Origin of the sequence: uncultured Sphaerotilus sp., from assembly GCF_963924895.1 — a bacterium.
GTDB lineage: Bacteria > Pseudomonadota > Gammaproteobacteria > Burkholderiales > Burkholderiaceae_C > Sphaerotilus.
The window spans coordinates 108,588-152,662 of the sequence record NZ_CAWURG010000020.1; the positions used below are offsets into that span (position 1 = coordinate 108,588).

Sequence of the window (44,075 nt, forward strand, 5' to 3'; positions counted from 1 at the left end):
CGACCTGACGGCACTCTCGGTCCTGGGTGGTGCACTGGGCGTTGGCATCGGCCTGGGCTTGCAGAAGCTGGCGGCGAACTACGTCAGTGGCTTCGTGATCCTGGCGGAACGGGCATTGCGCATCGGTGACATGGTGAAGGTCGCCGATTTCGAAGGCGTGATCACCGACATCACCACCCGCTACACGGTGATCCGTGCGCCGTCCGGCCGCGAGGCCATTGTCCCGAACGAAATCCTTGTCACCACGGCCGTGCAGACGATGTCCTTGGCTGACCGCAATGTGCTGCTCACCACCTCGGTGGGCGTGGACTACGCGACCGATATTGCGGCGCTGCAGGTCCGGCTTGTCGAGGTGATTGCCGCGGTGCCCCGCGTGTTGGCAGCGCCGGGGCCGAGCGCGCAGTTGACCAATTTCGGAACCGACGCGCTGGAGGTGACGCTGTATTTCTGGATCTCGGATCCGGAGAACGGCCAGGGCAATGTGCGCTCCGAAGTCAATCTGGCCATCCTCGCCCTGCTGCGGCGCGAGGGCATCAGCATCCCGTATCCGCAGCGGGTCGTGCACCTGCCGGCTCCGCTGCCGGCACCGATCCCGGAGGATGCCGTCAAGGCGCCTTCAGCGGAATCTGCACCGTGAACCGGCTGCCCTGACCCGGGCTGGTGGTGACCGTCACCCGGCCGCCCAGCACCTGGGTGCAGAAGTGGTGGCACAGGTGCAGGCCGATGCCGGTGCCGCCGCGGCCGCGCCGGGTGGTGAAGAAGGGGTCGAAGATGCGCGGGAGCACCTCGGGGTCGATGCCGCGGCCGTTGTCGATCACCGCGATTTCCAGCAGCCCGCTGTGCGGGTCGATCTGGCTGCGCACGCGGACCTCGGCGGGCGAGGAGCGGGGCGGCGGCGGATGGATGTCCGTGTCGAAGGCGTGCAGCTGGGCGTTGCCGACCAGATTCTCGACCACCTGTCCGAGCGGGCCGGGGTAGCTGTCCAGCACCACGCCGGGCGCGGGTTCGATGTGCAGCGCCACGTCCGGCGCGATCTGGCGCGCCGCGAGCAGCCGCCGCACGTCGCTGAGCAGGTCGTCGAGCGTGAACACGCGGCGCTCGACGGCGCCCCGGTCCACCGCCAGCTGCTTGAACAGGCGGATGACCTGGCCGGCGCGGCCCAGGCTGTGGTCGACGATGTCGAGCCCGGTGCGCTGGTTGTCCAGCACGGTGCGCATCTGCTGCTGCGTCAGCGTGTCGGCGGTGGCGCTGCGCAGGGCGTCGTCCAGTCGGCGTGACATGGTGGACGCCGTGACCTTGGCGCTGCCCAGCGGGGTGTTCAGCTCGTGCGCGACACCGGCCACCAGCAGCCCGAGCGAGGCCAGTTTCTCGGCCTGCACGAGTTCGTTCTGCAGGTGCTGGAGCCGCTCCAGTGAGGCCTCGGCCTCGGCCTTGGCGGCGGCCAGCGCACGGTGGTTGATCTGCAGATCGGCCAGCAGCAGCTCGCGCTCGCGCTCGATCTGGCGGCGCCGGCGGGTGGCCCAGGCCGCCAGCACCAGCACCAGGGCACTGGCGCCGCCGCTCTGCCAGGCGCTCGTGCTGCGCAGCAGGCCGACCGTCTCGGCCGGCACCTGCGCAATGAAGTGCCAGGGGGCCGAGGCCAGCCGGCCGGGACCGGGTTCGGTGGGCAGGAAGTCCTGGAATTGCCACATGCCCTCGGCCCCTTCCCGGCGACCACGGCCCTGGTCCTGCATCAGCTGCCACAGCTCGGGGTCGGTGAACGGCAGGCCGGGTGTGGCCGAGCCGACCTCGACCAGCCGCCCGTCCGGCCCGACGAGCTGGATGGGCTGGACGCCCGCGCTGTCGAGTGCATGGAGCTGCGTCAGCAGGCGGCGCAGGTCCAGCGTCAGCACCACCATGCCACGCTGGCGCCCCCGCCCGTCGTAGACCGGTGACCCGGCGTGCAGCCGGATCTCGCCGTCGCGGTAGTCGAGCGGCGTGAAGCGGGCCTCGGTGGGCAGCAGGTCGGCGAGCGACTTCAGCCAGGAGTTGGGTGCGTTGCGCCGCAGCCGCGCGGGGTCGACCAGGGTGGCGATGCCGTCGCTGTTGTCGATGCGGCTGCGTTCGCGGCCGGTCTCGTCGACCCAGGCGATGCGGGCATAGGGGCGCGAGGCCCGGGCGAAGGTCAGCAGGGCCGTGCCGGTGGCGGGCAGGTTGTCGGCGCTGATGGCGGCGGTCAGCGCGGGGTTCTGCCCGAGCACCAGCGCGTCGCGCGACAGGTTGGACAGCTCGCTGGTGGTGAGCGCCACGCTCTGCTCGATCAGCAGGCGCGCACCGTTGCGCAGCGGCGTCAGTCGCAGGTCCAGCAGGCGCAGATAGCTCAGCGCGCCGGCCACGCACACGACCACCACCCACGGCAGCAGCCGCAGCGTGAGCACCCGGGCCTCGCGTTTCCACGTGGCCCGGGGCGGCAGGGGCGGTGGGTCGGGCTTCAATCGGTCGCAGCGGGGGGCGGGACCGGCAGATGGCCGTGTGCGTGCAGCCAGTCGGGCAGGGCCGCAACCGGCATGGGCGCCCCGATCAGCAGGCCCTGCGCGGCCATGCAGCCGCTGCGCACCAGCCACAGGCGCTGGGCTTCGGTCTCGACGCCCTCGGCCAGCGACTTCAGGCCGAGCTGGCGCGACAGCGTGACGATCATGTCCGGCAGGGTCTCGCGGTCGGGGCGCTGGCCGATCTCGCCGAGAAAGGCGCGGTCGATCTTGATCCAGTCCAGATCGAAGCTGCGCAGCCGGGCCAGCGACGAGAACCCGGTGCCGAAATCGTCCAGCGCCACCTCGAAGCCGATCTGGCGCAGCCGGGTGAGCTGCAGCGTGGCGCCGTCCGGGTCGAGCATCACGGCGCTTTCCGTCACCTCCAGCTCGATCGCGTCGGGCGGCACGCCCGCGTCGGCGCACTGGTCGGCGATGTCCTGTGCCAGCGTGGGCGAGGAGAGTTGCAGCGCCGAGAGGTTGACCGCGATGCGCAGGTGGCCCAGCCCGAGTGCCTCCAGCACCCGCCAGGCGTGGCAGGACTGCTGCAGCACCTGCGTGAACAGGGCGGTGATGTGGCCGGAGGCCTCGGCCAGTGCGATGAAGGTGACCGGGGAGACCTCCTGCCCGCGCCGGTCGGTCCAGCGCGCCAGGGCCTCGAATCCCTTGAGCGTCCCGTTGTCCAGCCAGACCTGCGGCTGCAGCGCGATGTGGATCTCGCCCGCACGCAGTGCCTCGTGCAGCGCCTGCCCCAGCCGGTAGTTGTCGCGTGCGGCGGCTTCCATGCCGGGACGGTAGGCCACTTCCTGGCCGGATCCGCGCCGTTTCGCGTCGTTGAGCAGATAGCGGGCGGTGGACAGGGTCTCTTCCGGCGGGCCGCTGAACAGCGCCAGATCGACCCGGGCGCCGGTCAGGTGCAGCACGGCCGAGAAGTGGCCGTCGCTCACGGTGATGCCCTCGCTGCGGTGGCGGTGCAGGGAGGTGTCGAGCCGGTCGCGCGGGCCGAGCAGGGCGAAGGTGTCGTTGTCCACCCGCGCGACCAGCACTTCCGGGCCGGCCTCGTCGCGCAGCCGCTGGGCGAGTGCCTGCAGCAGCCGGTTGGTGGTCTCGAAGCCGAGCATCAGGTTCAGGTCGGAGAACCGGTCCACGTCCTCGAACTGCAGCACCATGGTCGACAGGCGCTCGCCCGCCGCATGCATCATGCGCAGCAGGCCATTGCGGTTGGGCAGCTCGGTCAGCGGGTCCTGGTAGGCCAGCCGGTCGAGCTTGGCGATCAGCTCCAGCCGGTGCATCTGGGCGCCGACATTGGCCACCAGCAGCTGCACCATCTCGGTCTCGTTGGTACCGGGCGGGTGGCGCCGCGGCATCCACAGCGCGAACAGCGTGGCCAGATCGATCTGGCGGCCGGCGGCGGTGGACAGCGCCGACGACGGGTGCAGCGGCATCAGCAGATCCAGCGCATGGGCCGCCGCCGCGCCGGGGTCGGTGGACGGTTCGGCGTGGCTGGTGAGGGTCTGCTCGATGCGGTGCACCTGCGCCGGGTCGTTCAGCTCGTCGAGCGGCCGGCCCTGCAGCTCCGCGAACCGGCCGGTCGCGCCGATGACCAGCGCCGACGTGGTGTGCGCCGGCCACATCACCACGATGCCCTCGCTGGGCATGTCCAGCAGCCGGGCGACGTCCACCAGCAGCCGCTGGCTCAGGCTGGTCAGGTCGGGCACGTGGCCGGCACCGTCGACCGCGGCGAGCAGCTGCTCGAGCTGGCGCCGGGTGTGCAGCGCCTCGCGGATGAACTGGTGGCTGCGCAGGTTGGCGTTGAGGATGGCCTCCAGCCGGTCGCTGCCCAGCTCGGTCTTGTGCCAGTACTCGTTGACGTCGAGGTTGCGCATCACGTCGCGCATCGGGGCCATGCCGGGCTGGCCGGTCAGCAGCACGATGCGGATGTCGCGCCGGCCCATGACCTCGCGCACGTGGCGCACCAGCATGAGGCCGTCGTCGTTGTCCTCCATCACCACGTCCAGCAGCAGCAGGGCGATGTCGGGGTGGGCGACCAGCAGGGTCCGGGCCTGCGCGGCACTGCCGGCCTGGAGCAGGGTGATGTCGCGGTCCTGGAAACGGTAGCCCTCCAGCGCGAAGGCCATCGACCGGCGGAAGACCGGGTCATCATCGACCGTCAGAACTTTCAGCTCGGAGAGGTCGGCCGGGTGGTCCGGCCGTGCCGGTGTCGACTCGGCAGGGGAAGCGGGAAACGTCAAGGTCAAGTACGACTCCGGGCAATGCCTCTTGCAACGCAGGCGGGCAGGGCCGCATGCCCCCCGGCTGCAGTCTGTCTCAGGCACCGGGACTTGGCAATTACTCAAGGCTGATGGCTGGGCGCCGATATTGAAAACAACTGGTTCCAATGCCCCGCCTCCTAGTGTCTTCCTCCCCGGTTGATCCGTCTTCCTCGCCTGGTCCGAAGGTCCGTCGGCTGCTGCGCAGCCCGCTGGCCTGGCGCATCGGTCTGGCCGTGCTGCTGGCCGTGGCGCTGCCGCTGCTGGTGCTGGCGCTGCTGGGCGGGCAGGTGCTCGATGCACTGGCAACACGTTATGAATCGCGCGAGCGGCTGATGCTCGTGCACGGTGTGGCCCGGCAGGTGGGCACCCATCTGGAGGACGCCGTGGCGCTCATGGCCACCTGGCCCGGCGCTGCGCCGACCGGAGAACCAGGCGTCGATCCCGCCGATGCCAGCCTGCGCACCGTGCTGCCCGGCATGGGCCTGCGGTTCCGCCAGGCGGCGCTGGTCGATGCCGGTGGACGGCTGCGCTGGGCCTCGGGTGGCTGGCCCGGCCCGCTGGCCGAGGCGGCGACGGCGATGCCGGCACCGTCCGCCCGCAGCCAGCTGCTGGCCCAGGAACGCAATGGCCAGCTCCAGCTCGTGCTGGCCCAGCCCGCCCGGCCGGACGGCAGCCGCTGGCTGGCCGAACTCGAACCCGAGGCGCTGTGGCAGCCGCTGGCGGCGGCGGACGCGTCGATCTACTGGTGTGTCCAGAACGCGCAGGGCCTGCGCCTGCACTGTCCGACGCCGGGCAAGGCGGGCGGCAGCGGCCAGCCGGCGCTGGTCGATGTCTCGATTGCCGACCGGGTCCACACCGGCTGGGCGCTGCCGCTCGACGCCGAGTACGGCGCGGGGGACTGGCAGTTCGACATGGTGCAGGTGCGCGCCGCCGCCACGGCGGCGGGCCTGTCGCTCACCGGGCCGCTGGTGGGCGGTGGTCTGTGTGCGCTGTTCGGGGTGCTGCTGGCCAGCGGCCTGTTGATCGCGCGGACGCTGGGCCCGCTGCGGCGCCTGCGCGAGGGCGCCCGACAGATCGAGCAGCGTGCGCCGGGTGTGCGGGTGGACGTGGCGGCGGGCGACGAATTCGGCGATCTGGCGCAGGCGTTCAACCAGATGGCCGGCGCCATCGACGGCCAGTTCCGCTCGCTGGAGCTGCTGGCCTCGATCGACCGGGACATCGTGGGCCACCGGGCCGTCGACGAGGTGTTCCGGCGCGTGCTGGTGCAGGCGCTGCCCGGGCTGGGCGCGGCGGTGATGGGGCTGGCACGGGTCGAGTCCGAGCGGGTGCCGCGCCTGCATCTGCAGTGGAACGACGAGGCCTTTCCGCGCAAGGTGCGGCGCAGCGTGCGGGCGCTGGTGCCGGCAGAGGTGCAGGCGCTGGAGGCGGTGACCGCCGGCACGGCGTGGCCACCGAGTGAGCTGGCGCTGTCCTCGTCGTCCTGGTGCGCACCGATGCGCCAGGACAAGGCGCTGGCGCTGCAGGCCTTGCCGCTGCGCTGGCAGGGCCGCACCCACGGACTGCTGCTGCTGGCCTGGTCGGCCGCCTCGTCACCGCAGCGCGTGCGCGAGGCGGGCGAGCTGCGCGACCGGCTCTCGGTGGCGCTGGCCGCCCACCAGCGTGAGCGCGAACTGACCTGGCAGGCGCGCCACGACGACCTGACCGGCCTGCTCAACCGCAACGGCCTGCACCAGGAGCTGGACGCCCTGCTCGAGGTGCCTGAGGGCGGGGCAGCGGCCGCCACGTCGCTGGCGGTGCTGTTCATCGATCTGGACCATTTCAAGACGGTCAACGACAACCTGGGCCACGGCCTGGGGGATGAACTGCTGCGCCAGGCCGCCGAGCGGCTGGAGGCGAGCGCACCGACCCGCGCGGTGGTGGCGCGGCCGGGTGGCGACGAATTCGTGCTGGTCCTGCCGGGGGCCGACGCGGAGGCGGCGACCGCCGTGGCCTGCGCGGTCTGCCGGCGCATGGCCGTGCCTTTCACGCTGAGCGGCAAGGAGCATTTCCTCGGGGCCAGCATCGGCATCGCGCTGGCGCCGGTGCATGGCGACACCCGCACCGACCTGCTGCGCCACGCCGACATGGCGATGTACACCGCCAAGGACGCCGGCCGCGGTCGCCACGCCATGTTCGAGGAGCCGCTGGATGCCCGCCTGCTGGAGCGCAGCTCCCTGCTGGCGGATCTGCGCCAGGCGGTGGCGCGCAAGGAGCTGGTGCTGTACTACCAGCCCCGGATCTGCGTGGCCGATGGCAGCATCGTGTCCGCCGAGGCGCTGATCCGCTGGCGGCACCCGACGCGCGGGTTGCTGGCGCCGTCGGTGTTCATCCCGCTGGCCGAGGAGTCCGAGCTGATCGAGGTGATCGGCCAGTGGGTGATCCAGGCCGCCTGCGCCCAGCTGGCGCGCTGGCGGCGCGAGGCGGTGCCGCTGAAGCGCCTGTCCGTCAACGTCTCGCCGCGCCAGCTGCAGTCCGGCCGGCTGATGGACGATGTCGAAGAGGCGCTGGTGCGGCACGGCGTGCCGTGGAACATGCTGGAGCTGGAAGTGACCGAGAGCCTGCTGGTGGGCGACGCACGCTCCGCCAGCGAGCAGCTCGGCCAGCTGCGCGAGCGGGGGGTGCTGATCGCGCTGGACGACTTCGGCACCGGCTACTCGTCGATGGCGACGCTGCGCAACCTGCCGATCGACGTGATGAAGGTGGACCGCGCCTTCGTGCAGGACCTGAGCGAGGACCCGTCCGCACTGGCCGTGACCCGCGCCATCCTGACGCTGGCCCAGGCGCTGGGCAAGCACACCGTCGCCGAGGGCATCGAGACCCAGGCGCAGGCGGACACCCTGCGCCAGCTCGGCTGCGACGAGTTCCAGGGCTTCCTGTTCAGCAAGGCGGTGCCGGCGGCCGAGTTCGCGGCGCTGTGCCGCTTCTCGGCTCAGCAGCCGCTGTCGGCGTCCATCTGAGCTTGGCGGGCGCCGGCTTCGGCGCAGGCGCGGCAGATGCAGGCCAGCCCGCGCTGCGCGGTCGGCACGCGGGCCAGCACCTCGGCCGGGATCTGCACCGTGGTGCACCAGCAGGGGCTATCGAAGGAGCCGGACACCGCCGGCGCGCAGCCGTTCGGCCCGCCACACAGCGGGCAGCCCGTGGCGGGCAGCGGGGTGGCCAGCCGTTCGCGCACGGGCTCGTTCATGGCGTGCGCCTTATGCCTCGACGACCGGGATCTTGCCGATCTTGGCCTGCCAGATCTTGGGGCCGGTGATGTGGGCGCTGGTGCCGCCCGCATCCACCGCCACCGTCACCGGCATGTCGACCACGTCGAACTCGTAGATCGCTTCCATGCCCAGATCGGCGAAACCGACCACCTTGGCTGCCTTGATTGCCTTGGAGACCAGGTAAGCCGAGCCGCCGACCGCCATCAGGTAGGCCGACTGGTTGTCCTTGATCGCCTGGATGGCGACCGGGCCGCGCTCGGCCTTGCCCACCATCGAGATCAGGCCGGTCTTCTCCAGCATCATCCGGGTGAAGCCGTCCATGCGGGTCGCCGTCGTCGGGCCAGCCGGGCCCACCACCTCGTCACGCACCGGATCGACCGGGCCGACGTAGTAGATGACGCGGTTGGTGAAGTCCACCGGCAGCGTCTCGCCCTTGGCCAGCATGTCGGCGATGCGCTTGTGCGCGGCGTCGCGGCCGGTGAGCATCTTGCCGTTCAGCAGCAGCGTGTCGCCCGGCTTCCAGCTTGCCACTTCGGCCTTGGTCAGCGTGTTCAGGTCGACGCGCTTGCTCTTGTTGTAGTCGGGCGCCCAGTGCACGTCCGGCCACAGGTCCAGGCTCGGCGGGGTCATGTAGGACGGGCCCGAGCCGTCGAGCACGAAGTGGCCGTGGCGGGTCGCGGCGCAGTTCGGGATCATCGCGATCGGCTTGGAGGCGGCGTGCGTCGGGAAGGTCTTGATCTTCACGTCCAGCACGGTGGTCAGCCCGCCCAGGCCCTGTGCGCCGATGCCCAGGGCGTTGACCTTCTCGTACAGCTCGATGCGCATCTCCTCGAGCTTGTTCTGCGGGCCGCGCTCCAGGAGTTCATACATGTCGATGTCCTCCATCAGCACTTCCTTGGCCATCATCACGGCCTTTTCCGCCGTGCCGCCGACGCCGATGCCCAGCATGCCCGGTGGGCACCAGCCGGCGCCCATCGTCGGCACGGTCTTCAGTACCCAGTCGACGATGTTGTCGTTCGGGTTGAGCATGTACATCTTGGACTTGTTCTCGCTGCCGCCGCCCTTGGCCGCGACGATCACGTCCACCTTGTCGCCGGGCACCACTTCCATGTGGATCACGGCCGGCGTGTTGTCCCGGGTGTTCTTGCGGGCGAAGATCGGGTCTTCGAGCACCGAGGCGCGCAGCACGTTGTCCGGGTTCAGGTAGCCCTGGCGCACGCCCTGGTTCACGGCGTCGGCGATCGAGCCGGTGAAGCCTTCCCACTTGACGTCCATCCCGATCTTCAGGAACACGTTGACGATGCCGGTGTCCTGGCAGATCGGGCGACGGCCTTCGGCGCACATGCGGGAGTTGGTCAGGATCTGGGCGATCGCGTCCTTGGCGGCGGCGGATTCCTCGCGTTCGTAGGCGCGGGCCAGGTGGGCGATGTAGTCGGCGGGGTGGTAGTAGCTGATGAACTGCAGCGCGGCGGCGACGCTTTCAACCAGATCGGCTTGGCGGATGGTGGTCATGACGGGTCTCTCGACGGATCGCCCGGCGGGCGGATTGAACGGGTACGTGAAAGGCTCATGCGGAGGCGAATCCGCGATGCTGCGCCTGTCGACTTGCTGCGAGTTTACTCAAGGGGTGCTCCGTCCTGCCACAGGTGCTGGGTGCTGGCAACAGGTGCGGGTCAATCGTTTCAAGCGCCCGCATTCACTGGCTTTTCAGTTTCAGGGAGGACGTGTCGATACGATAAGCTTCCAAAAGGTCCGGCGATGCGACGGAACCTTGCAGTCCGGGTGCTTGCCCCGGGAGATCCACAAGAACATTCAGGTACGTGCTGCCCATGACTCCAGGCGACACCGGGAACCGACCGTCGGCTGCAAGCGCCCTCGACGCGACCTCTGCTCCCCCCGCCGGCGCTGACGCGCCGGACACGCTGCCGATGACCTTCCCCGAGGACGGGGACGGCAGCGCACCCCCCCCGACACCGGCATCGACGCCTGTCGCTGCCACGCCGCCGTCACCACGCCGCTGGCCGGTCACGCTGGCCAAATGGTCCACCGGCCTCGCGGTGGTGGCCGGCGTGTCGTATCTGGCCCATGTCGAGATGCAGACCTCGGCGCTGCAGTCCCGCTTCTTTTCCGACTGGGCGGCGAATCTGCGGTACGAACTGAAGCCGCAGCTGGCCACCGGCAGTCGCTATCCCAAAGCCGGTCCGAGCGACGAGCGCATGGGCTACGCGCGCCTGCCGGATTTCCTCACGAGCCTGACTGGCCGCGGCTACCAGGTCGTGTCGCAGGCGCAGCAGTCGGCCGCGCTGCAGGACTTCATGTCCCGCGGCTTCTTCCCGCCGTATCCGGAGAAGGTCCAGTCCGGTCTGACTCTGTCGGACTGCCGCGGCGAACCGCTCTTCCGCTCCCGTTTCCCGCTCTACACCTACGAGCGCGAGCAGGACATGCCGGCGCTGGTGGCGCAGACGCTGGGCTTCATCGAGAACCGCGAGGTGCTCGACACCGCCGAGCCGCGCCACAACCCGGCCATCGAATGGACCCGCCTCGGCAAGGCCGTGCTGGACCAGGCGGTGGCCGTGGCCCACGAAGACCATGCCGCCGCCGGTGGCAGCACGCTGGCCACCCAGACCGAGAAGTTCCGCCACTCGCCCGAAGGCCGGACCGCGTCGGCCAAGGACAAGTACTACCAGATGGTGTCGGCCTCGGTGCGCGCCTACCGCGACGGCGAGGAGACGCTGGGCGCCCGCCGCCGCATCCTGCAGGACTACCTCAACAGCCTGCCACTCGGCGCCCAGCGGGGCTGGGGCGAGGTGCACGGCGTCAATGACGGTCTGGCGGCCTGGTACGGCGTCGATGTGCATGCGGCGAACCTGCGCCTGCGCGAGCCTGGCGAGCAGGAAGCGGGGCTGCAGGCGCGCGGGCTGGCCTTCCGCCAGGTGCTCAGCCTGATGATCGCCCAGCGCCGGCCGGCCCACTACTTCGGCCCCGGCCACGCCCAGCTGCTGAACATGACCGCCAGCTACATCCGCCTGCTGGCGCAGGAAGGCGTCATCGGACCGGCGCTGCGGGACGCCGCGCTGGCCGCGCCTCTTGACGTGGTCGGCGCCTACACCGGCCCGGCCGCCGGCATCGAGTTCGGCGAGCGCAACGCCTCGACGCTGCTGCGCGTGCAGCTCTCGTCGATGCTGAACACGCCGCGCCTGTACGAACTCGACCGCTTTGACCTGACTGCCACCAGCTACCTCGACGGCCGGCTGCAGCGCGAGGTCACCAGCCTGCTCAACCGCCTGCGCGATCCGCAGGTGGCGAAGGAGGCCGGCCTGCTCGGCTACCAGCTGCTGGAGAAGGGTGATCCGTCCAAGCTGCTCTACAGCTTCACGCTGTACGAGCGTGGCGAGGGCATGAACCGGGTGCGCGTGCAGACCGACAACCTCGATCAGCCCTTCGACATCAACGGCAGCGCCAAGCTGGAGCTGGGTTCGACCGCCAAGCTCCGCACGCTGGTGACCTACCTCGAAATCATGGCCAAGCTGCACCAGGAGTACGCCGCGCTGGATGCCAATGCGCTGGCCGCGGTCGAGGTCGGCCCGAAGGACCGGTTGTCACGCTGGGCGGTGGACTGGCTGATGACGGCCAAGGACCGTTCGCTCGCAGCCATGCTCGAAGGGGCGATGCTGCGCAAGTACTCGGCCAGTCCTGGCGAGAGCTTCTTCACTGGCGGCGGTGCACACGTTTTCGCCAATTTCAACAGCAGCGACAACTGGCGCATGGCCACCTTGTATGAAGCGCTGCGCGACTCGCTCAACCTGCCCTTCATCCGGCTGATGCGCGACGTCGTCTACCACCACCTCTACAACGCCTCTAGCCCTGCCTCCGACATCCTCGAGGACGAGGACGACCCGCGCCGGATGGAGCTGCTCAAGCTCTTCATCAACAAGGAGGGGCGCCAGTTCATGCGCAAGTTCTACCAGCGCCACCGCGACAAGCCGGTCGCCGACGTGCTGGAGCGCCTGGCGGCCAGCGTGCACAAGACGGCGCCGCGGCTGGCGGTGATCTACCGCTCCGTGAACCCGGACGGCAGCTTCGAGGACTTCAGCGCCTACATCGTCCGGCAGCTGCCCGGTACGCCGCTGCCGCCGGACTACCTGCGCAAGCTCTACGAGCGGCACGCGCCGGGCAACTACTCGCTGGCCGACCGTGGCTATCTGGCCCGCCTGCATCCGCTGGAGCTGTGGGTGGCGGACTACCTGCGCCAGAACCCCAAGGCTGCGCTGGAGCAGGTGCTGGATGCCGGGGCGGTCGAGCGCGAGCAGTCCTACAACTGGCTGCTGCGCAACAAGGCCCGGCGCGGCCAGAACAGCCGCATCGTGCAGTTGCTGGAGATCGAGGCCTTTGCCAAGATCCACGCCAGCTGGAAGCGGGTCGGTTTCCCCTTCGAGACGCTGGTGTCGTCCTACGCCACGGCGATCGGTAGCTCAGGCGATCGGCCGGCGGCGCTGGCGGAGCTGATGGGCATCCTGGTCAACGACGGGCGGCGCCTGCCCGCCACGATGCTGGACCGACTGCAGTTCGCCTCCGGCTCGCCGTACGAGGTGACGCTGGCGAAAAAGCACACCGAGGGCGAACAGGTGCTGGCCCCCGAGATCGCCGCGACGGCGCGCAAGGCGCTCGCACTGGTGGTGAGCGATGGCACGGCACGGCGCGTCAGGGGGGTGCTGGACGAGCCCGGTCAGGCCCCCATGGTGATCGGCGGCAAGACAGGGACCGGCGACAACCGGCTGAACACCTACACCCGGGGCGGCGGTCTTCTGGCCTCCAAGGTCACCAGCCGGACCGCGACCTTCGTGTTCTACCTGGGGCCGCGGCACTTCGGGACGCTCACCGCCTTCGTGCTCGGCCCCGAGGCGGGCGGGTACAAGTTCACCAGTGCCTTGCCCACCCAGATCCTCAAGAGCATGGCGCCGCTGCTCAAGCCGGTGCTGTCCGGCGTGTCGGCTGCCGCGTGCCCGGCACCGACCGCCAAGGCACCCTGAGACCCAGATCGAGCCGTCAGTGTTCGCCGGGGGCTGCGGCGCCCGGCGGATGCATGATCCGGTCGGACAGCGCGATGGCGATGGCGGAAGCGAGGAACGCGATGTGGATGATCGTCTGCCACATCAGCGTCTTCTCGCTGTAGTTCTCGGCGTTGATGAAGGTCTTCAGCAGGTGGATCGAGCTGATGCCGATGATGGCCGTGCCCAGCTTGACCTTCAGCACCGAGGCGTTGACGTGGCTCAGCCATTCCGGCTGGTCCGGATGTCCTTCCAGGTTCAGGCGTGACACGAAGGTCTCGTAGCCCCCCACGATCACCATGATCAGCAGGTTCGAGATCATCACCACGTCGATCAGACCCAGCACGACGAGCATCAGCACGGTTTCGTTGAGCCCCTCCAGCGGCGCCGCGCTCTTGTAGCCGATGCTCTGCACCAGGATCTGCAGCGCGTGCTGGTTGCCCAGTGCCGCCTCGATCAGATGCACCAGTTCTCTCCAGAACTGCAGCACGTAGACGGCCTGGGCCAGGATGAGCCCCAGGTACAGCGGCAGCTGCAGCCAGCGGCTGGCGAAGATGACCTTCGACAGCGGCGAAAGGGATGAGGGAGAAGTGTTCGGGGTATGGGCCATGGGCGTGTCAACGAGCAGATTCGGAGCATCTGCTGGGGAGCAGACAGGGGAAAAACACGGGAAAACCAGCGAATTCTAGTGGGGCGATCGTGTCAGGATGGCGCGTGTTTCCTTGATCCAGCTGATACCCCCACTGGAATGAAATTTGCGAAGTAAGGGGTTCGTAAGAGCCTCTCCCTAATGTGGGGGGCAGCAGTTTTTCACAGCAATCCATCGCAGGAGACAAGAGTGACCCAAGCCGAAACCACCCCCCAAGAACTGAAAACCTATCTGCCTTCCGACGACTTCGTCGCGAATGCTGCCGTTTCCGGCATGGCCGCCTACGAGGCCCTGTGCGCCAAGGCCGACGCCGACTACGAAGGCTACTGGGCTGACCTCGCCCGCGAGCTGATCACCTGGAAGACGCCGTTCACCAAGACCCTGGACGAATCGAACGCCCCGTTCTTCAAGTGGTTCGAGGACGGCACGCTGAACGCCTCCTACAACTGCCTGGACCGCAACGTCGAGCGCGGCCTGGGCGACAAGACCGCCATCATCTTCGAAGCCGACGGCGGCGAAGTCACCAAGATCACCTACAGCGAACTGCTGGCCAAGACCTGCCAGATCGCCAACGGCCTGCGCTCGGTCGGCATCGGCAAGGGTGACCGCGTCATCATCTACATCTCGATGTCCATCGACGGCGTGGCCGCGATGCAAGCCTGCGCCCGCATCGGCGCGACGCACTCGGTGGTGTTCGGCGGCTTTTCGGCGCAATCGCTGCGCGACCGCATCGAGGACACCGGCGCCAAGGCCGTCATCACCGCCGACTGCCAGGTCCGCGGCGGCAAGAAGCTCCCGCTGAAGTCGATCGTCGACGAAGCGCTGGCCATGCCCGGCTGCGAGAAGATCGAGAAGGTGCTGGTCGTCAACCGCGCCGACGCGCCGGTCACGATGGTCGCCGGCCGCGACGTGTGGATGCACGACCTCACCGCCGGTCAGCCCACCACCTGCGAGCCGGAATGGGTCGGCGCCGAGCACCCGCTGTTCCTGCTCTACACCTCCGGCTCGACCGGCAAGCCCAAGGGCGTCCAGCACTCCACCGGCGGCTACCTGCTGCACGCCGCGCTGACCACCAAGTGGACCTTCGACCTGAAGGCCGACGACGTGTTCTGGTGCACGGCCGACATCGGTTGGGTCACGGGCCACACCTACATCACCTACGGCCCGCTCGCCCTCGGCGGCACCGAGATCGTGTTCGAAGGCGTGCCGACCTACCCGGACGCCGGCCGCTTCTGGAAGATGATCCAGGACCACAAGGTCTCGATCTTCTACACGGCCCCCACCGCCATCCGCTCGCTGATCAAGGCCGCGGAAGCCAACGACGCCGTGCACCCGAAGAGCTACGACCTGTCGAGCCTGCGCCTGCTGGGTTCTGTGGGCGAGCCGATCAACCCGGCTGCGTGGGAGTGGTACTACAAGCACGTCGGCGGCAGCCGCTGCCCGATCGTCGACACCTTCTGGCAGACCGAGACCGGCGGCCACATGATCACCCCGCTGCCGGGCGTCACGCCGATGGTGCCGGGCTCCTGCACGCTGCCCTTCCCCGGCATTCAAGCCGCGATCGTGGACGAGACCGGCAAGGATGTGCCGAACGGGCAGGGCGGCATCCTCGTCGTCAAGAAGCCGTGGCCGTCGATGATCCGCACCATCTGGGGTGACGGCGAGCGCTTCGTGAAGAGCTACTACCCGGCCGACTTCCAGGGCAAGTACTACTTGGCGGGCGACGGCGCGATCCGCGACGCCAAGACCGGCTACTTCACCATCACCGGCCGCATCGACGATGTCCTGAACGTCTCCGGCCACCGCATGGGCACGATGGAAATCGAGTCCGCGCTGGTGAGTTGCACCGAGCTGGTGGCCGAAGCCGCCGTGGTCGGCCGTCCGGACGACACGACCGGCGAGGCTGTCTGCGCCTTCGTCGTGCTGAAGCGCTCGCTGCCGGTGGGTGACGAAGCCAAGGCGATCGCCAAGCAACTGCGTGACCACGTCGGCAAGGAGATCGGCCCGATCGCCAAGCCGAAGGACATCCGTTTCGGCGAAAACCTGCCCAAGACCCGCTCGGGCAAGATCATGCGCCGCCTGCTGCGCTCGCTGGCCAAGGGCGAAGAGATCACCCAGGACACCAGCACGCTGGAAAACCCGACCATCCTGAGCCAGCTCGGCCAGGCGTACTGATGTACTGATCCGGCCCGACCGGACCATGGTGGCCTTCGGGCCATGAAAAAAGCCCCGATCCGTCGGGGCTTTTTGCTTTGCGCTTGCGCTGACTGTTTGCGCTGAATGCGCTGAACTTACTTCTGGCTCAGTACCCAGGTCACCAGCGTCTTCGCCTCGTCCGGCGTCACGGCATTCGCCGGCATCGGGATCTGGCCCCAGGCGCCCGAGCCACCCTTGATGACCTTCTCGGCCAGCTTGGCGACGGCGTCCTTCTGGCCGGCGTACTTGACGGCGACGTCCTTGTAGGAGGGGCCGACGAGCTTCTTGTCGACGGCGTGGCAGGCCATGCAGTTCTTCTTCTGGGCCAGCTCGAGGTTGGCGAAGGCCGGAGCGGACAGGGTGGCGACGGCCAGGGCGGTGAGGGCGAACAGCGGCTTCATGTGGTGGAGGTTCCGTTTTCTGTTGGAGAGCGGTGGTGCGGGCACCGATAGGAAAAACGATTCTAGAGGCGCCTGCGTTGACCTTGCCGATCCGACAGCGGCGCCAGGCGGTGGCAGTCGGGGTATCCTCGACGATCATGCATCTTGTGATGGACGGATGCCGGGGGTGGTCGAATGGCGCTGGTGTGGTTGGGTGTGCTGGGGCTGGTGCTGAAGTGGCTGGAGATCGGTCCGGTGGCCCAGTGGTCGTGGTGGACGGTGCTGGCGCCGTTCGGGATGGCGGTCGTCTGGTGGGCGGTGTCCGACGCACTCGGATTCACGGCCCGTGCCCGCCAGAAGCGCGAGAATGCCCACCGCAACCAGCGCCGGCGCAACACCATCGACGCGCTGGGCCGCAAGACGCCGCTGCCGCGCCGCCGCTGAAGCGGGCCCCGATCCCGCGCCTTGGCCGCGCCGGTCTGGCGCAGCAGCGACAATCCGCACCTGTTCCCCACTCACGGAGTGCTGCCGATGCTGGTGCATCCCCAATTCGACCCGGTCGCTCTGAACCTGGGCTTCCTCCAGATCCACTGGTATGGCCTGACCTATCTGGCCGCGTTCGGCCTGTTCTACTGGCTGGCCGCCCGCCGCATCCGCCAGCCGCCGTACGCCGCGGGCGGCTGGACGCCACGCGAGGTCGAAGACCTGCTCTTCTACGGCGTCATGGGCGTGATCCTGGGCGGGCGTCTCGGCTACGTGCTGTTCTACAAGCCCGCGTACTACCTGGCCAACCCGGCCGAGATCTTCGCGGTCTGGAAGGGTGGCATGGCCTTCCACGGCGGCCTGCTGGGCGTGATCGTGGCCATGGCCGTGTTCGCATGGGCGCGCAAGAAGCGTTTTTTCGAGGTCACCGACCTGGTGGCGCCGTGCGTGCCGACCGGGCTGGCCTGCGGGCGCATCGGCAATTTCATCAACGGTGAACTCTGGGGCCGCGCTGCCGACGCCAGCGTGCCGTGGGCGATGGTGTTCCCGCAGTCGGGCAGCGAGATCGCGCGCCACCCGTCGCAGATCTACCAGTTCCTGCTCGAAGGGCTGCTGCTGTTCGTGATCCTGTGGTTCTACGGCCGCACGCGCTCGGCGCACTACCGGGCCGACAGTTCGGTGGTCTGGGGCCGGGTATCGGGCCTGTTCCTGATCGGCTATGGCGCCTTCCGCTTCATCGCCGAATACTTCCGCGAGCCGGACAGCTTCCTCGGGCTGCTGGCGCTGAACCTGAGCATGGGCCAGTGGCTGTGCGTGCCGATGGTGGTCGCGGGCATGGGCATCTGGGCCTGGGCGGGGAGACGCGCGTGAGTGGGCCGCTGCGAGTGTTGGGCATCGAATCCTCGTGTGACGAAACCGGCATCGCGCTGGTCGAATTGCCCGAGGGTGTGGACGGATCCGCGCCGCCTCGGCTGCTGGCCCAGGCGCTGCACAGCCAGATCGACATGCACCAGGCCTATGGCGGCGTGGTGCCGGAGCTGGCCTCGCGCGACCACATCCGCCGCGTCGTGCCGCTGCTGCGCGAGACGCTGAGCGGCGCCGGACTCGGGCTGGAGGCGGTGGACGTCGTTGCCTACACGCGCGGTCCAGGGCTGGCGGGCGCGCTGCTGGTGGGCACCGGCATGGCCTGCGCGCTGGGCATGGCGCTGGACCGGCCGGTGCTGGGCGTGCATCACCTGGAAGGGCATCTGCTCTCGCCCTTCCTCTCGGTGGATCCGCCGGAGTTTCCGTTCGTGGCGCTGCTGGTGTCGGGCGGCCACACGCAGCTCATGCGGGTCGACGGGGTGGGGCAGTACACGATGCTCGGCGAGACGATCGACGACGCGGCCGGTGAAGCCTTCGACAAGACGGCCAAGATGCTCGGGCTGGGCTACCCCGGTGGTCCGGCGCTGGCGAAGCTGGCCGAGCAGGGCCATGACGCCGCCTTCAAACTGCCGCGGCCGCTGATGCGCGGTGATCTGCTGGACTTCTCGTTCGCCGGCCTGAAGACTGCCGTCTGGACGCAGCTGAACAAGCTCGATCCCGCTGCGCCGGAAGCCGCGCAGGCGCGGGCTGATCTGGCCGCCTCGACGCAGGCGGCGATCGTCGATGTGCTGGTGGCCAAGTCGCTGCTGGCGCTGAAGCAGACCGGGCTGAAGCGGATGGTGGTCGCTGGCGGGGTGGGGGCGAACCGGCGGCTGCGGGCGCAGCTCGACGAACAGTGCCGCCGCCGCGGGGTGCGCGTGCACTACCCGGAGCTGCACCTGTGCACCGACAACGGCGCCATGATCGCGCTGGCCGGGGCAATGCGCCTGCACAGCGGCCGGGCGCAGGCGAGCCGGGACTATGCCTTTGACGTGCGTCCGCGCTGGGATCTGTCCACGGTCTGAACGCGGCGAAGGGCTGGATTTTGTAATGGATAATTCAAAATCCATGAAAAAAATCCCGTTCTCCCTTTCTTCCCTGGCCTTGTCGAGCGCGCTGGCGCTGGGTGCGTCGGCGGCCCAGGCGGCCGATCCGATCCGGCTCGGCCTCATCGAAGGCCTGTCCGGCCCGTTTGCCAATGCCGGCGAAGCCGTGGCGCGCAACCTCACCTGGGCGATCGAGCGGGTGAATGCCCGCGGTGGCGTCAAGCTGCCCGGTGGCCATCGTCCGCTCGAACTGGTGCGCCTGGACAGCAAGGGCAACACCGAAGAAGCGCTGACCATGCTGAAGAGCGCGGTCGACCAGCAGATCGGCGTGGTGTTGCAGGGCAACAGCTCCGCCACCGCCGCCGCGCTGATCGACGCCCTCCACAAGCACAACGACCGCGAACCCCAGCGCCGCGCGCTGTTCCTGAATTACTCCGCCGTCGAGCCCTCGCTGACCAACGAGAAGTGCAGTCCGTGGCACTTCCGCTTCGATGCCCATGCCGACATGCGCCTGGCCGCGCTCACCGACGTGCTGCAGCAGGACACCGCGGTCAAGCGCGTCTACCTGATCGGCCAGGACTACAGCTTCGGCCAGCACGTCGTGCGCCAGGGCAGGGCGATGATCGCGGCCAAGCGCCCGGACATCCAGGTCGTCGGCGAAGAGCTGCATCCGGTCGGGCGCGTCAAGGACTTCCTGCCCTACGCGACCAAGATCAAGGCCAGTGGTGCGCAGGCGGTGGTCACCGGCAATTGGGGCAACGACCTGACGCTGCTGGTCAAGGCAGCGCGCGATGTCGGTTTCGAGGGCAAGTTCTACACCTTCTACGGCAACGCGCTGGGCGTGCCGGGCGCGCTGGGCGATGCTGGCGTGGGGCGTGTGGTGGCTGTGGCCGAGTGGCATCCCAACGCGGGGGGCAAGGCGTCCGACGCGCTCGTGACCAGCTTCCACCAGCGCTTCCCCAAGCCCGAGGACGACTATCTGCATGTGCGGATGCAGGCCATGGTCGAGATGCTCGCGCAGGCGATGGAGCGCGCGCACGGCACCGAGGCCACGGCGGTGGCCAAGGCGCTGTCCGGTGCGCGCTTCGATGGCAAGGCGCTGGGTGGTCTGGGCGCCGGTCAGATGCGCGCCGGGGACCACCAGTTCCTGCAGCCGCTCTACGTCAGCACGATGCAGAAGGCCGGCACCGAGGGCGTGCGCTTCGATGTCGAAGGCTCCGGCTACGGCTTCCGCACCGTCCGTTACCTCACCGCCGAGCAGACGGCGCAGCCGCATTCGTGCAAGATGACGCCCCTCTGATCCTTGCGGATCTGCTCCGTGTCCACAGTGGGGTTTCCATGCGCCAGGTGATTGCCGATCTGCCGGCTTCTCGCATCCGTGAAGTGGCCAATGCCGGCCTGGGCCGCAGCGATGTGCTGGCCTTCTGGTTCGGTGAAAGCGACGAAATCACGCCCATGGGCGTGCGCAACGCCGCCGTGACCTCGATCGAGGCGGGCGAGACCTTCTATGCCCACAACCTGGGTTTGCCAGCGCTGCGCGAGGCGCTGTCGGGCTACATCTCGGCGCTGCACCGGCCGGTGGGCGTGGAGCGCATCGCGGTGACTTCGTCGGGCGTGAGTGCGCTGATGCTGGCGCAGCAGGCGCTGGTCGATCCGGGCGACGAGGTGGTCGTGGTCGTCCCGGTCTGGCCGAACCTGACGGCGCAGCCCGCGATCATGGGCGCCCGTGTGCGCCGGGTGAGCCTGCGCGCCGAAGCGGGTGCGTGGCGGCTCGATCTGGACGAGTTGCTGGCGGCGGTGACGCCGGCCACGCGGGTGCTGGTGCTCAACGCGCCGAACAACCCAACCGGCTGGACGCTGGCCCGCGCCGAGCAGCAGGTCATCCTCGACCACTGTCGCCGCACGGGCACCTGGATCGTGTCGGACGAGGTCTACGAGCGCCTGTATTACCCGGACGCCGTGCCCCGGCCCGGGCAGGTGGTCTGCGCGCCGAGTTTTCTCGATCTGGCCGATCCGGAGGACCGGTTGGTCGTGGTGCACAGCTTCTCGAAGTCCTTCCTGATGACGGGGTGGCGGCTGGGCAATCTGGTCGCGCCGGCCGCGCTGATCGCGCAACTCGGCAAGCTGATCGAGTTCAACACCTCGTGCACGCCGGTGTTCGTGCAGCGCGCGGGGCTGGCGGCGCTGGCGGATGCGCCGGTGTCGGTGCCGGCCTTGCAGGCGCGGCTGCGCGTGTGCCGCGACACCCTGGTCGGCGCGCTGCGGACCGTGCCGCGGGTCGAGGTGGCCACGCCGCCCGGCGCGATGTACGCCTTCCTGCGGATCGATGGCGAGCGCGATGCACTCTCGCTCGCCAAGCGGCTGGTGACCGACCACGGTCTTGGACTGGCACCGGGCACCGCCTTCGGTGACGAGGCTGAGGGCTGGCTGCGCTGGTGCTTTGCCTCGCGCCAGCCGCAGCGGCTGCTTCAGGGGGTGGAGAGGCTGGCGCGCGCCTTGGCGCTATAATCGCCGGCTTCGTTGCTGTTTCTGGTGGCGAAGAGGCGCGCATCGGCGCGTGCACGGCGCGGGGCGGTTTCCCCCACGGCCGCAAGTGAACCTCGAAACCGAAGGAAATTTGACATGTCCGACATCAACAAGGCAGAAGTCGTTGCCGCCAACGCCCGCGGCGTCGCCGACACCGGATCGCCGGAAGTCCAGGTTGCCCTGCTGACCGCCCGCATCAACCACCTGACCCCGCACTTCAAGACCCACAAGAAGGACCACCACGGTCGTCGCGGTCTGCTGCGCATGGTCAGCCGCCGCCGCAAGCTGCTGGACTACCTGAAGGACCGTGACGCTGACCGTTACACCTCGCTGATCCAGAAGCTGGGCCTGCGCAAGTAATCGCTGCATGCATGTGAAGAGCCTGTCTGGACCCTCCAGCACAGGCTCTTTGTTTTTACGGCCACGCGTGGGCGCTGCTGTGTCATTCCATCCCGATCCGAACCTGCTGTGCGGGTGCCGGGTCCGGATGGAATGGCATCCCGCCGCGGTGACCGGCCACCTACCAGAAAATCCAGAAGAGAGCATTCCATGAGCCTGTTCAACAAAGTCACCAAGACCTTCCAATGGGGTCAGCACACCGTCACCCTGGAAACCGGCGAAATCGCCCGGCAAGCCAGCGGCGCCGTCATCGTCAACATGGACGACACCGTGGTGCTCGCCACCGTGGTCGCCCGCAAGGAAGCCAAGCCGGGCCAGGACTTCTTCCCGCTGACGGTCGACTACATCGAGAAGACCTACGCCGCCGGCAAGATCCCGGGCAGCTTCTTCAAGCGCGAAGCCAAGCCGAGCGAACTGGAAGTGCTGACCAGCCGCCTGATCGACCGCCCGCTGCGCCCGCTGTTCCCGGAAGGCTTCTACAACGAAGTCCAGGTCGTGATCCACGTCCTGTCGCTGAACCCGGAAGCCTCGGCCGACATCGCCGCGCTGATCGGCTCGTCCGCTGCGCTGGCCATCTCCGGCATCCCGTTCAACGGCCCGGTGGGTGCGGCCCGCGTGGGTTACATCAACGGTGAATACGTCCTGAACCCGGGCCCGACGCAGCTCAAGGCCTCGCAGCTCGACCTGGTGGTCGCGGGCACCGAAGCCGCTGTGCTGATGGTCGAATCCGAAGCGCAGCAGCTCACCGAAGAAGTGATGCTGGGCGGCATTGTGTACGGCCACGAGCAGGCCAAGGTCGCCATCGCCGCGATCAACGAACTGGTCCGTGACGCCGGCAAGCCGGAATGGACGTGGCAAGCCCCGGCCAAGAACGAGCCGCTGATCGCCAAGGTCGCTGAATTCGGTCAGGCCAAGATCGAAGCGGCTTACCAGATCCGCTCGAAGCAAGCCCGCACCGACGCCTGCCGCACGGCTTTCGCTGAAGTCAAGGCCGCGCTGAAGGCCGATGGCATCGAGTTCGACGGTGTCGAAATCGACAACCTGCTGTTCGAGATCGAAGCCAAGACCGTTCGCGGCCAGATCCTCGCCGGCGAGCCGCGCATCGATGGCCGCGACACCCGCACCGTGCGCCCGATCGAGATCCGCACCGGCGTGCTGCCGCGCACCCACGGCTCGGCGCTGTTCACCCGCGGCGAGACGCAGGCCCTCGTCGTCGCCACCCTCGGCACCGACCAGGACGCGCAGCGCATCGACGCGCTGGCGGGCGATTTCCGCGACACCTTCCTGTTCCACTACAACATGCCCCCCTTCGCCACCGGTGAAGCGGGTCGCATGGGCACGCCCAAGCGCCGCGAAACCGGCCACGGCCGTCTGGCCAAGCGCGCCCTGGTGCCGCTGCTGCCGAACCGCGAAGACTTCGCCTACACGATCCGTGTCGTCTCCGAGATCACCGAGTCCAACGGCTCCTCGTCGATGGCCTCCGTCTGCGGCGGCTGTCTGGCGCTGATGGACGCCGGCGTGCCGATGAAGGCGCACGTCGCCGGCATCGCCATGGGCCTGATCAAGGATGGCAACCGCTTCGCCGTGCTGACCGACATCCTGGGTGACGAGGACCACCTCGGCGACATGGACTTCAAGGTCGCGGGCACGACCACCGGCGTGACCGCCCTGCAGATGGACATCAAGATCCAGGGCATCACCAAGGAAATCATGCAGGTCGCGCTGGCGCAGGCCAAGGAAGCGCGTCTGCACATCCTGGGCAAGATGACCGACGTGGTGGCGGGTGCCAACACCGAGGTGTCGGACTTCGCGCCGCGCCTGTACACGATGAAGATCAACCCGGAAAAGATCCGTGACGTCATCGGCAAGGGTGGCTCCGTCATCCGCGGTCTGTGTGAAGAGACCGGCTGCCAGATCAACATCGACGAAGACGGCACGATCACGATCGCCTCGACCGACAGCGCCAAGGCCGACGTCGCCAAGAAGCGCATCGCCGACATCACCGCCGAAGCCGAAATCGGCAAGGTCTACGAAGGTCCGGTCGTCAAGATCCTGGACTTCGGTGCGCTGGTCAACGTGCTGCCGGGCAAGGATGGCCTGCTGCACATCAGCCAGATCGCCCACCAGCGTGTCGAGAAGGTCACCGACTTCCTGACCGAAGGCCAGATCGTCAAGGTCAAGGTGCTGGAGACGGACGAGAAGGGCCGCATCAAGCTGTCGATGAAGGCGCTGCTGGAGCGTCCGGAAGGCATGGAAGAAGAGCGCTTCGAGCGTGCGCCGCGCCGCGAGTTCGGTGACCGCAACGACCGTGGTGACCGCGGTGACCGTGGTCCGCGCCGTGAGCGCAGCGAGCGCCCGCCGCGCAGCGAGCAGTCCGCTGCCGCGCCGGAAGCGTCCGCTCCTGTGGCTGCACCGGACGCTGGTTCGGAGCCGTCGCAGTCCTGATCCCTGTCTGTCCGTCCGGAGGAGTCCGCGCATGAAAGCCATTGAAATCTCTCGCCCGGGTGCCCCGGACGTGCTGACGCTGGTCGACCGCGCGGACCCGGTGCCGGGGCCTGGCGAGGTGCTGATCCGCGTCACCGCCAGCGGCATCAACCGCCCGGACGTGCTGCAGCGGATGGGCGCCTACCCGCCGCCGCCGGGCGCGTCGGATTTGCCGGGACTGGAAGTGGCCGGGGTCATCGTGGCCGGGGATGCCGAGGCGATGGCCGCGGTCGGTCTGTCGGTCGGGCAGCGTGTCTGCGCGCTGACACCGGGTGGTGGCTACGCCGAGTTGTGCGTGACGCCGGCGGTGCAGTGCCTGCCGGTGCCGGACGGCCTGAGCGACATCGAGGCCGCCAGCCTGCCTGAGACCTGCTTCACCGTGTGGTCCAACGTTTTCATGCGTGCGGGACTGCAGGCGGACGAAACCCTGCTCATCCAGGGTGGCACGAGCGGCATCGGTGTCACGGCCATCCAGATGGCCAAGGCGCTCGGCGCGACGGTGATCGCCACGGCCGGCAGCGACGCCAAGTGCCAGGCTTGCCTGGACCTGGGGGCGGACCACGCCATCAATTACCGCACGGCCGATTTCGCCGAAGAGGCGCGCCGTCTCACCGCAGGGCGCGGTGTCGACGTCATTCTCGACATGGTGGCCGGCGACTACATCGCACGCGAAGTGTCGGCGCTCGCCGAGGACGGTCGGCTGGTCGTGATCGCCGTGCAGGGTGGCGTGAAGGCGCAGTTCGATGCCGGCCTCGTGCTGCGGCGTCGCCTGACCATCACCGGCTCGACCCTGCGTCCGCGTTCCGTGGACTTCAAGGGCGCGGTGGCCTGTGCCTTGCGCGAGCGGGTCTGGCCGCTGATCGCTTCTGGCCAGATTCGTCCGGTCCTGTACAGCGTGCTGCCCGCCGCATCGGCCGCACAAGCCCACGCGCTGATGGAGTCCAACCAGCATGTCGGCAAGATCGTGCTGCGCTGGACGCCCGAGGCGGCTGGTATCTGAACCTCATTTTTCAACTTGATCGAAGAGCATTCATCATGACGACACGTCACAAGCTGGTGGTAGGCAACTGGAAGATGCACGGCAGCCACGCGGCGAACGCCGAGCTGCTGCAAGGCATCCTGGCTGCCCGTCCCTTCGTGGCCGAGGTGGCGGTGTGCGTACCGTTTCCCTATCTGTCCGAAGTGGCAGTGACGCTGTCCAACAGCAGCGTGGCCTGGGGTTCGCAGGACTGTTCCGCCCAGGCGCAAGGGGCCTACACCGGCGAGGTGTCGGCGACGATGCTGGCCGAGTTCGGCTGCCGCTACGCCATCGTCGGGCACTCGGAGCGCCGTGCCTACCATGGTGAATCCGACCAGCTGGTGGCCGACAAGGCCAAGGCGGCCCTCGCCAATGGCATCACCCCGATCGTGTGTGTCGGCGAGACGCTGGAGCAGCGCGAAGCCGGCGAGACCGAGGCGGTCGTGAAGCGTCAGCTGTCCGCCGTCATCCACACGCTGGGGCAGTGCATCGGCGAAGTGGTCGTGGCCTACGAGCCGGTGTGGGCCATCGGCACGGGCCGGACTGCATCGCCGGAGCAGGCGCAGGCCGTGCACGCCGTGCTGCGTGCCCAACTGGCCGCCGCGACGCCGCGGGCTAGTGAGATGAAGTTGCTGTACGGCGGCAGCGTCAAGCCTGACAACGCCGCGATTCTCTTTTCCCAGACCGACATCGATGGCGGCCTGATCGGCGGCGCAGCGCTCAAGGCGGCGGATTTCGTCGCCGTGGCCCGCGCCGCGAGCTGAGCCGCTGCAGGTCGGTCCAGTCGAGTTCCTACGGAGTTTTTCCCAATGCAAGTGATGTTGAATCTGGTGCTGCTGCTGCAGCTGGTGACGGCGGTTGTCATGATTGGCCTGGTGCTCATGCAGCACGGCAAGGGTGCAGACATGGGGGCCGCCTTTGGTGGGGGTTCCTCGGGTAGCCTGTTTGGTGCGACGGGCAGCGCCAACTTCCTGTCCCGCTCGACGGCAGTGGCTGCAACGTTGTTTTTTGTCTGCACCTTGGCGCTGGCCTACTTCGGCAACCTGCGTAGCGCTGGCGGCTCTGGCGGCAGCATCCTGGACCGTGCGGCGGCTCCTGCGCCTGTGGCGGCCAGTGGGCCGGTTGCGGCCCAGATTCCGGGTCTGGTGGCAGCTCCTGCGGCGTCTGCCGCCGCCGCTTCTGCACCGGCTTCGCGCTGAAGCGAGCGAAAAATCAGGCTGGGTACTTGAGGCAAACCCTCATTGGCATTAGAATTCAAGGCTGTGCTGCAAGGGCTTACCTGCAGCGAGCCAGCGTAAACGGGGTCTAAATACGGCCCAGCTACAAAGCTGTAGTGGGGGCGCTGGTTGTAGAATGATGGTTTGCACGTGCCGACGTGGTGAAATTGGTAGACACGCTATCTTGAGGGGGTAGTGGCGAAAGCTGTGCGAGTTCGAGTCTCGCCGTCGGCACCATACAAAATGACATGTGAATCAGATTCTCCCAAGAGGTTTGATTCGGCGCCCTGGCAATACATAGGCGCAGGGAACAGGTGGGCGCGCTAGGCACGCGGTTGAGCACTTCAGTGTTTTTCCGGGCAGCGCGCTTTATTTTTGCCGCATGAGAGGCTGACAAGGCGACTGACATGAATCTGGAACAATACCTCCCCGTCATTCTGTTCATTCTTGTCGGTGTCGGTGTCGGCGTTGCGCCCCAGTTGCTGGGCGCGTTGCTGGGTCCGCACCGTCCGGATCCTGCCAAGAACTCCCCCTACGAGTGCGGCTTCGAAGCATTCGAAGATGCGCGCATGAAGTTTGATGTGCGCTACTACCTGGTGGCGATTCTCTTTATTCTGTTCGACCTTGAAATTGCGTTCCTCTTTCCGTGGGCGGTGTCGCTCCGTGAAATCGGGGCGACAGGTTTCTGGGCGATGATGATCTTCCTGGGCATCCTGGTGGTCGGATTCGTGTACGAATGGAAAAAGGGCGCCCTCGATTGGGAATGAATTCGATCCAGACCACGAGAGCCACGGAAGCACACCATGGGCATTGAAGGCGTACTCAAGGAAGGTTTCGTCACGACCAGTGTCGATACCCTGATCAACTGGTCGAAGACCGGTTCGCTCTGGCCGATGACCTTTGGTCTGGCCTGCTGCGCGGTCGAGATGATGCACGCGGGCGCGTCCCGCTACGACATCGACCGCTTCGGCATGCTGTTCCGGCCCAGTCCCCGGCAGTCCGATCTGATGATCGTTGCCGGCACGCTGTGCAACAAGATGGCGCCGGCCCTGCGCAAGGTCTACGACCAGATGGCCGAGCCGCGCTGGGTGCTGAGCATGGGGTCCTGCGCCAATGGCGGTGGTTACTACCACTACAGCTATTCGGTGGTGCGGGGTTGCGACCGCGTCGTGCCGGTGGATGTCTATGTGCCGGGCTGTCCGCCCACGGCCGAGGCGCTGCTGTACGGCATCCTGCAACTGCAGGCCAAGATCCGACGCGAAAACACCATCGCCCGCTGAGCAGGTGCATCCGACATGACTCAGAAACTCGATACCCTGCAGGCCGCGCTGGAGCGTGTGCTGGCTGACCGCCTCGTGAGCCTGGTGCGTGCACGCGGGGAACTCACGATCACGGTCAAGGCGGCCGACTACCTGGCTGCTGCCAAGACCCTGCGCGATCATCCGGACCTCGGCTTCGAACAGTTGATCGACCTTTGTGGCGTCGACTACAGCGCTTACCGCGATGTCGCCCAGGAAGGTCCGCGCTACGCCGTTGTCAGCCATCTGCTGTCCGTGCGCCTGAACTGGCGCCTGCGCCTGAAGGTGTTCGCGACCGATGACGACTTCCCGGTCGTGGCCGCACTCACGCCACTGTGGTCCTCGGCCAACTGGTTCGAGCGCGAGGCGTTCGACATGTACGGCATCGTGTTCGACGGGCACGACGATCTGCGCCGCATCCTGACCGACTACGGCTTCATCGGCCACCCGATGCGCAAGGACTTCCCGGTCACCGGGTACGTCGAGATGCGCTACGACCCCGAGCAGAAGCGCGTGATCTACCAGCCGGTCACGATCGAGCCCCGCGAGATCACCCCGCGCATCATCCGCGAAGACAACTATGGCGGCCTGCACTGAGCTGGCGCAGCGCCGAACCTGAGGTTGATCCATGGCTGAAATCAAGAACTACACCCTGAACTTCGGTCCGCAGCACCCGGCCGCGCACGGCGTGCTGCGTCTGGTGCTGGAACTGGACGGCGAAGTCATCCAGCGCGCCGACCCGCACATCGGCCTGCTGCACCGCGCCACCGAAAAGCTGGCCGAAAGCAAGACCTTCATCCAGTCGCTGCCCTACATGGACCGCCTCGACTACGTGTCGATGATGTCCAACGAGCACGCCTACTGCCTGGCGATCGAGAAGCTGCTGGGTGTCGATGTGCCGATCCGCGCGCAGTACATCCGTGTGCTGTTCAGCGAGATCACCCGCCTGCTGAACCACCTGCTGTGGCTGGGTTGCCACGGCATGGACTGCGGTGCGATGAACATGCTGATCTACTGCTTCCGCGAGCGGGAAGACCTGTTCGACATGTACGAAGCGGTGTCGGGTGCGCGCATGCACGCCGCGTATTTCCGGCCGGGTGGCGTCTACCGCGACCTGCCGGACGCGATGCCCCAGTACAAGCACAGCAAGATCCGCAACGCCAAGGCGATGGCGCGTCTGAACGAGAACCGCCAGGGCTCGCTGCTGGACTTCATCGAAGACTTCGCGACGCGTTTCCCGACACTGGTCGACGAGTACGAAACCCTGCTCACCGACAACCGCATCTGGAAGCAGCGCACGGTCGGTATTGGCGTTGTGTCGCCGGAGCGGGCGCTGAACCTCGGTTTCACGGGCGCGATGCTGCGTGGCTCGGGCATTGCCTGGGATCTGCGCAAGAACCAGCCCTACGAGGTCTATGACCGCATGGACTTCGACATCCCGCTGGGTGTCAACGGCGATACCTACGACCGCTATCTGGTGCGTGTCGAGGAAATGCGCCAGTCCAACCGCATCATCAAGCAGTGCGTCGACTGGCTGCGCAAGAACCCTGGTCCGGTCATCACCGGCAACCACAAGGTGGCACCGCCGTCGCGCGTCGAGATGAAGACCTCGATGGAAGAGCTGATCCACCACTTCAAGCTCTTCACCGAAGGCTTCCACGTGCCTGAGGGCGAGGCCTATGCCGCCGTCGAGCACCCGAAGGGCGAATTCGGCATCTACCTGATCAGCGACGGTGCCAACAAGCCCTACCGCATGAAGATCCGCCCGCCCGGCTATGTGCACCTGGCCGCACTCGACGAGATGTCGCGCGGCCACATGATCGCGGACGCCGTGGCCATCATCGGCACGATGGACGTCGTGTTCGGCGAGATCGACCGCTGACCGACCGCTGATTGACTGATGCTCTCCGGAAGCGACCACCTCCATGTTCAGTGAAGCCACCCTGGCGCGCTTTGCGCGCGAAGTTGCCAAGTACCCCGCCGACCAGAAGCAGTCGGCGGTGATGGCCTGCCTGTCGATCGCCCAGCAGGAGCTGGGCTGGATCCCGGCCGAAGCCGAGAAGGCCATCGCCGACGTGCTCGGCATGGCGCCGGTCGCCGTGCGCGAGGTCACGACCTTCTACAACATGTACAACCAGCGCAAGGTCGGGCAGTTCAAGCTGAACGTCTGCACCAATCTGCCGTGCCAGCTGCGCAACGGTCAGAAGGCGATGGACTACCTGTGCGAGAAGCTCGGCGTCGAAGACGGTGGCACCACCGCCGACGGCCTCTTCACCGTGCAGAAGTGCGAGTGCCTGGGCGCTTGTGCCGATGCGCCGGTGATGCTGGTCAACGACCGCCAGATGATCAGCTACATGAGCAACGACCGACTCGATGACCTGGTCGCCACGCTCAAGGCGCAGTCCAAGGCCGCGGCCAACTGAACCCAGGGGCGGACAAGCACATGACTCTTGATCTCTCCAAATTCCAGGCAACGGGTTTCGAAACCTGTTTCCATGATCGGCACATCGACCCGCAGATCCTTGCCGGCCTGAATGGCAGCAACTGGCGTCTCCAGGACTACGAAGCGCGTGGTGGTTACCAGGCGCTGCGCAAGATCCTGTCCCAGGTCGAAGGCGAGGGCATGACCCCGGACCAGGTGGTGGCGGACGTCAAGGCCTCGGGCCTGCGCGGCCGGGGTGGTGCGGGTTTCCCGACCGGCCTGAAGTGGAGCTTCATGCCCCGCGCGCTGCCGGTGCAGAAGTACCTCGTCTGCAATTCCGACGAAGGCGAACCGGGGACGTGCAAGGACCGCGAGATCCTGCGCTTCAATCCGCACATCGTCATCGAAGGCATGATCATCGCCGCCTACGCGATGGGCATCTCGGTCGGCTACAACTACATCCACGGTGAGATCTTCGAGGCCTACGAGCGCTTCGAGGAGGCCCTGGAAGAGGCCCGTGCCGCCGGCTACCTCGGTGCGAACATCCTGGGCAGCAAGCACACCTTCCAGCTCCACGCCTTCCACGGCTTCGGCGCCTACATCTGCGGCGAAGAAACCGCGCTGCTGGAGTCGCTCGAAGGCAAGAAGGGCCAGCCCCGCTTCAAGCCGCCGTTCCCCGCGAGCTTCGGTCTGTATGGCCGTCCCACGACGATCAACAACACCGAGACCTTCGCGGCCGTGCCCTGGATCATCCGCAACGGTGGTCAGGCCTACCTGGAATGCGGCAAGCCGAACAACGGTGGCACCAAGATCTACTCGATGGTCGGTGACGTCGAGCGTCCCGGCAACTACGAGATCCCGATGGGCACGCCGTTCTCGAAGCTGCTGGAACTCGCTGGTGGCGTCAAGGGTGGCAAGAAGCTCAAGGCGGTGATCCCCGGCGGCTCCTCGTCGCCGGTGCTGCCGGCCGACGTGATGATGGCCTGCACGATGGACTATGACTCCATCAGCAAGGCCGGCTCCATGCTCGGCTCTGGCGCGGTCATCGTGATGGACGAGACCCGCTGCATGGTCAAGAGCCTGCAGCGCCTGTCCTACTTCTACGCCCACGAGTCCTGCGGCCAGTGCACGCCGTGCCGTGAAGGCACTGGCTGGTTGTCGAAGATGGTCGATCGCATCGAGACCGGCCATGGCCGTCCGGACGATCTGGCCCTGCTCGACAACGTGGCCGAAAACATCATGGGCCGCACCATCTGTGCGCTGGGGGACGCGGCAGCGATGCCGGTCCGCGGGATGCTGAAGCATTTCCGCGACGAATTTGTCCACCACATCGAACACAAGACCTGCATGGCCGGGACGAACGAACATGGTTGAAATCGAACTCGACGGCAAGAAGGTTTCGGTGCTCGAAGGCAGCATGGTGATGCATGCTGCCGAAGCGGCGGGGACCTACATTCCGCACTTCTGCTACCACAAGAAGCTCTCGATCGCCGCGAACTGCCGCATGTGCCTCGTGGACGTCGAGAAGGCGCCCAAGCCCATGCCCGCCTGCGCCACGCCGGTGACGCAGGGCATGATCGTGCGCACCAAGAGCGACAAGGCGCTGAAGGCCCAGCAGTCGGTGATGGAGTTCCTCCTCATCAACCACCCGCTGGACTGCCCGATCTGCGACCAGGGCGGCGAGTGCCAGCTGCAGGATCTGGCCGTGGGCTACGGCAAGTCGGCCTCGCGCTACGAGGAAGAAAAGCGCGTCGTCTTCCACAAGGAAGTGGGCCCGCTGATCTCCATGGAAGAAATGAGCCGCTGCATCCACTGCACGCGCTGTGTCCGTTTTGGCCAGGAAATCGCCGGCCAGATGGAACTCGGCATGCTGCAGCGTGGCGAGCACGCCGAGATCACGACCTTTGTCGGCCAGACGATCGACTCCGAGCTGTCGGGCAACATGATCGACATCTGCCCGGTCGGTGCGCTGACCAGCAAGCCCTTCCGCTACAGCGCCCGCACCTGGGAACTGTCGCGCCGCAAGAGCGTCAGCCCGCACGACTCGACGGGTGCCAACCTGATCGTGCAGGTCAAGAACCACAAGGTGCTGCGCGCGGTGCCGCTGGAAAACGACGCCGTCAACGAATGCTGGATCGCCGACCGCGACCGCTTCAGCTACGAAGCACTCAACAGCGACGCCCGCCTGACGCAGCCGATGGTCAAGCAGGGCGGCCAGTGGAAGCCGGTGGACTGGACCACGGCGCTCGAATACGTCGCCAACGGCCTGAAGCAGATCAAGACGCAGCACGGCGCAGCCTCGATCGGTGCACTGGCCTCGGCCATGAGCACCAGCGAAGAGCTGTTCCTGCTGGGCGAGTTCATGCGCGGCCTCGGCAGCCAGAACATCGACCACCGCCTGCGCCACGCCGATTTCCGTTCGGAAGCCGGTTCCGTGCGCTGGCTGGGTCTGCCGATCGCCGAGCTGTCCACGCTGGACCGCGCGCTGGTGATCGGCTCCTTCCTGCGCAAGGACCACCCGCTGTTCGCGCAGCGTCTGCGCCAGGCGACCCGCCGCGGCGCCAAGGTGATGCGCATCGGCGCGCAGTCGGACGACTGGGCGATGAACGTCGCTGGCGAGATCGTCGCGGCGCCGTCGGACTGGCTGTCGGTGCTGATCGAAGTCGCCGCCGCCGTGGCCACCGCCAAGGGTGTGACCGCACCGCTGTCGGTGATGCCGGGCGAGCAGGCGCAAGCCATTGCCAACGCGCTGCTGTCGGGTGAGCGCAAGGCCGTGCTGCTGGGCAATGCCGCCGCTGCCCATCCGCAAGCCGCCGAACTGCTGGCCATCGCCAACTGGATTGCCGAGCAAGCCGGCGCTCGCTGCGGCTACCTGGGGGACGCCGGCAACGGTGTCGGCGCCCAACTGGTCGGTGCACAGCCGGGGCAGGGCGGTCTGGACGCGGCGCAGATGCTGGCCAAGCCGCTCAAGGCCTACCTGCTGTTCAACACCGAGCCGGTGCTGGACGCGGCCAACGCAGCGCAAGCCGCCAAGTCGCTTCAAGCCGCCGAGATGGTCATCGCCTTCAGCCCGTTCCAGGCGAATGTCGAATTCGCCGACGTGATGCTGCCGATCGCGCCGTTCACCGAAACCGGTGGCAGCTTCGTCAACGCCGATGGCCGCGTGCAGAGCTTCCACGGTGTGGTGCGTCCGCTGGGCGACACCCGTCCAGGCTGGAAGGTGCTGCGTGTGCTGGGCAACCTGTTGGGCCTGAACGGCTTCGCGCAGGAGTCGGTCGAGGACGTGCGTGCGGCTGCGGGGCTGAACGATGCCGGCAAGATCGCTGCCCGCCTGTCCAACGCCAGCAGCGCCACGCCGCAGATCCTGGTCGCCCCGGCCGGACTGCAGCGCATCGCCAATGTGCCGGTCTACGCCACGGATTCGATCGTGCGCCGCGCCCCGGCGCTGCAGGAAACCGCGGATGCGAACGCACCGCTGGTCGCACTGAACGCCGCCCTGTGGACGCAGCTTGGCTTGCAGGATGGCGCCAAGGTGCGCGTCAAGCAGGGCGAGGGCAGTGCCGTGCTGGCCGCTGCGCTGGATGCGACGCTGGCGGTCAACACGGTCCGCGTCAGCGCAGGCCACCCCTCCACCGCCGCCCTGGGCGCCATCTTCGGCACCCTGAGCATCGAACGCGCCTGAGCCGCAGAAGGACCTGATGATGCTGGACACCCTGCAAACCGTCGGCGCCTCCACGCTGGGCGCCACCGCCTGGGCCGTGGTCTGGACGCTGCTCAAGATCGTGGCCGTGCTGCTGCCGCTGATGGGCTGCGTCGCCTACCTGACTCTGTGGGAACGCAAGGCCATCGGCTGGACCCAGATCCGTCCGGGCCCGAACCGCGTGGGTCCCTGGGGCCTGCTGACCCCGATCGCTGACGCCGTCAAGCTGATCTTCAAGGAGATCATCGCCCCGACCGCCGCGAACAAGGGCCTGTTCTTCCTGGGCCCGGTCATGACCATCATGCCGGCGCTGGCGGCCTGGGCGGTCGTGCCCTTCGGCCCGGAAGTCGCGCTGGCCAATGTCAACGCCGGCCTGCTGTTCCTGATGGCGATCACCTCGATGGAAGTCTACGGCGTGATCATCGCCGGCTGGGCCTCCAACTCGAAGTACGCCTTCCTGGGTGCGATGCGCGCGTCGGCCCAGATGGTCAGCTATGAAATCGCGATGGGCTTCTGCTTCGTCGTCGTGCTGATGGTGGCCGGCAGCCTGAACATGACGGACATCGTCATGAGCCAGACCAAGGGCCGCTTCGCCGACATGGGCATCCCCCTGCTGTCGTGGAACTGGCTGCCGCTGTTCCCGATCTTCATCGTGTACTTCATCTCCGGTCTGGCCGAAACCAACCGCCACCCCTTCGACGTGGTCGAAGGCGAAGCGGAAATCGTGGCCGGTCACATGATCGAGTACTCGGGCATGTCGTTCGCCATGTTCTTCCTGGCCGAATACGCCAACATGATCCTGGTGTCGATGCTGACGGTGCTGATGTTCCTCGGCGGCTGGTCGACCCCGTTCACCGTGCTGGACTTCATCCCGGGCTGGATCTGGCTGGGCCTGAAGACCTTCTGTGTCGCGACGATGTTCCTGTGGGTACGCGCCACCTTCCCGCGCTACCGCTATGACCAGATCATGCGTCTGGGCTGGAAGATCTTCATCCCGATCACCCTGGTGTGGCTGGTGGTGGTGGGTCTGTGGATCCAGTCGCCCTGGAACATCTGGAACTAATCCGAGCGAGCGAGGAAAACAACCATGTCCGCCGTGGCCAGTGTCAAGGATTTTGTCTCCAGTTTCATGCTGCTTGAGTTGCTCAAGGGCATGAAGCTGACCGGGCGTCACTTCTTCCAGCGCAGTGTGACTGTGCAGTTCCCGGAAGAAAAGACGCCGTTATCTCCGCGTTTCCGTGGTCTGCATGCGCTGCGTCGCTATGACAACGGTGAAGAGCGCTGCATCGCCTGCAAGTTGTGCGAGGCCGTCTGTCCCGCGATGGCGATCACCATCGAATCGGATGTCCGCGCCGACGGCAGCCGCCGTACCACGCGCTACGACATCGATCTGACCAAATGCATCTTCTGCGGTTTCTGCGAAGAGAGCTGCCCGGTCGATTCGATCGTCGAAACGCACATCTTCGAATACCACGGCGAAAAACGCGGTGACCTGTACTTCACGAAGGACATGTTGCTGGCCGTCGGCGATCGCTACGAAAAAGAGATTGCAGCCAACAAGGAGGCGGACGCCAAGTACCGGTAAGGCAAGGCGCCCACACTCGCGGCCGCAGTCCGGATGACTGCTCCGCGGGGCTGGGCTTGCACCAACCGCGTACCCGACTACGACATGGACACGACCACCGCGCTCTTCTACGTCTTCTCTGCCGTGCTCTTGCTCTCGGCGTTCCGAGTCATCACGGCCAACAGCCCGGTGCATTCCGCGCTGTTCCTGGTGCTGTCCTTTTTCAGCGCCTCCTGCATCTGGATGCTGCTGCATGCCGAGTTCCTGGCGATTTCGCTGGTGCTGGTGTATGTCGGCGCCGTCATGGTGCTGTTCCTGTTTGTCGTGATGATGCTGGACATCAACATCGAAGCGCTGAAGCAGGGTTTCTGGACGCACTTCCCGGTGGCCGCGCTGGTCGGCGTGGTGATCGCGCTTGAAATGGCCTGGGTGCTGCAGCGTGGCTTCAACACGCCGGTCGCCAAGCAGATGGAAGGCGCCGTCGGCATGCCCAACACCAAGCTGCTGGGCATCGAGCTGTACACCGACTACCTCTATCCGCTGGAAATCGCCGCGGTGCTGCTGCTGGTGGCGATCATCTCCGCCATCGCGCTGACCCTGCGTCGCCGCAAGGACGTCCGTGGCCAGAACCCGTCGGAGCAGGTCAAGGCCAAGAAGGCCGACCGCCTGCGCATCGTGAAGATGGATGCCGTGCGCGAACTGCCCTCCGTGCCGGCTGCACCGGCCGCCGTCGATGCCGCCGCCCCGAAAGGAAAAGCATGATCACGCTCGGACACTATCTGACGCTGGGCGCGATCCTGTTCGCGATCTCCGTGGTCGGCATCTTCCTGAACCGCAAGAACCTGATCGTGCTGCTGATGGCCATCGAGCTGATGCTGCTGGCGGTCAATCTGAATTTCGTGGCCTTCTCCCATTACCTGGGTGACATGGCCGGCCAGGTGTTCGTGTTCTTCATCCTGACGGTGGCAGCGGCCGAGTCTGCGATCGGCCTGGCCATTCTGGTCGTGCTGTTCCGCAACCGCGCCACGATCAATGTCGATGAGCTGGACTCGCTGAAGGGCTGACGCCAAGGGGAACAACAGAAAATGTCTCAGCTCTCGCAATCGATGCTGTTGGCTGTGCCGCTCGCGCCCCTCGCGGGGGCCGTGCTGGCCGGCTTCTTCGGCAAGTCCATTGGTCGGACGGGTTCGCACGTCGCCACCATCCTGGGCGTCCTGATCGCCTTCATCCTGTCGGTCATCACCCTCAAGGCCGTTGCGCTCGAAGGGGCGCGCTACAACCAGACCGTCTATGAGTGGATGGTGCTGGGCGGCATGAAGATGGAAGTCGGTTTCATGATCGACGGCCTGACGGCGATGATGATGTGCGTGGTGACCTTCGTGTCGCTGATGGTGCACATCTACACCATCGGCTACATGGAAGAGGATCCGGGCTACCAGCGCTTCTTCTCCTACATCTCGCTGTTCACGTTCTCGATGCTGATGCTCGTCATGAGCAACAACTTCCTGCAACTGTTCTTCGGCTGGGAAGCGGTGGGTCTGGTGTCCTACCTGCTGATCGGTTTCTGGTTCAAGAAGCCGACCGCGGTGTTCGCCAACATGAAGGCCTTCCTGGTGAACCGGGTTGGTGACTTCGGCTTCATCCTGGGCATCGGCCTGATCGCGGCCTACGCGGGCACGCTGAACTACACCGAGACCTTCGCCAAGGCCGGTGCGCTGTCGACGATCGTCTTCCCCTACGACACCTGGGGTGGCGACTGGATGCTGATCACGGTCATCTGCATCTGCCTGTTCATCGGCGCGATGGGCAAGTCGGCGCAGTTCCCGCTGCACGTCTGGCTGCCCGACTCGATGGAAGGCCCGACCCCGATCTCCGCGCTGATCCACGCCGCCACCATGGTGACGGCCGGCATCTTCATGGTGGCGCGCATGTCGCCGCTGTTCGAACTCTCGGACACCGCGCTGAACTTCATCCTGGTCATCGGTTCGATCACGGCGCTGTTCATGGGCTTCCTGGGCATCATCCAGAACGACATCAAGCGGGTGGTCGCCTACTCGACGCTGTCGCAACTGGGCTACATGACGATCGCGCTCGGCGCGTCGGCCTACTCGGTCGCCGTGTTCCACCTGATGACGCACGCGTTCTTCAAGGCGCTGCTGTTCCTGGGTGCCGGCTCGGTCATCATGGGCATGCACCATGACCAGGACATCCGCAACATGGGCGGTCTGCGCAAGTACATGCCCATCACCTGGATCACGTCGCTGCTGGGCTCGCTCGCGCTGATCGGCACGCCGTTCTTCTCGGGTTTCTACTCGAAGGACTCGATCATCGAGGCGCTGCACGCGAGCACGCTGCCCGCCGCCCCGATCGCCTATGCGGCGGCCGTGATCGGTGTGTTCGTCACGGCGTTCTACTCGTTCCGCATGTATTTCCTCGTCTTCCATGGCAAGGAAAACTTCCACCACAAGCCGTTCCCAGGTGAGCACGACCACCACGACGAAGACGACCACGGCCATGCGCATGCCCACACGCCGCACGAGTCGCCCTGGGTCGTGACGGTGCCGCTGCTGCTGCTGGCGATTCCGTCGGTCGTGATCGGTTATCTGACGATCCAGCCGATGCTCTACGGTGACTTCCTGAAGGACGCCATCTACGTGGACGCCGCGCGCCATCCGGCGATGGCTGAAATCGCCCACCTCTTCCACGGGGCTGCAGCGATGGCGGTCCATTCCCTGCAGACGCTGCCGCTGTGGCTGGCCGTCGGGGGTGTGGTCACGGCCTACGTGTTCTACATGCTGGTTCCGGCGGTCCCGGCCTTCTTCGGCCGCACGCTGGCACCGCTGGTGACCGTGATGGAAAACAAGTACTACATGGACTGGATCAACGAGAACATCTTCGCTGCAGGTGCCCGCCTGCTGGGCCGCGGTCTGTGGAAGATCGGCGACGTGACGATCATCGACGGCCTGGCTGTCAATGGCTCCGCGCGTCTGGTGGGCTGGATCGGGTCGCTCGTGCGCCTGTTCCAGACCGGCTACATCTACCACTACGCACTGGTCATGCTCGTCGGCGTCTTCGCGCTGATGTCGTGGTTCGTGTGGCAGTACCGCTGAGCGGAGGTAACACACCATGGCATACCTCTCTCTTGCAATCTGGATTCCCATTGCCTTCGGCGTGCTGCTGCTGGCGATCGGGCGTGACGACCAACCCCAGGCGGCCCGCTGGATCGGCCTGGTCGGTGCGGTGATCGGCTTTCTGGTCACGCTGCCGTTGATCTCCGGTTTCGACACCACCACGGCGGCCCTGCAATTCCAGGAAAACTTCGCCTGGATCCCGCGCTTCAACATCCGCTACCACCTGGGTGTCGACGGCATCTCGGTGTGGTTCGTGCTGCTGACGGCCTTCATCTCGATCATCGTCGTGCTGGCCGGCTGGGAGGTCATCACCGACCGTGCCCACCAGTACATCGGCGCTTTCCTGATCATGTCCGGCCTGACGGTCGGCGTGTTCTCGGCCGCCGACGGCATGCTGTTCTACGTCTTCTTCGAAGCGACCCTGATTCCGATGTACATCATCATCGGCATCTGGGGCGGACCGCGGCGGGTGTATGCGGCCATCAAGTTCTTCCTGTACACGCTGGCCGGCTCGCTGCTGCTGCTGCTCGCGCTGATCTTCCTGTACTACAAGTCGGGTGGCAGTTTCGACATCCTCACCTGGCACAAGCTTCCGCTGCCGGCCGGTGCGCAGACGATGCTGTTCTTCGCCTTCCTCGCCGCCTTCGCGGTGAAGGTGCCGATGTGGCCGGTGCACACCTGGTTGCCGGACGCCCACGTCGAAGCCCCCACGGGCGGCTCCATCGTGCTGGCCGCGATCATGCTGAAGCTCGGTGCCTACGGCTTCCTGCGCTTCTCGCTGCCGATTGCCCCAGATGCTTCGCACGAGTGGTCGGGTCTGCTGATCACGCTGTCGCTGGTCGCGGTGATCTACATCGGCCTGGTCGCGATGGTGCAGACCGACATGAAGAAGCTGGTGGCGTATTCGTCCATCGCGCACATGGGTTTCGTCACGCTCGGCTTCTTCTTCTTCAGCGAACTGGGCATCTCCGGCGGTCTGGTGCAGATGATTTCGCACGGCTTCGTGTCGGGCGCGATGTTCCTGTCGATCGGCGTGCTGTACGACCGCGTGCATTCGCGTGAAATTTCGTCGTACGGTGGCGTGGCCAACACCATGCCCAAGTTCGCGGCATTCGCGGTGTTCTTCGGCATGGCCAATGCGGGCCTGCCGGGCACGGCCGGTTTCATCGGCGAGTGGATGGTGATCCTGGGTGCCGTGAAGTTCAACTTCTGGATTGGCATGCTGGCGGCTTCGGCACTGATTTTTGGCGCCGCGTACACGCTGTGGATGATCAAGCGCGTCTACTTTGGCGAAATTGCCAACGACCACGTGCGCGATCTCACTGACATCAACGCCCGCGAGTACCTGCTGCTGGCCGTGCTGGCGATCTGCACCCTCGCGATGGGTCTGTACCCCAAGCCTTTCACCGACGTCATGCACGTGTCGGTGACCGAGCTGATCCGCCACGTCGGCGTGTCGAAACTGTGATCCTGGAGCGCTGCACCCCATGACTGCAATGAATTGGCTCGCGGTGTATCCCGAGATCTTCCTGCTGGTGATGGCCTGCGTGGTCGCGCTGGCCGACCTGTTCGTCACCGACCCCCGGCGCACGCCGACCCATGTGCTGACCCTGCTGACGCTGATCGGCGTTGGTGGCATGCACTGGGTGCTGTTCAACGAAGGGCAGACCGCCTATGCGATGAACCGCATGGTGATCACCGACCCGATGGGGCACCTGCTGGCCCTGTTCGCCACGATCGCGGTGGCCGTGACCCTCGTCTATGCGCGTCCCTATGCGGCCAGCCGCGAGATGCTCAAGGGCGAGCTGTACTCGCTGAGCCTGTTCTCGCTGCTGGGCATCTCGATCATGGTGTCGGGCAACAACCTGCTGACGCTGTACCTCGGCCTGGAAGTGATGAGCCTGTCGCTGTACTCGCTGGTCGCGCTGCGCCGTGACCATGCCCAGTCCACCGAAGCGGCGATGAAGTACTTCGTGCTGGGCGCGCTGGCGTCGGGCTTCCTGCTCTACGGCATGTCGATGATGTACGGCGCCACCGGCTCGATCGATCTGGGCCAGATCTTCGACGCCATCGGCAAGGGTGAAGTGAACCGCCAGGTGCTGGTGTTCGGCCTCGTGTTCATCGTCTCCGGTCTGGCGTTCAAGCTGGGTGCTGTCCCGTTCCACATGTGGCTGCCGGACGTCTACCAGGGTGCGCCGACGGCGGCCACGCTGCTGATCGCCGGTGCGCCGAAGATCGCGGCCTTCGGCATGACCATGCGTCTGCTGGTCGACGGCATGCTGGGACTCGCGGTGGACTGGCAGCAGATGCTGATCGTGCTGGCGGTCTGCTCGCTGCTGGTCGGCAATCTGGCGGCCATCGCGCAGACCAACCTGAAGCGCATGCTGGCCTACTCGACCATTGCGCAGATGGGCTTCCTGCTGCTGGGCCTGCTGGCTGGCGTGGTCAACGGCAACACGCTGTCCGCGGCCAACGCCTACAGCTCGTCCATGTTCTACATCATCACCTACGTGGTGACGACGCTGGGCACCTTCGGCCTGATCATGCTGATGGCCCGCGCCGGCTTCGAAGCGGACGAGATCACCGATCTGGCCGGTCTGCACCGCCGCAGCCCGACGCTGGCGGCCGTGATGGGCATCTTCATGTTCTCGCTGGCCGGCGTGCCGCCGATGGTCGGTTTCTACGCCAAGCTGGCGGTCCTGCAGGCACTGATCTCGACCAATGACGCGCTGCACCTGCAGCTGGCGATCTTCGCGGTGGTGATGTCGCTGATCGGCGCCTTCTACTACCTGCGCATCGTCAAGGTCATGTACTTCGACGAACCGACGGACACCTCGCCGATCGTCACCCCGACGGGTGCACGCACGGTGCTGTCGCTGAATGGCGCTGCGGTGCTGTTGCTCGGCATCCTGCCTGGCAGCCTGATGGCCATGTGTGCGCAGGCCATCGTCAAGGCGCTGGCGACCTGATGACGCCGTCCGCATCGATCTGGCTGGTGTTGCTGCTCGCAGCCCTGCTGGCCAATCTGCCGTTCTTCAACGAACGACTTTTTGCGGTCGGACCGCGCAAGGCGGGCAAAGGGGTGTCGTGGCGCCTGCTGGAACTGGTGCTCTACACCGGAGTCCTCACGGGGGTCGGGCGCTGGCTGGAAGGCCGCAACGGCCAGATGGCCGCGCAGGGCTGGCAGTTCTACGCCGTGCTCACGTGCGTGATGCTCACGCTGGCCTTTCCCGGCTTCGTCTGGCGCCACCTGCGCCGCAAGCACTGAGACACTGAGAGACGGAGCGACCCATGGCCCTGCCAGAACTGGATGGCCTGCCCACGGGCGACGCCCACCTGCGTGAGACCTGTGTGCAGTCGCGCGAGGTCTACCGCGGACGCTTCCTGCAGGTCCGCCAGGACGACGTGTCACTGCCCGACGGCAGCACCTCGTTCCGCGAATACATCGTCCACCCTGGCGCCGTGATGGTCGTGCCGGTGCTGGACGACGGGCGTCTGGTGATGGAGCGGCAGTACCGCTACCCCATGCACCGCGCCTACCTCGAATTCCCGGCCGGCAAGCTGGATGCGGGCGAGCCCGGCATCGTCTGCGGGGTGCGCGAGCTGTTCGAGGAAACCGGCTACCGCGCGACCGAGTGGGCCTATGCGGGGGAACTGCACAACGCGATTGCCTACTCCAGCGAGCGCATCGAGGTCTGGTTTGCCCGCGGGCTGGTGGCCGGCGAGCGGCAGCTGGATGCGGGCGAGTTCCTCGACGTGTTCGCTGCCAGCGAAGCCGAGCTGTCGGGGTGGATCGCCGACGGCTCCGTCACCGATGCCAAGACCATGGTCGCCTTGCTCTGGTTGCAGCAATGGCGTGCAGGCCGCTGGGCTTTGACCTGGAAACCAGCCGAAGACTGGGGCAGCGACCGATAATCGTTCGGTCATGAAAGTACTCAACCTGCAGTGTGCGTCCGGCCATGCCTTCGAGGGCTGGTTCGGCTCGGAAGACGATTACCAGTCGCAGCAGTCCCGCGGCCTGCTGACCTGCCCGATGTGCGGGCTGGCCGAGGTCCTGCGGATGCCCTCCGCGCCGAGGCTGAACCTGTCCGGCGCCAGAACACCGCTCGCCAGCGTGCCGTCGGCACCGGCCAGTCCGACCCCGGTTGCGGGATCCAGATCCAGGCCTGAAGCGGCTGCACGCCATTCGCAGGCGCCCCAGACTCCCGAGAGCGCCCAGGCCGAGGCCATCCTGCTGCAGGCCATGCGCCATGTGCTGGCCAACACCGAAGACGTCGGCGCGCACTTCGCGGAGGAGGCCCGGCGCATCCACCACGGCGAGATCGAGCACCGCAACATCCGCGGCGAAACGACCCCCATCGAAGCGCAGGCCCTGCGTGACGAGGGCATCGACGTCTTTCACCTGCCGATCCCCGACGGACTCAAGGGTCCGTTGCAGTGAGGCTGCTGGCCTCCGTCGCCAGCATCCGCCCCGGATTCATCCGCTGATCGGGATCCAGCGCCCGCTTGATCGCCCGCATCAGCGCCAGCGCGACCGGTGACTTGCGCTGCGCCAGTTCCTCCCGTTTCAGCGCGCCGATGCCGTGCTCGGCCGAGATGGAGCCACCGTGCGCCTGCACGGCGTCGTAGACCAGCGTGTTGACTGCGTGTTCGTGCCGGGCCAGGAATTCCGCCGGCGAACCGCCGACGGGCACCTGCACGTTGTAGTGCAGGTTGCCGTCGCCGAGGTGCCCGAAATTGACCAGCCGTGCCCCCGGGAAGGCCTGCTCCAGCGCAGCATCCGTGCTGGCGACGAATGCCGGGATTTGCGAGACGGGCAGGGCGATGTCGTGCTTGATGTTGAGGCCTTCCTCGGCCTGTGCCATCGAGATCGACTCGCGCAGGTGCCACATCGCGCGCGACTGCGCGACCGAGGACGCCACCGCCGCATCGCTGATGACCCCGGCCTCCAGCGCGGCTTCCAGCAGCCCCTCGAACACGCGCCGGGCGTGGTCGGCGCTTTCGGCGTCGGAGACCTCCAGCAGCACGGTCCAGGCCGCGGGCGGCAGCGGCTGCGGAATCTGCGGAAAGTGCTTGCGCACCAGTGACAGCGCGCAGTCGCTCATCACCTCGAAGCCGGTCAGCGATGCGGCCGCGCGGGCCTGCGCCAGCTGCAGCAGCGCCACGCACTGCGCCACCGACGCACACGCCGCCAGCGCGGTCATCGACGCGGCCGGCTGCGGATACAGGCGCAGCACCGCGGCGGTGATCACGCCCAGCGTCCCCTCGCTGCCGATGTAGAGGTGGCGCAGGTCGTAGCCGGTGTTGTCCTTGCGCAGCCCGCTCAGGCCCTCCCAGACCTCGCCGGCCGGCGTCACCACCTCCAGCCCGAGGCACAGCTCGCGGGCGTTGCCGTAGCGCAGCACTTGCGTGCCGCCCGCGTTGGTGGCGAGGTTGCCACCGATGGTGCAGCTGCCTTCCGCGGCCAGACTCAGGGGAAACAAAAAGCCGGCTTGCCGCGCGCTGTCTTGCAGGCTTTGCAACACGCAGCCGGCCTCGGCGGTGAGGGTCATGTTCGCCGGGTCAATCTCGCGCACCGCGCGCAGG

Annotated in this window: 38 protein-coding genes and 1 tRNA gene (1 of these 39 only partly in view); 32 read left to right on the forward strand and 7 right to left on the reverse strand. The window is 66.8% G+C overall.

The genetic code is table 11. The features are described 5' to 3' along the window. A protein-coding gene (locus tag AABN02_RS08475) for a mechanosensitive ion channel domain-containing protein (RefSeq protein ID WP_338414493.1) crosses the window boundary here: on the forward strand, positions 1-637 show its 3' end. It extends 692 nt beyond the left edge of the window; only the last 637 of its 1,329 coding nucleotides appear in the window; its start codon lies off the left edge, out of view; the stop codon is at positions 635-637. On the opposite strand, the gene AABN02_RS08480 is transcribed toward AABN02_RS08475, so the two are convergent. Both AABN02_RS08480 and AABN02_RS08485 read right to left on the reverse strand, forming a co-directional pair. After that, positions 606-2,474 (reverse strand): ATP-binding protein, encoded by a 1,869-nt coding sequence (locus AABN02_RS08480; RefSeq protein WP_338414494.1) that lies wholly within the window; start codon positions 2,472-2,474, stop codon positions 606-608. The two genes, AABN02_RS08475 and AABN02_RS08480, sit on opposite strands and share 32 nt — an antisense overlap. Beyond that, positions 2,471-4,765 (reverse strand): EAL domain-containing protein, encoded by a 2,295-nt coding sequence (locus tag AABN02_RS08485; protein ID WP_338414495.1) that lies wholly within the window; start codon positions 4,763-4,765, stop codon positions 2,471-2,473. The genes AABN02_RS08480 and AABN02_RS08485 overlap by 4 nt, the downstream gene beginning before the upstream one ends. 140 nt (positions 4,766-4,905) lie before the next feature. Between AABN02_RS08485 and AABN02_RS08490 the strand changes: the two genes are divergently transcribed. Then, a complete protein-coding gene (locus tag AABN02_RS08490; protein WP_338414496.1) occupies positions 4,906-7,776 on the forward strand; it encodes an EAL domain-containing protein in 2,871 nt (956 codons plus the stop codon). Here AABN02_RS08490 and AABN02_RS08495 read toward each other — a convergent pair. Next, the gene (locus AABN02_RS08495; RefSeq protein ID WP_338414497.1) at positions 7,749-8,003 is read right to left on the reverse strand and encodes a cysteine-rich CWC family protein; all 255 of its coding nucleotides are present in this window, start codon (positions 8,001-8,003) and stop codon (positions 7,749-7,751) included. The genes AABN02_RS08490 and AABN02_RS08495 overlap by 28 nt on opposite strands. 10 nt (positions 8,004-8,013) lie before the next feature. Then, complete coding sequence (locus tag AABN02_RS08500; protein ID WP_338414498.1) at positions 8,014-9,537, reverse strand: fumarate hydratase; 1,524 nt, start codon at positions 9,535-9,537, stop codon at positions 8,014-8,016. A 317-nt stretch (positions 9,538-9,854) separates the two neighbouring features. On the opposite strand from AABN02_RS08500, the gene AABN02_RS08505 reads away from it, so the two are divergent. Next, the gene (locus tag AABN02_RS08505) at positions 9,855-13,055 is read left to right on the forward strand and encodes a transglycosylase domain-containing protein (RefSeq protein ID WP_338414499.1); all 3,201 of its coding nucleotides are present in this window, start codon (positions 9,855-9,857) and stop codon (positions 13,053-13,055) included. A gap of 16 nt (positions 13,056-13,071) precedes the next feature. Here AABN02_RS08505 and AABN02_RS08510 read toward each other — a convergent pair whose 3' ends face one another. Further along, positions 13,072-13,683: a TIGR00645 family protein gene (locus tag AABN02_RS08510; protein WP_338414500.1), complete on the reverse strand. Its 612-nt coding sequence runs from the start codon at positions 13,681-13,683 to the stop codon at positions 13,072-13,074. Positions 13,684-13,911: 228 nt separating this feature from the next. Between AABN02_RS08510 and acs the strand changes: the two genes are divergently transcribed. Next, entirely contained in the window at positions 13,912-15,897 is a 1,986-nt protein-coding gene (acs, locus tag AABN02_RS08515; protein WP_338414501.1) for an acetate--CoA ligase, read from the forward strand. 116 nt (positions 15,898-16,013) lie between these two features. Here acs and AABN02_RS08520 read toward each other — a convergent pair whose 3' ends face one another. Continuing rightward, on the reverse strand, positions 16,014-16,319 hold the full coding sequence (locus AABN02_RS08520) for a c-type cytochrome (RefSeq protein WP_338414502.1): 306 nt from the start codon (positions 16,317-16,319) through the stop codon (positions 16,014-16,016). A gap of 174 nt (positions 16,320-16,493) precedes the next feature. On the opposite strand from AABN02_RS08520, the gene AABN02_RS08525 reads away from it, so the two are divergent. The 28 genes from AABN02_RS08525 to AABN02_RS08660 all read left to right on the forward strand — a co-directional run bounded on the left by AABN02_RS08525 (position 16,494) and on the right by AABN02_RS08660 (position 42,930). Beyond that, on the forward strand, positions 16,494-16,742 hold the full coding sequence (locus AABN02_RS08525) for a TIGR04438 family Trp-rich protein (RefSeq protein WP_338414503.1): 249 nt from the start codon (positions 16,494-16,496) through the stop codon (positions 16,740-16,742). An 87-nt stretch (positions 16,743-16,829) separates the two neighbouring features. Next, complete coding sequence (lgt, locus tag AABN02_RS08530) at positions 16,830-17,651, forward strand: prolipoprotein diacylglyceryl transferase (RefSeq protein ID WP_338414504.1); 822 nt, start codon at positions 16,830-16,832, stop codon at positions 17,649-17,651. Beyond that, complete coding sequence (gene tsaD, locus AABN02_RS08535; protein ID WP_338414505.1) at positions 17,648-18,709, forward strand: tRNA (adenosine(37)-N6)-threonylcarbamoyltransferase complex transferase subunit TsaD; 1,062 nt, start codon at positions 17,648-17,650, stop codon at positions 18,707-18,709. Before lgt ends, tsaD begins: the two co-directional genes overlap by 4 nt. Before the next feature lie 43 nt (positions 18,710-18,752). Continuing rightward, positions 18,753-20,030: a branched-chain amino acid ABC transporter substrate-binding protein gene (locus AABN02_RS08540; protein WP_338414506.1), complete on the forward strand. Its 1,278-nt coding sequence runs from the start codon at positions 18,753-18,755 to the stop codon at positions 20,028-20,030. A gap of 38 nt (positions 20,031-20,068) precedes the next feature. Then, the gene (locus tag AABN02_RS08545) at positions 20,069-21,238 is read left to right on the forward strand and encodes a pyridoxal phosphate-dependent aminotransferase (RefSeq protein WP_338414507.1); all 1,170 of its coding nucleotides are present in this window, start codon (positions 20,069-20,071) and stop codon (positions 21,236-21,238) included. 114 nt (positions 21,239-21,352) lie between these two features. Beyond that, the gene (gene rpsO, locus AABN02_RS08550) at positions 21,353-21,616 is read left to right on the forward strand and encodes a 30S ribosomal protein S15 (RefSeq protein ID WP_338414508.1); all 264 of its coding nucleotides are present in this window, start codon (positions 21,353-21,355) and stop codon (positions 21,614-21,616) included. Positions 21,617-21,805: 189 nt separating this feature from the next. Continuing rightward, entirely contained in the window at positions 21,806-24,100 is a 2,295-nt protein-coding gene (pnp, locus tag AABN02_RS08555) for a polyribonucleotide nucleotidyltransferase (RefSeq protein ID WP_338414509.1), read from the forward strand. A 31-nt stretch (positions 24,101-24,131) separates the two neighbouring features. Further along, the gene (locus AABN02_RS08560; protein WP_338414510.1) at positions 24,132-25,139 is read left to right on the forward strand and encodes an NAD(P)H-quinone oxidoreductase; all 1,008 of its coding nucleotides are present in this window, start codon (positions 24,132-24,134) and stop codon (positions 25,137-25,139) included. Positions 25,140-25,174: 35 nt separating this feature from the next. After that, a complete protein-coding gene (gene tpiA / locus AABN02_RS08565) occupies positions 25,175-25,921 on the forward strand; it encodes a triose-phosphate isomerase (RefSeq protein WP_338414511.1) in 747 nt (248 codons plus the stop codon). A 45-nt stretch (positions 25,922-25,966) separates the two neighbouring features. Then, on the forward strand, positions 25,967-26,356 hold the full coding sequence (gene secG, locus AABN02_RS08570) for a preprotein translocase subunit SecG (RefSeq protein ID WP_338414512.1): 390 nt from the start codon (positions 25,967-25,969) through the stop codon (positions 26,354-26,356). Positions 26,357-26,526: 170 nt separating this feature from the next. Then, positions 26,527-26,611 (forward strand) — tRNA-Leu (locus AABN02_RS08575). A gap of 170 nt (positions 26,612-26,781) precedes the next feature. Continuing rightward, entirely contained in the window at positions 26,782-27,141 is a 360-nt protein-coding gene (locus AABN02_RS08580) for an NADH-quinone oxidoreductase subunit A (RefSeq protein ID WP_179634863.1), read from the forward strand. Positions 27,142-27,177: 36 nt separating this feature from the next. Further along, positions 27,178-27,654, forward strand: coding sequence for an NADH-quinone oxidoreductase subunit B (locus tag AABN02_RS08585; RefSeq protein ID WP_012346532.1), 477 nt, complete (start codon positions 27,178-27,180; stop codon positions 27,652-27,654). 15 nt (positions 27,655-27,669) lie between these two features. Further along, a complete protein-coding gene (locus tag AABN02_RS08590; RefSeq protein ID WP_338414513.1) occupies positions 27,670-28,269 on the forward strand; it encodes an NADH-quinone oxidoreductase subunit C in 600 nt (199 codons plus the stop codon). Positions 28,270-28,300: 31 nt separating this feature from the next. Continuing rightward, on the forward strand, positions 28,301-29,554 hold the full coding sequence (locus AABN02_RS08595) for an NADH-quinone oxidoreductase subunit D (protein ID WP_338414514.1): 1,254 nt from the start codon (positions 28,301-28,303) through the stop codon (positions 29,552-29,554). 43 nt (positions 29,555-29,597) lie between these two features. Beyond that, on the forward strand, positions 29,598-30,095 hold the full coding sequence (locus tag AABN02_RS08600; protein ID WP_338414515.1) for an NAD(P)H-dependent oxidoreductase subunit E: 498 nt from the start codon (positions 29,598-29,600) through the stop codon (positions 30,093-30,095). 20 nt (positions 30,096-30,115) lie between these two features. Beyond that, positions 30,116-31,468 carry an NADH-quinone oxidoreductase subunit NuoF gene (nuoF, locus tag AABN02_RS08605; RefSeq protein WP_338414516.1) on the forward strand — a complete coding sequence of 451 codons (1,353 nt, stop codon included), beginning with the start codon at positions 30,116-30,118 and terminating at the stop codon, positions 31,466-31,468. Beyond that, positions 31,461-33,776, forward strand: coding sequence for an NADH-quinone oxidoreductase subunit NuoG (gene nuoG, locus AABN02_RS08610; protein WP_338414517.1), 2,316 nt, complete (start codon positions 31,461-31,463; stop codon positions 33,774-33,776). Before nuoF ends, nuoG begins: the two co-directional genes overlap by 8 nt. A 19-nt stretch (positions 33,777-33,795) precedes the next feature. Beyond that, positions 33,796-34,857 (forward strand): NADH-quinone oxidoreductase subunit NuoH, encoded by a 1,062-nt coding sequence (gene nuoH, locus AABN02_RS08615; protein WP_338414528.1) that lies wholly within the window; start codon positions 33,796-33,798, stop codon positions 34,855-34,857. 24 nt (positions 34,858-34,881) lie between these two features. Then, on the forward strand, positions 34,882-35,379 hold the full coding sequence (gene nuoI / locus AABN02_RS08620; protein ID WP_310460161.1) for an NADH-quinone oxidoreductase subunit NuoI: 498 nt from the start codon (positions 34,882-34,884) through the stop codon (positions 35,377-35,379). Positions 35,380-35,463: 84 nt separating this feature from the next. Further along, positions 35,464-36,120 (forward strand): NADH-quinone oxidoreductase subunit J, encoded by a 657-nt coding sequence (locus AABN02_RS08625; protein ID WP_338414518.1) that lies wholly within the window; start codon positions 35,464-35,466, stop codon positions 36,118-36,120. Then, entirely contained in the window at positions 36,117-36,422 is a 306-nt protein-coding gene (gene nuoK / locus AABN02_RS08630) for an NADH-quinone oxidoreductase subunit NuoK (protein WP_338414519.1), read from the forward strand. The genes AABN02_RS08625 and nuoK overlap by 4 nt, the downstream gene beginning before the upstream one ends. A 21-nt stretch (positions 36,423-36,443) precedes the next feature. Further along, positions 36,444-38,468, forward strand: coding sequence for an NADH-quinone oxidoreductase subunit L (nuoL, locus tag AABN02_RS08635; RefSeq protein ID WP_338414520.1), 2,025 nt, complete (start codon positions 36,444-36,446; stop codon positions 38,466-38,468). 16 nt (positions 38,469-38,484) lie between these two features. After that, the gene (locus AABN02_RS08640) at positions 38,485-39,957 is read left to right on the forward strand and encodes an NADH-quinone oxidoreductase subunit M (protein WP_338414521.1); all 1,473 of its coding nucleotides are present in this window, start codon (positions 38,485-38,487) and stop codon (positions 39,955-39,957) included. A 19-nt stretch (positions 39,958-39,976) separates the two neighbouring features. Further along, positions 39,977-41,458, forward strand: coding sequence for an NADH-quinone oxidoreductase subunit NuoN (nuoN, locus tag AABN02_RS08645; RefSeq protein WP_338414522.1), 1,482 nt, complete (start codon positions 39,977-39,979; stop codon positions 41,456-41,458). After that, entirely contained in the window at positions 41,458-41,757 is a 300-nt protein-coding gene (locus tag AABN02_RS08650) for a DUF2818 family protein (protein ID WP_338414523.1), read from the forward strand. The genes nuoN and AABN02_RS08650 overlap by 1 nt, the downstream gene beginning before the upstream one ends. Positions 41,758-41,780: 23 nt before the next feature. Further along, entirely contained in the window at positions 41,781-42,404 is a 624-nt protein-coding gene (locus tag AABN02_RS08655; RefSeq protein WP_338414524.1) for an NUDIX hydrolase, read from the forward strand. A gap of 10 nt (positions 42,405-42,414) precedes the next feature. Next, a complete protein-coding gene (locus AABN02_RS08660) occupies positions 42,415-42,930 on the forward strand; it encodes a DUF1178 family protein (protein WP_338414525.1) in 516 nt (171 codons plus the stop codon). Here the strand turns inward: AABN02_RS08660 and AABN02_RS08665 are convergent. Further along, the coding region (locus AABN02_RS08665) for an FAD-binding oxidoreductase (protein ID WP_338414526.1) at positions 42,911-44,075 on the reverse strand (1,165 nt) is incomplete at its 5' end. The genes AABN02_RS08660 and AABN02_RS08665 overlap by 20 nt on opposite strands.

Coding starts and splice junctions, on each gene's coding strand:
- nuoL (WP_338414520.1), top strand. CDS start 36,444: ATGTCTCAGCTCTCGCAATCGATGCTGTTGGCTGTGCCGCTCGCGCCC.
- secG (WP_338414512.1), top strand. CDS start 25,967: ATGCAAGTGATGTTGAATCTGGTGCTGCTGCTGCAGCTGGTGACGGCG.
- AABN02_RS08490 (WP_338414496.1), top strand. CDS start 4,906: ATGCCCCGCCTCCTAGTGTCTTCCTCCCCGGTTGATCCGTCTTCCTCG.
- nuoG (WP_338414517.1), top strand. CDS start 31,461: ATGGTTGAAATCGAACTCGACGGCAAGAAGGTTTCGGTGCTCGAAGGC.
- tpiA (WP_338414511.1), top strand. CDS start 25,175: ATGACGACACGTCACAAGCTGGTGGTAGGCAACTGGAAGATGCACGGC.
- AABN02_RS08495 (WP_338414497.1), bottom strand. CDS start 8,003: ATGAACGAGCCCGTGCGCGAACGGCTGGCCACCCCGCTGCCCGCCACG.
- AABN02_RS08540 (WP_338414506.1), top strand. CDS start 18,753: ATGAAAAAAATCCCGTTCTCCCTTTCTTCCCTGGCCTTGTCGAGCGCG.
- nuoN (WP_338414522.1), top strand. CDS start 39,977: ATGACTGCAATGAATTGGCTCGCGGTGTATCCCGAGATCTTCCTGCTG.
- AABN02_RS08510 (WP_338414500.1), bottom strand. CDS start 13,683: ATGGCCCATACCCCGAACACTTCTCCCTCATCCCTTTCGCCGCTGTCG.
- AABN02_RS08560 (WP_338414510.1), top strand. CDS start 24,132: ATGAAAGCCATTGAAATCTCTCGCCCGGGTGCCCCGGACGTGCTGACG.
- nuoI (WP_310460161.1), top strand. CDS start 34,882: ATGTCCGCCGTGGCCAGTGTCAAGGATTTTGTCTCCAGTTTCATGCTG.
- nuoK (WP_338414519.1), top strand. CDS start 36,117: ATGATCACGCTCGGACACTATCTGACGCTGGGCGCGATCCTGTTCGCG.
- AABN02_RS08545 (WP_338414507.1), top strand. CDS start 20,069: ATGCGCCAGGTGATTGCCGATCTGCCGGCTTCTCGCATCCGTGAAGTG.
- AABN02_RS08655 (WP_338414524.1), top strand. CDS start 41,781: ATGGCCCTGCCAGAACTGGATGGCCTGCCCACGGGCGACGCCCACCTG.
- AABN02_RS08660 (WP_338414525.1), top strand. CDS start 42,415: ATGAAAGTACTCAACCTGCAGTGTGCGTCCGGCCATGCCTTCGAGGGC.
- rpsO (WP_338414508.1), top strand. CDS start 21,353: ATGTCCGACATCAACAAGGCAGAAGTCGTTGCCGCCAACGCCCGCGGC.
- AABN02_RS08585 (WP_012346532.1), top strand. CDS start 27,178: ATGGGCATTGAAGGCGTACTCAAGGAAGGTTTCGTCACGACCAGTGTC.
- AABN02_RS08590 (WP_338414513.1), top strand. CDS start 27,670: ATGACTCAGAAACTCGATACCCTGCAGGCCGCGCTGGAGCGTGTGCTG.
- nuoF (WP_338414516.1), top strand. CDS start 30,116: ATGACTCTTGATCTCTCCAAATTCCAGGCAACGGGTTTCGAAACCTGT.
- nuoH (WP_338414528.1), top strand. CDS start 33,796: ATGCTGGACACCCTGCAAACCGTCGGCGCCTCCACGCTGGGCGCCACC.
- pnp (WP_338414509.1), top strand. CDS start 21,806: ATGAGCCTGTTCAACAAAGTCACCAAGACCTTCCAATGGGGTCAGCAC.
- AABN02_RS08640 (WP_338414521.1), top strand. CDS start 38,485: ATGGCATACCTCTCTCTTGCAATCTGGATTCCCATTGCCTTCGGCGTG.
- AABN02_RS08625 (WP_338414518.1), top strand. CDS start 35,464: ATGGACACGACCACCGCGCTCTTCTACGTCTTCTCTGCCGTGCTCTTG.
- AABN02_RS08525 (WP_338414503.1), top strand. CDS start 16,494: ATGGCGCTGGTGTGGTTGGGTGTGCTGGGGCTGGTGCTGAAGTGGCTG.
- lgt (WP_338414504.1), top strand. CDS start 16,830: ATGCTGGTGCATCCCCAATTCGACCCGGTCGCTCTGAACCTGGGCTTC.
- AABN02_RS08595 (WP_338414514.1), top strand. CDS start 28,301: ATGGCTGAAATCAAGAACTACACCCTGAACTTCGGTCCGCAGCACCCG.
- AABN02_RS08500 (WP_338414498.1), bottom strand. CDS start 9,537: ATGACCACCATCCGCCAAGCCGATCTGGTTGAAAGCGTCGCCGCCGCG.
- AABN02_RS08600 (WP_338414515.1), top strand. CDS start 29,598: ATGTTCAGTGAAGCCACCCTGGCGCGCTTTGCGCGCGAAGTTGCCAAG.
- AABN02_RS08520 (WP_338414502.1), bottom strand. CDS start 16,319: ATGAAGCCGCTGTTCGCCCTCACCGCCCTGGCCGTCGCCACCCTGTCC.
- AABN02_RS08580 (WP_179634863.1), top strand. CDS start 26,782: ATGAATCTGGAACAATACCTCCCCGTCATTCTGTTCATTCTTGTCGGT.
- AABN02_RS08505 (WP_338414499.1), top strand. CDS start 9,855: ATGACTCCAGGCGACACCGGGAACCGACCGTCGGCTGCAAGCGCCCTC.
- AABN02_RS08650 (WP_338414523.1), top strand. CDS start 41,458: ATGACGCCGTCCGCATCGATCTGGCTGGTGTTGCTGCTCGCAGCCCTG.